This window comes from Singulisphaera sp. GP187 (assembly GCF_900129635.1).
Lineage (GTDB): Bacteria > Planctomycetota > Planctomycetia > Isosphaerales > Isosphaeraceae > Singulisphaera.
This window is the reverse complement of sequence record NZ_FSRB01000001.1, coordinates 4920890-4977970: the sequence shown is the minus strand read 5'-3', so window position 1 is coordinate 4977970 and position 57081 is coordinate 4920890. Positions and strand designations below refer to the sequence as shown.

At 62.4% G+C, this 57081-nt stretch carries 49 protein-coding genes, 1 tRNA gene and 2 pseudogenes (1 of these 52 running past the window's edge); 29 read left to right on the top strand and 23 right to left on the bottom strand.

The window, feature by feature from the left end; all coding sequences use genetic code 11:
* Nucleotides 1-135 precede the first annotated feature (135 nt).
* The 5 genes from BUS42_RS19270 (at nt 136) to BUS42_RS19250 (ending at nt 3747) form a co-directional block, all read left to right on the top strand.
* Nucleotides 136-570: a YkgJ family cysteine cluster protein gene (locus tag BUS42_RS19270; protein ID WP_083670336.1), complete on the top strand. Its 435-nt coding sequence runs from the start codon at nt 136-138 to the stop codon at nt 568-570.
* A complete protein-coding gene (locus tag BUS42_RS19265; protein ID WP_074308835.1) occupies nt 567-1052 on the top strand; it encodes a hypothetical protein in 486 nt (161 codons plus the stop codon). Before BUS42_RS19270 ends, BUS42_RS19265 begins: the two co-directional genes overlap by 4 nt.
* Before the next feature lie 182 nt (nt 1053-1234).
* Nucleotides 1235-1633, top strand: a complete 399-nt coding sequence (locus BUS42_RS19260; protein WP_254053614.1) for an HU family DNA-binding protein — start codon at nt 1235-1237, stop codon at nt 1631-1633.
* Nucleotides 1634-1840: 207 nt separating this feature from the next.
* The gene (locus tag BUS42_RS19255; protein ID WP_074308832.1) at nt 1841-2077 is read left to right on the top strand and encodes a hypothetical protein; all 237 of its coding nucleotides are present in this window, start codon (nt 1841-1843) and stop codon (nt 2075-2077) included.
* Nucleotides 2078-2553: 476 nt separating this feature from the next.
* Nucleotides 2554-3747, top strand: a complete 1194-nt coding sequence (locus tag BUS42_RS19250; protein ID WP_074311244.1) for a mandelate racemase/muconate lactonizing enzyme family protein — start codon at nt 2554-2556, stop codon at nt 3745-3747.
* Between the two features lie 76 nt (nt 3748-3823).
* Here the strand turns inward: BUS42_RS19250 and BUS42_RS46565 are convergent.
* Nucleotides 3824-4372: pseudogene (locus BUS42_RS46565) on the bottom strand (exonuclease); the annotation flags it as partial.
* Nucleotides 4373-4698: 326 nt separating this feature from the next.
* Here BUS42_RS46565 and BUS42_RS19240 point away from each other — a divergent pair.
* Nucleotides 4699-5916 carry a serine hydrolase domain-containing protein gene (locus BUS42_RS19240; RefSeq protein ID WP_143206381.1) on the top strand — a complete coding sequence of 406 codons (1218 nt, stop codon included), beginning with the start codon at nt 4699-4701 and terminating at the stop codon, nt 5914-5916.
* Nucleotides 5917-6187: 271 nt separating this feature from the next.
* Here BUS42_RS19240 and BUS42_RS46560 read toward each other — a convergent pair whose 3' ends face one another.
* Complete coding sequence (locus BUS42_RS46560) at nt 6188-6535, bottom strand: ATP-binding protein (protein WP_074308829.1); 348 nt, start codon at nt 6533-6535, stop codon at nt 6188-6190.
* Nucleotides 6517-6726, bottom strand: a complete 210-nt coding sequence (locus tag BUS42_RS46555) for a PIN domain-containing protein (RefSeq protein ID WP_410001714.1) — start codon at nt 6724-6726, stop codon at nt 6517-6519. The genes BUS42_RS46560 and BUS42_RS46555 overlap by 19 nt, the downstream gene beginning before the upstream one ends.
* 204 nt (nt 6727-6930) lie before the next feature.
* Here BUS42_RS46555 and BUS42_RS19225 point away from each other — a divergent pair, with 204 nt between their 5' ends.
* The 3 genes from BUS42_RS19225 (at nt 6931) to BUS42_RS19215 (ending at nt 9704) form a co-directional block, all read left to right on the top strand.
* The gene (locus BUS42_RS19225) at nt 6931-8295 is read left to right on the top strand and encodes an IS701 family transposase (protein WP_074304624.1); all 1365 of its coding nucleotides are present in this window, start codon (nt 6931-6933) and stop codon (nt 8293-8295) included.
* A 201-nt stretch (nt 8296-8496) separates the two neighbouring features.
* Nucleotides 8497-8742, top strand: coding sequence for a hypothetical protein (locus BUS42_RS44420; protein WP_074306014.1), 246 nt, complete (start codon nt 8497-8499; stop codon nt 8740-8742).
* On the top strand, nt 8739-9704 hold the full coding sequence (locus BUS42_RS19215) for an ISAzo13 family transposase (protein ID WP_074308826.1): 966 nt from the start codon (nt 8739-8741) through the stop codon (nt 9702-9704). The genes BUS42_RS44420 and BUS42_RS19215 overlap by 4 nt, the downstream gene beginning before the upstream one ends.
* 185 nt (nt 9705-9889) lie before the next feature.
* Here BUS42_RS19215 and BUS42_RS19210 read toward each other — a convergent pair whose 3' ends face one another.
* From BUS42_RS19210 to BUS42_RS19195, 3 genes are all read right to left on the bottom strand, one after another.
* The gene (locus BUS42_RS19210; RefSeq protein ID WP_074308824.1) at nt 9890-10951 is read right to left on the bottom strand and encodes a GNAT family protein; all 1062 of its coding nucleotides are present in this window, start codon (nt 10949-10951) and stop codon (nt 9890-9892) included.
* 432 nt (nt 10952-11383) lie between these two features.
* Nucleotides 11384-11677, bottom strand: a complete 294-nt coding sequence (locus BUS42_RS42850) for a hypothetical protein (RefSeq protein WP_143206379.1) — start codon at nt 11675-11677, stop codon at nt 11384-11386.
* A 669-nt stretch (nt 11678-12346) separates the two neighbouring features.
* The gene (locus tag BUS42_RS19195; RefSeq protein WP_074308822.1) at nt 12347-13036 is read right to left on the bottom strand and encodes a hypothetical protein; all 690 of its coding nucleotides are present in this window, start codon (nt 13034-13036) and stop codon (nt 12347-12349) included.
* Nucleotides 13037-13475: 439 nt separating this feature from the next.
* Between BUS42_RS19195 and BUS42_RS19190 the strand changes: the two genes are divergently transcribed.
* Entirely contained in the window at nt 13476-14234 is a 759-nt protein-coding gene (locus tag BUS42_RS19190; protein WP_074311238.1) for a DNA-methyltransferase, read from the top strand.
* Nucleotides 14235-14349: 115 nt separating this feature from the next.
* Here BUS42_RS19190 and BUS42_RS19185 read toward each other — a convergent pair whose 3' ends face one another.
* On the bottom strand, nt 14350-15006 hold the full coding sequence (locus BUS42_RS19185) for a hypothetical protein (protein WP_074308819.1): 657 nt from the start codon (nt 15004-15006) through the stop codon (nt 14350-14352).
* 253 nt (nt 15007-15259) lie between these two features.
* Nucleotides 15260-15919: a hypothetical protein gene (locus BUS42_RS19180; RefSeq protein ID WP_074308817.1), complete on the bottom strand. Its 660-nt coding sequence runs from the start codon at nt 15917-15919 to the stop codon at nt 15260-15262.
* 300 nt (nt 15920-16219) lie between these two features.
* On the opposite strand from BUS42_RS19180, the gene BUS42_RS19175 reads away from it, so the two are divergent.
* The 3 genes from BUS42_RS19175 (at nt 16220) to BUS42_RS45205 (ending at nt 18300) form a co-directional block, all read left to right on the top strand.
* Nucleotides 16220-17266: a Gfo/Idh/MocA family protein gene (locus BUS42_RS19175; RefSeq protein WP_074308815.1), complete on the top strand. Its 1047-nt coding sequence runs from the start codon at nt 16220-16222 to the stop codon at nt 17264-17266.
* A 213-nt stretch (nt 17267-17479) separates the two neighbouring features.
* Nucleotides 17480-17887, top strand: a complete 408-nt coding sequence (locus tag BUS42_RS45210) for an LbetaH domain-containing protein (protein WP_254053612.1) — start codon at nt 17480-17482, stop codon at nt 17885-17887.
* On the top strand, nt 17866-18300 hold the full coding sequence (locus tag BUS42_RS45205; protein WP_315850730.1) for a hypothetical protein: 435 nt from the start codon (nt 17866-17868) through the stop codon (nt 18298-18300). Before BUS42_RS45210 ends, BUS42_RS45205 begins: the two co-directional genes overlap by 22 nt.
* Before the next feature lie 128 nt (nt 18301-18428).
* Here BUS42_RS45205 and BUS42_RS19165 read toward each other — a convergent pair whose 3' ends face one another.
* Nucleotides 18429-18764 (bottom strand): hypothetical protein, encoded by a 336-nt coding sequence (locus tag BUS42_RS19165; protein ID WP_074311236.1) that lies wholly within the window; start codon nt 18762-18764, stop codon nt 18429-18431.
* Nucleotides 18765-19173: 409 nt separating this feature from the next.
* On the opposite strand from BUS42_RS19165, the gene BUS42_RS19160 reads away from it, so the two are divergent.
* The 10 genes from BUS42_RS19160 (at nt 19174) to BUS42_RS19115 (ending at nt 30812) form a co-directional block, all read left to right on the top strand.
* The gene (locus BUS42_RS19160; RefSeq protein ID WP_074308813.1) at nt 19174-19671 is read left to right on the top strand and encodes an anti-sigma factor family protein; all 498 of its coding nucleotides are present in this window, start codon (nt 19174-19176) and stop codon (nt 19669-19671) included.
* Between the two features lie 156 nt (nt 19672-19827).
* A complete protein-coding gene (locus tag BUS42_RS19155; protein WP_410001689.1) occupies nt 19828-20712 on the top strand; it encodes a hypothetical protein in 885 nt (294 codons plus the stop codon).
* Nucleotides 20713-20771: 59 nt separating this feature from the next.
* On the top strand, nt 20772-21866 hold the full coding sequence (gene ribD / locus BUS42_RS19150) for a bifunctional diaminohydroxyphosphoribosylaminopyrimidine deaminase/5-amino-6-(5-phosphoribosylamino)uracil reductase RibD (RefSeq protein ID WP_074311234.1): 1095 nt from the start codon (nt 20772-20774) through the stop codon (nt 21864-21866).
* An 86-nt stretch (nt 21867-21952) separates the two neighbouring features.
* Nucleotides 21953-22627, top strand: a complete 675-nt coding sequence (locus tag BUS42_RS19145; RefSeq protein WP_254053610.1) for a redox-sensing transcriptional repressor Rex — start codon at nt 21953-21955, stop codon at nt 22625-22627.
* 58 nt (nt 22628-22685) lie between these two features.
* A tRNA-Gln gene (locus BUS42_RS19140) sits at nt 22686-22756 on the top strand.
* A gap of 231 nt (nt 22757-22987) precedes the next feature.
* Entirely contained in the window at nt 22988-23398 is a 411-nt protein-coding gene (locus BUS42_RS19135; protein ID WP_074308807.1) for a hypothetical protein, read from the top strand.
* Between the two features lie 341 nt (nt 23399-23739).
* Nucleotides 23740-26988: an efflux RND transporter permease subunit gene (locus tag BUS42_RS19130; RefSeq protein ID WP_074308806.1), complete on the top strand. Its 3249-nt coding sequence runs from the start codon at nt 23740-23742 to the stop codon at nt 26986-26988.
* Nucleotides 26985-28343 carry an efflux RND transporter periplasmic adaptor subunit gene (locus tag BUS42_RS19125; protein ID WP_074308804.1) on the top strand — a complete coding sequence of 453 codons (1359 nt, stop codon included), beginning with the start codon at nt 26985-26987 and terminating at the stop codon, nt 28341-28343. The genes BUS42_RS19130 and BUS42_RS19125 overlap by 4 nt, the downstream gene beginning before the upstream one ends.
* 175 nt (nt 28344-28518) lie before the next feature.
* Nucleotides 28519-30132: a TolC family protein gene (locus BUS42_RS19120; RefSeq protein WP_074308803.1), complete on the top strand. Its 1614-nt coding sequence runs from the start codon at nt 28519-28521 to the stop codon at nt 30130-30132.
* A gap of 38 nt (nt 30133-30170) precedes the next feature.
* The gene (locus BUS42_RS19115) at nt 30171-30812 is read left to right on the top strand and encodes a hypothetical protein (RefSeq protein WP_074308801.1); all 642 of its coding nucleotides are present in this window, start codon (nt 30171-30173) and stop codon (nt 30810-30812) included.
* A 210-nt stretch (nt 30813-31022) separates the two neighbouring features.
* On the opposite strand, the gene BUS42_RS19110 is transcribed toward BUS42_RS19115, so the two are convergent.
* Entirely contained in the window at nt 31023-31349 is a 327-nt protein-coding gene (locus BUS42_RS19110; RefSeq protein ID WP_143206378.1) for a hypothetical protein, read from the bottom strand.
* Between the two features lie 498 nt (nt 31350-31847).
* Between BUS42_RS19110 and BUS42_RS19105 the strand changes: the two genes are divergently transcribed.
* From BUS42_RS19105 to BUS42_RS19095, 3 genes are all read left to right on the top strand, one after another.
* Nucleotides 31848-32183, top strand: a complete 336-nt coding sequence (locus tag BUS42_RS19105) for a hypothetical protein (protein WP_074308798.1) — start codon at nt 31848-31850, stop codon at nt 32181-32183.
* 468 nt (nt 32184-32651) lie between these two features.
* Nucleotides 32652-33677: a hypothetical protein gene (locus BUS42_RS19100; protein WP_143206377.1), complete on the top strand. Its 1026-nt coding sequence runs from the start codon at nt 32652-32654 to the stop codon at nt 33675-33677.
* A 584-nt stretch (nt 33678-34261) separates the two neighbouring features.
* Nucleotides 34262-35488, top strand: coding sequence for an ISAzo13 family transposase (locus tag BUS42_RS19095; RefSeq protein ID WP_074311232.1), 1227 nt, complete (start codon nt 34262-34264; stop codon nt 35486-35488).
* A 104-nt stretch (nt 35489-35592) separates the two neighbouring features.
* Here BUS42_RS19095 and BUS42_RS19090 read toward each other — a convergent pair whose 3' ends face one another.
* From BUS42_RS19090 to BUS42_RS19055, 8 genes are all read right to left on the bottom strand, one after another.
* The gene (locus tag BUS42_RS19090) at nt 35593-37521 is read right to left on the bottom strand and encodes an ABC-2 transporter permease (protein WP_074308794.1); all 1929 of its coding nucleotides are present in this window, start codon (nt 37519-37521) and stop codon (nt 35593-35595) included.
* Between the two features lie 438 nt (nt 37522-37959).
* On the bottom strand, nt 37960-39618 hold the full coding sequence (gene tnpC / locus BUS42_RS19085; RefSeq protein ID WP_074308792.1) for an IS66 family transposase: 1659 nt from the start codon (nt 39616-39618) through the stop codon (nt 37960-37962).
* Nucleotides 39619-39686: 68 nt separating this feature from the next.
* The gene (gene tnpB, locus BUS42_RS19080) at nt 39687-40055 is read right to left on the bottom strand and encodes an IS66 family insertion sequence element accessory protein TnpB (protein ID WP_074308790.1); all 369 of its coding nucleotides are present in this window, start codon (nt 40053-40055) and stop codon (nt 39687-39689) included.
* Nucleotides 40049-40387 (bottom strand): IS66 family insertion sequence element accessory protein TnpA, encoded by a 339-nt coding sequence (tnpA, locus tag BUS42_RS19075; RefSeq protein ID WP_074308788.1) that lies wholly within the window; start codon nt 40385-40387, stop codon nt 40049-40051. Before tnpA ends, tnpB begins: the two co-directional genes overlap by 7 nt.
* Nucleotides 40388-41345: 958 nt before the next feature.
* A complete protein-coding gene (locus BUS42_RS19070; protein WP_083670319.1) occupies nt 41346-42785 on the bottom strand; it encodes an alpha/beta hydrolase family protein in 1440 nt (479 codons plus the stop codon).
* Nucleotides 42786-42971: 186 nt separating this feature from the next.
* Nucleotides 42972-43616, bottom strand: coding sequence for an SdpI family protein (locus BUS42_RS19065; RefSeq protein WP_074308787.1), 645 nt, complete (start codon nt 43614-43616; stop codon nt 42972-42974).
* Nucleotides 43613-43885, bottom strand: coding sequence for an autorepressor SdpR family transcription factor (locus tag BUS42_RS19060; RefSeq protein ID WP_074308785.1), 273 nt, complete (start codon nt 43883-43885; stop codon nt 43613-43615). Before BUS42_RS19060 ends, BUS42_RS19065 begins: the two co-directional genes overlap by 4 nt.
* Nucleotides 43886-44228: 343 nt before the next feature.
* Entirely contained in the window at nt 44229-44927 is a 699-nt protein-coding gene (locus tag BUS42_RS19055; RefSeq protein WP_074308783.1) for a transposase, read from the bottom strand.
* Nucleotides 44928-45065: 138 nt separating this feature from the next.
* Between BUS42_RS19055 and BUS42_RS19050 the strand changes: the two genes are divergently transcribed.
* The gene (locus BUS42_RS19050) at nt 45066-46322 is read left to right on the top strand and encodes a Gfo/Idh/MocA family oxidoreductase (protein WP_083670560.1); all 1257 of its coding nucleotides are present in this window, start codon (nt 45066-45068) and stop codon (nt 46320-46322) included.
* Nucleotides 46323-46639: 317 nt separating this feature from the next.
* Here the strand turns inward: BUS42_RS19050 and BUS42_RS19045 are convergent, their stop codons facing one another.
* Nucleotides 46640-49900, bottom strand: coding sequence for a WD40 domain-containing protein (locus BUS42_RS19045; RefSeq protein WP_074308781.1), 3261 nt, complete (start codon nt 49898-49900; stop codon nt 46640-46642).
* A gap of 757 nt (nt 49901-50657) precedes the next feature.
* On the opposite strand from BUS42_RS19045, the gene BUS42_RS19035 reads away from it, so the two are divergent.
* Nucleotides 50658-50852 carry a hypothetical protein gene (locus BUS42_RS19035; protein WP_074308777.1) on the top strand — a complete coding sequence of 65 codons (195 nt, stop codon included), beginning with the start codon at nt 50658-50660 and terminating at the stop codon, nt 50850-50852.
* 318 nt (nt 50853-51170) lie between these two features.
* On the opposite strand, the gene BUS42_RS19030 is transcribed toward BUS42_RS19035, so the two are convergent.
* The 4 genes and pseudogenes from BUS42_RS19030 to BUS42_RS19015 all read right to left on the bottom strand — a co-directional run bounded on the left by BUS42_RS19030 (nt 51171) and on the right by BUS42_RS19015 (nt 55492).
* Nucleotides 51171-52649 carry an IS110 family transposase gene (locus BUS42_RS19030; protein ID WP_159452259.1) on the bottom strand — a complete coding sequence of 493 codons (1479 nt, stop codon included), beginning with the start codon at nt 52647-52649 and terminating at the stop codon, nt 51171-51173.
* A 657-nt stretch (nt 52650-53306) separates the two neighbouring features.
* The gene (locus tag BUS42_RS19025; RefSeq protein WP_074304436.1) at nt 53307-54533 is read right to left on the bottom strand and encodes an IS4 family transposase; all 1227 of its coding nucleotides are present in this window, start codon (nt 54531-54533) and stop codon (nt 53307-53309) included.
* Nucleotides 54534-54738: 205 nt separating this feature from the next.
* Nucleotides 54739-55035: pseudogene (locus BUS42_RS46550) on the bottom strand (transposase); the annotation flags it as partial.
* A gap of 22 nt (nt 55036-55057) precedes the next feature.
* Nucleotides 55058-55492 (bottom strand): helix-turn-helix domain-containing protein, encoded by a 435-nt coding sequence (locus tag BUS42_RS19015; RefSeq protein ID WP_159452258.1) that lies wholly within the window; start codon nt 55490-55492, stop codon nt 55058-55060.
* Between the two features lie 264 nt (nt 55493-55756).
* Here BUS42_RS19015 and BUS42_RS44415 point away from each other — a divergent pair, with 264 nt between their 5' ends.
* Nucleotides 55757-57081: the 5' portion of a serine hydrolase domain-containing protein gene (locus BUS42_RS44415; protein ID WP_074308767.1), read on the top strand. 61 nt of this gene lie beyond the right edge of the window; the window shows 1325 of its 1386 coding nt (coding positions 1-1325); it begins with the start codon at nt 55757-55759; its stop codon lies beyond the right edge, outside the window.

Below are 57081 nucleotides of genomic sequence, written 5' to 3'. Positions count from 1 at the left end.
GTTGGCTCGAGGTCCACAACTCTCGATTTCCCTACGACTTGGGATCGAACGGGTTGCCCCTCACGTGGGGCCTGGTTAGACTGAGACGAAGAGGTGGGACTCGTCGGAGGCCCGCCCGCTCTTTTTTCGGAACGTATGATGAGCTCAACGGATACGGATCAAGACTCGACCTGGTACGGCGACGGACTGTCGTTCGAGTGTACGCGTTGTGGCGCCTGCTGCACGGGGGCTCCTGGCTACGTCTGGGTGATTGCCGAGGAGATCGCTCGACTCGCGGCCTTTCGCGGCGAGACGGTTGACCAATTCTCCAAGCAATACGTGCGCCGGGTGGGCCAGCGGTACAGCCTGATCGAAAAGCCCGGTGGCGATTGCGTTTTCTGGGACAAAGCCAGTGGTTGCACGGTCTACTCCGCGCGACCGGTCCAGTGCCAGACCTGGCCATTCTGGCCCGAGAATCTTGAGACCCCCGAGGATTGGGACGGGGTCAAGTCGGTCTGTCCCGGCTCGGGGCGAGGACAATTATTCAGCCTCGAGGAGATCCAGGCGTCGGCCGCCCGAGTCCACTCATGAGCTTTCAGACTGATCCCGTCGAACTCGAGGTGGACGCATTTCGTGGCGCCCTGCTCGCCATTTATGCGGATCTTGACGCCGAGGTGGCTCGACGGGCGCCGGTCTGTCAGCTCAGTGGCCGTTGTTGCCGTTTCAAGGAGTACGACCACACGCTCTTTCTCTCGGCCCCCGAGTTGAGCGTGCTCCTCGCCGATGCCCCCGCACCGTCTCGCCCCCTCGACCAGGGGTTAACCTGCCCCTGGCAGGACGCTCAAGGACGCTGCACCGCCAGGGAAGCGCGGCCCTTGGGCTGTCGTGTCTACTTTTGCGACCCCAATTACGAGGGCCAGGCCGCGGATCTGAGCGAAACCTTCCTCGCTCGCCTCAAACGGCTGGCCGAAGACTTCGGATTGCCCTGGGATTACGCTCCCTTGCATCATCATTTGCGTGCCGCGTGGTCGCAACGCGCTCAGCCGGAACCCGGCCCCACCGAATCCTCATGACCGTGGAGCTTGCATCGACCCAGCCTGCCTTCCTTTCGTGGATGGCGGAAAAGTTCACGCCGCGCACCCTCGGCCCAGGACCTTGCCAACGATTTTAACTTGACATTACTCCAAGCCACCAATACAGTTGAGCCAATCAGCCAGCGTAAATGAATTGGCTTTCCCGCAGGGAGATCGTCATCGTGACCAAGAAAGAAATCGTCAAGAAGATCTCTGAAGATATCGGGCTGACCCAGCTCAAGACGAAAGATATCGTCCAGCGAACCCTTGACGCAATCATCCATACCTTGGTTTCCGAGGGGCGGATCGAACTGCGAAACTTCGGTGTTTTCGAGGTCAAGCAACGGGCGCCTCGGAAGGCGAGAAACCCTCGGACCGGGGACAAGGTTTTCGTGCCTTCGAAGAACGTGGTGACGTTTAAACCGGGCAAAGAGATGGAAGAATTGGTCCGAAAGATGAATCCGGCAAATCTTCCCTTATTGGAAGAGGACTCGGATGCCGATGAAGAAGGCAACGGACCTGTTGAGACGGCCACCGAATCTCGGGCAGAATCGCCCGCCGGGGCCGACGCCTTGGAATGAGGCAAGTCTCCCCTGCGACTCCCGCTTGGATCGCCGGAGACGTTGCCGGCCCGGCTGACGACGAGGTCCGAATCGTCGAGAACGGAATCGTAGGCTCGCGCGGCGACTTGGGATGAGTCGAAGCGCGCGTCCCCCGGGTTGGAGCCACGCGATGGAACGCGCGGCTGGACCGATCCGTGCGGTCACCGAAGGCGGGAGGATCCCCAAATGCGGAAACCTTTGGCGGCCATGATGCTCGTGGTCGCGGCTCTCGTCGTGATGAGCGAGGGTTGTGCCCCGTTCCCCTTGCCGCACTATGCGGCCTATAAGCCCAGACGAGCGGAAGAGTTGCTCGTCGACTCGGAAAACCTCCGGATGGCCGGCGACGAATGGGAACGCTTCTGGTTCCTCGATCAGCCGTCGCACATGACGCCCTTCCGGACCCATGGCGGCCTCGGTCCCTGATCGTGCCGTCCCCCCCTTCGAATATCGCGATGGCTGTCCACGGCCGGGCTGGGTCACAAACCCACCTCGGCCGTTTTTTTATGCATCCTTCGGCCGCGTCTCCGAGGGAACCCGAATCGCTTGCACGCTGGGCCCAACTCAGTCCAGGGGGCTCCGCGCCCTCCTGGCACGACGCGAGTGCTTGATTTCAGGGGGAGAGATACCGGCTTAAAAACGAATCGACCGCGGCAATGTCACGCGCAAAGGTCGTGCGGGTGGGCCGGCTGATGCTCGACGCCCGGGTTCCTCGCTCCACCATTTGCGAGTCGAGGGTCAAGGCGTACGATACAAGGGCAGGGCACGCCGCTCGCTTCCAAAAAATCGTCGCAACCGTCTGGATGGGAACGATTTTGGAGGTGTCCGGCGCGTCCGATGATGAGCGGCGAGCCGAAGTCGATCCAGATCGCGAGACGAGAGGCCCGAGGAACTGTTCCCCCATGAAGATCGTTGCCATCCGGACCGCGATCGTCCCGCTCGGATTCCGAAACGCCGTTTTGACTCGGATCGAGACCGACACTGGACTCGCCGGCGTTTCGGAGGTCGTCCTGAAACGTGCCAGCGGCACTGTGGCCGCGCATCTGGCCGACCTGTCCCCTGGTGTGATCGGTCAGGATCCGCGACGGATCGAGCATCTGGCGGAAACCCTCTACCGCGACAGCTTTTGGGTGGGCGGACCCCTGCACGCCACCGCCCTGTCGGCGATCGACATCGCACTCTGGGACCTGAAGGGCAAAGCCCTCGGTGTCCCGATCCACGAGTTGTTCGGGGGGCCGACGCGGGACGAGGTCCCCGTCTACGTCCACTGTCCGGCCGGCCCCGACCCGGCGTCGTTCGCCCAAGCGGCCAGGCGCTGTGTCGACCGCGGCGATCGGGCCTTGAAGGTTACCCTTCCCCTCTTCTATGGCGCCGAGCCACCGGATTGGGACGTCGACCGACCGCTCGGCTACTCGGGCAGCCCAGGCGCGATTGCGCGGACCTTGAAGGAGACCGAGCATCTCCCCACCGCGGTTTTCGACCGGATTGCCGCCTTCTTCGAAGCCGCGCGGCAGGCGGTCGGCCCTGAGATCGAACTGGCCGTCGATTGCCATGGCCGGTTCAATGTCGCCAATGCCAAACGGCTCTGCGATGCGCTCGCCCCGTTCCGCCTGATGTTCATCGAAGAGCCGGTTCCCCCGGAAAACCCCGAAGCGCTCGCCGAAGTCACGCGGGCGTCGCGCACCCCGATCGCGGCTGGCGAGCGGTGGGCGACGATCCATGGGGTCTTACCGTTCCTGAAAGCCGGCGCCGTCCACTTGCTTCAGCCCGACGTGGTCAACTGCGGCGGCCTGACCCAGGCACGAAAGATCGCCGCCCTGGCCGAAGCCTATGGCATCGGCCTGGCTCCCCACAACCCGAACGGCCCCCTGGCCACGGCCGCCTCGGTCCAACTGGCCGCCTCGATCCCGAACCTCACGATGCTCGAAACCATCGGCGGCCCCGAGGATGAAGCCCTGAACCGCTCCATCGTCCGCGACCCGATTTGCGCGGCGCAAGGCCGGCTCCCGGTCCCCCAAGGCCCGGGCCTGGGCCTCGAGCTTCTCGGATCGGTCTGGGACGATCGCCCCTATCGCGAATTCCAGGGGTGGCGATAATCACCGCCGGTTCGCTTGCTTCGTGGCGGAACATGCCGATGACATTATGAATCGCGCAGCTTTTTGATTCTCCGATTCTCCGATTCTCCGCGAGGATATTGCAGAACAAGGCGCCTTGCTCGATCGCGTCGTCCAGGGCTTGATGGGTGTGCGGGAGCTTGTCAAACCAGGCCTTCGGCATCTTTCGCTTCACGGTCTCCCGCCAAGGGGTGCCGAGCGTTGCCATGGCAAAGCTCTTGATATCCAAGGCCGAGAACGAGAAGGGAGACTCTCCTGTGAATCGAATCAGATACCAATAGACGAACAAAAAATCAAATCCCGCAGGATACCCCACGAACACCGGCTTGCCCGGCAGTGTTTTCAGCCAAGCGACGTAAGCGCTCATCGCTTCACCAGGGTCTTGTAAGTCCTTGCGGCACTCTGCCCAAGCCTCGGGCTGAGTCTCCCACCACGCCATCGTTTTCGGATGCGCCGAAGCGCCAGCCAGGGTGTGCAAGTTGGCCGCGAAGGTGCCGACAAGTTGTTTCTCCGCCGTGTAGGCGGCCGAGCCGAAACTCAGCATCGAGTGCGGACCAGGGATTGGGCCATCGGTCTCAATGTCGGTGCTGACATAGATTTCTTCCATGGATGGCAATTATTCCAGGGTTTCTCCTTCACGGCAACACCGAACGACCGTCCGCGGAACGGTGGGGCTTCCCTTGTGCTGGAACCGCCGCGTTCTGGGGCAGGGGGGAGGATCTTTTCTTTCGCTCCAATCCCGTGGCATGCCGTTTTTTTGCTCAATGCCATACCGTTTGACATGGGTTAAGAGGTTGCGTTTGAAGAAACGACATGAGTTAATGTTATCTATGGCTACGGCTCAATACCGCGGTCCCGCTAGCCGAGGTATATTAGAGAAATCGCCGACGCATTTCGCTCGAGCGTCCTAGCCATGCACGGGGAGTTTCATCGTTGAGCCAGTCAAGCCAGCAGGGTTCTTCCCGGAGAAAACTGTCTCCCGCCTGTGAAGCCCTTGAGTCGCGTGAGTTGCTCACAACGGCCGCCCTGTCCGCCGGCCACGGGGCGTTGCCGCACGTGATGGTCGCGAATTTCCACGCCGCTGATCGTGCTCACCACGCTGCGCCCCTGCAAATCGCGGCCAGCCCGACGACTCGGACAACTGCCCTCAATCAGGCCCTGCAACGGGTCATGAGCGAGTTCCACATCCCGGGAGCGGTGGTCGGGGTCCAGACCCCCGGCAGGCCGCTCTGGATGACCGCACAGGGGTTCTCCGACGTCGCCAGCGGCACTCCGATGTCCCTCCGGGACCGGTTCCAGATTCGCAGCGTCACCAAATCCTTCACGGTAACCCTGGTCCTCCAGCTCGCCCGCGCGCACCGGCTCTCGCTGTCCGATCCCATCGGTAAGTTCGTGCCGTGCATCCCCAACGGCGACCAGATCACCCTCGCCCAGCTCGCCGGTATGACAAGCGGCGTGAAGAACTACACGAAAGTCAAGGCTTTCGGGGACGCATTCAGCGCCGACATCGGTCGCCAGTGGACGAATTCAGAACTTGTGAATCTGGCGATTCCCGAATCACCGGTCTTCGCCCCAGGGGCTCAGTACGACTACAGCAACACAAACACGCTGCTCCTCGGGATGGCCGTGGAACAGGTGACGGGACGTCCGATTGCCCAAACCTATCGGACCAGGTTATTCCGCCCCCTCGGCCTGTCGCACACGACATTCCCCACCGGTTTCTCGTTCGCCACTCCGCAGCCGACACCTTATGAGGTCGATTCGGATACGGGTGAGCCGGAGGCCCTGCCGGAATCGAACCTCTCGGCATTGGGCGCCGCCGGCGCAATCGTATCGACGCTCCCGGACATGATTCGCTGGGGCAGAGCCTTGGGAACGGGACGGCTGATCGGCTCCGAATTGTTACGACTCCGCGAGCAAACGTCACGTCCGGCCACCAACGGCCCCGAGTACGACCGCTACGGCCTGGGCATCGGCCAGCTCAACGGCTGGTGGGGGCACACCGGCGAGGGGTTCGGCTTCCAGGCCGCCACGATGTACGATCCCGCGACCCGTTCGGTCATCGCCGTGGCGCTCAATTCGAGCCAATCGGAGAACGTCGCGACCCAGATCTTCAAGGCGCTCGCTGCCGTGGTGCGTCCGGGGCGGTGAGTTTCAGGAATGGAATAACGCAGGCGTCGTCGATGGTGTAGAAATCGGCGTGTGGTTGTTCACGGTCTGGGATTGAAAGTTGCCGAGAGACGACACATAACGAATGCGCTGCCCATCCCGATGAACTCTGGTCCCAGGTGCCGCCCGAAGCTCAAGCGGCCCTCGCAGCCTTGTTTCTCGGGATGCAGCAGCGGATTCTTCACCACTGGTATCGGGCACGCGACGGAACTCTGGATTGGGCCATGAACGCCTAAAACGTACCCACCTGATCCTATATAATGGCCACTCTGGGCAAGGGTGGCAAGATTGTCCTTCCGCGTCCTTCCGCGTCCTTCCGTTCCTTCTTGGCTTTCATCGAGTCCCGAAAGCGACAACTTTCTCCGTTCAACTCGAAAATGTGACAATGGTGTGTCAGACGGTCCAAGAGCGCCGTCATCCGCTCTCCCTGGAACACCGGATTCCAGTCGCCGAAGGCCAAGCTCCTGTGGAACCGGAGCCCGGGGACGTACAACCTGGACGTGGAAGGAACGTCCGGCGTTGTGCGGATGGTGGAGGACCGGGGAATGGAGCGGATGGGGAGCCTTATTAACCTTCGAGCGATCAGGCAGAAGGGGTCCACAGTTTGACATGACGGTAGGGGGTAATTTTTTCGTCGACGGTCATCAAGGGAAGATTCTCTACACGTGAAGTTGCTATGATTATCTGATCCATGGGGTCTTTGTTGGTCTCATTGTACCTATCGGGTAAGTTCGTAGCCTCCAGGCTGATATCGGGGGACAGGGGAATGACCACAAGTCCCTGCAACCGCACTGCCAGCTTTATCCACACGTTAATTGGGCAATCCAGGACAATTGTGCGAAGGCTTAGTTCAAGTTTCGCACTTCTCCCAAATGTCAAATTCCGACTTGTAGATTCAATAGGGCTCCAAAAAAAAACGTCGGCGTCTCTGTCAGTTTTTGGCAAATTGTTTGGGCCTTACACCGAACAATTTCCCCTGACACAGGACGCCGACCCATGGAACTTACACCCTCCTTCCTCCTCTTGCTACAGCAATTCACACCCGTCTTCACCAATCCCTCCTTCCACACCTTCACCTTGATCGCCTCCGGCTGGATCCTCTCGAATCGCCACCGCTATATTACCGAACTCATCTTCTCCAGCGGCCAGGTTGGCATCGGACATTGGTCACGCTTCCATCGCTTCTTCAGCCATGCCGCTTGGGACCTCGATCACTTCTCGATGTCCCTGGCCAAGCTTGTCGTCTCCATCCTCGCACCGGGCGCCACTTTTTACTGGGCCGTCGACGACACCCTCTGCCGAAAACGCGGACTCACCCTCTACGGCGCCGGCATGCACTACGACCCACTCATCTCCAGTCGAGCCAAAGCTCTCGTCAGTTGGGGACACGACTGGGTCGTCCTCTGCCTGATCGTCGTCCACCCGTTCTGGGCACCGACCAAAGTCTTTGCCTTGCCCATCGCCATGCGGCTCTATGTCAACCGCCAAGGCTTAACCAAGGGCAAAAAGAACCAGAAAAAGAAAAAGGCAAAGCCCGATCCCAATCATCGCACCCGCCCCGAACTCGCGATGGAATTGATCCACTTGGCGGCGGACTGGTTCCCCGACGACGAGATCGTCATCACCGGCGACAGCGCCTATGGGGGCCAGAGCATCCTCGGCCAACTTCCGCCCACGGTCCATCTCATTAGCCATGTCCATCCCAAGGGGGCCCTCTATGAGCCAGCGCCTCCCAAGGAGGAGAAATCCAAAGGGGCGCCCCGCAAGAAAGGCCAGCGCCTCCCCGGCATGAAGGAGTGGGCCGAGGATGCGAATCAACCCTGGACCCCACACGACTTTGACCAGTTCGGGCTCCATGCCAGCTTGGCGGTCAAGACGATCCAGGCCCTCTACTACAAGGCCGGCAAGGACCGACTCCTGACGATCGTCTTGGTGCGTGACCTCCAGGGGAAACGTCCCGATCAGATGTTCTACTGCACCAAGCTCGATTGGACCGTCCCGCAGATTCTCTCGGCCTACTCGTACCGTTGGGCAATCGAATGTACTTTTGAAAATACCAAGCAACTTCTCGGCCTCGAGGATCCCGCCAATCGCCTCCCCAAGGCCATCGAGCGAACCGCGCCGATGGCGTTGTTTCTCTACAGCTTGGTGGTGGTTTGGTTCCACCAGACCGGTCATCGATTTCTTCGTTTTCCGGTCCGCCCGTGGTATCCGAAGAAGCAAGAGGCCTCGTTTGCCGACCTGCTGACGACCTTGAGGCGGGTCAGCTATGAGGAGAAAACCGAGGGAGCGCTATCCAACCGGTATGACCTAAAAGCCTGGATTGCGCAGCTCACCGAGTTTCTCAGCCGCGCGGGCTGAGCCGACATCGGCCGGAGATTTCGGCCCTCACTCGCACTTGATCAAGGGGTCGCCGGGGTCGATAACAGGCCTCGGGCCGCTCCCGATCCGTCCCTGTTTATGCGAAACTTGAACTTAGGAATAGGCAGGGAATAACTTCCGTGGTTGGCATCGGTTAGGATGTCAGACCAGATGTTTGGAGGGAGTATACGGGAGGGTCACATGGAAGCCTACACACCGACAGTCCAACGGATGATGAAACGGCTCTTCGGCTCGTTGAAAGAGAACGACCGGCGGCGGTATGCGGCGATCGAGGCCGCGAAGTTGGGGCACGGCGGGGTCGAGTACATCGCGGGTGTCCTGGAGTGTGATCCGAAGACGATCCGGTTGGGCCTCGGGGAGTTGGAAGGCGAGGACGACCTGGACACGGGCCGCACTCGCAAAAAAGGGGCGGCCGGAAACGGTTGATCGAGGTCGACCTGGCCGTCGAAGTGAAGTTTCACAAGGTCCTTGAGGATCACACCGCGGGCGACCCGATGCGACTCGAAGTGAAATGGACCAACTTGTCGCGGCGCCAGATCGCCAAGCGGATGGAGGAATTGGGGACACGCGTCAGTCGCGACATCGTCTCGAAGTTGCTCCGGAAGCATGGTTACCGCAGGCGGAAGGCGGTGAAGAAGAAGACGATGGGGCCGCGCCACCCGGATCGCAATGCCCAGTTCGAGAATATCTCCCGTCTCAAGAAGAGGTACTTGAAGGCCGGCTTGCCGGTAATCAGCATCGACACGAAGAAGAAGGAATTGCTGGGCGATTTCCAACGCGACGGGGTGGTCGATACTCAAGAAACGATCGTGGTCAACGACCATGACTTCGGGAGTATGGGCTCCGGTACTGTGATCCCGCACGGGATCTACGACGTGGGGCGGAACCTTGGATTCGTCCACCTCAACACCAGCCACGACACCAGCGAACTGGCCTGTGACAGCATCGCGGCTTGGTGGGAATATCACGGTCGGTCGGCCTATCCCGGGGCAAAGAAACTTCTGGTGCTGTGCGACGGCGGAGGTAGCAATAGTGCGTCGAGATATGTATTCAAGGAGCAACTTCAGAAGTTGGCGAATCGGCTGGGCATCGAGATCCGAATCGCCCATTACCCGCCGTACTGCTCGAAGTACAACCCGATCGAGCACCGCCTCTTCCCGCACGTGACGCGGGCCTGCCGCGGGGTGATCTTTCGAACGTTGGGGACGGTCCAGTACTACATCTCCAAGACCGAGACTGCCACGGGCTTGAAGGTGGCAGTGCGAATCCTTGAGAAGGTGTATCAGACCGGCATGAAGTGCGCCGAGGGATTCAAGAAGGGCATGAAAATTGTCTTCGACAAATTCCTGCCCAAATGGAACTACCGGGCTCTCCCCAAACCAGCATGAAAACGGGAAGTTATTCCCGGCCTATTCCTTAGATCCCGCCGGGACTCCACCTCGACCTTCTTGGCCACCTCCCAGCAGGAGATCGCGCTAATTCCAACCCCGTCACGTGAGTTTACGATCGCTTCAAGATAAGGTTGAGGCAGCCTTAAATCGCCATTCGCCCACCAAAGCCATATGTGTGTGTGTCAATTAGAATCAAGTATTGCCTCCCATTCGTCAGGCGAGAGGGCGGCACTGAAGGGATCCTCGTATTTCGTGATTAATCCTCGCAAGCTCCCGAGCGGGACTTCTTCGTCTGCTGGGCGCGGGGGATCAGCCGGCGGATCGGGAATTCTCACCAATGGGAAGGCAACAGGATTACCTGAGACGGCCTTATAAGCCGCCCATCGGACGCCGCTACGTCGGACGCTCAAGCCCAATTTTTCCAGTATCGCGGTAAGCCCCGCGCGATTCGCCTCGCTCGCGTCTACGTATGGGATCCAAGCTCGGATGCGGCGATTCTGGACCTCCGCGAGTTCCAGAATTTTGCCAGCCAGCATTACCCCAAAACCGCATCGGCGGAATTGCGGCTTGACGAAGAATTCTTCGATATCCAGGAGCCCCTCACGCTGGACGATAAAGCTCCAGGCGATCCTCTCGTCCTGGCTTGGATCGTACACCTCGAATCCGAAGAGCCGATCGCCAAGCGGGTTCGGCACTTCCCAGGAGTTTACCGTGATCCCTCCCGGACCAGGTTTGAGGTCTGGTTTGGATTCGTCAACCGCCCACGACTCGATCATAAAGCGGTCGAAGAACGCGAAGGGCATGTCGCCAAGCGAATGATAGCCCCAATTTGGCCACGAATTTGCGATGACGAAGAAGCGATTCGCCTCACTAAGCCCCATGATCGGCACACTGTGGGAGCCGAGGATGGGCTCGCTCGGGTCCGGAATCTCGATTCGACCAAAGGGAGCATCGACGAATTGCTGGGTGTATTCGACTGCCACCTTCAACTCAAGATGCCTCGCGTCGCGCGGGATCGGCTCACCTTCCCGAATCATTTTTAGAAAGTCAGGATTTCCCCTGGCGATTTTGCGAGCGTCCTTTGATCCTCGCACACGCAGGTAGTGGTGGACTCGGCCCGCCTTCGCCTTAGCATCGATCTCGGAAGGGATTGGGGCAAAGAAAATCTTCCCCTCAACGTTCTCGGGATAGTCTCTCTCGGAAACCTGCCCCCAGCCGAATTGAGTCCGGCAATAGGTCGTCATCCAAGTTCCGTACCGCGAACCTCGCCGCAAGCTTTCCTCCAGATGGCGGGATCGCACGTAGTTATAGCGAACGCTGACGGACATCGCTTTCAGCCTTTCGATGAGATCTTCAAGCTTTCTATTCTAACCAGCGGATGAGCCGCATGCGAGGAAAAGGCATAAACCCCTTCGACAGACCGCAAATCCGATGAGGGAACAACGGATTGTTGTGTATATGAGTAATTTTAAAAACTGTAAATGAGTGTAATTGTTTGCGTGTCGAAATTTCCTCAGTTCAAAGGCACGCTCTCCCAGGTCGACGATACAGACCTCCCCTGGGTCGGCTGCTAAACGTGGCACGCCAAGCAGGATCAGGACGGAAGGCGATAGGTTCAGCCCCAACGAGTGTGATGAATCCTGGCAGAGGCGGAATCCTTATCATGCACGGCCTCATCATTGGACGCCAAACCCGGCGAGATGGGGGACCACAGGAATCGGGAGCGAACGCTCGACAATCGACGCCGGAATCTCCGGGTGTGCGTGAACGCCCAGAACCAACAAAACCGAGCGGCCCAGCCCGGCACCTCCCGATTCAAATGCGTCCCATGGAACAGCCAGAAGCGATGCTGGAAGGTCGCCTTCCGGTGCAATGGGCAATTCCATATCGTGGGATATTTCGCCGACGAGGTTGAGGCGACCCGAGCCTACGATGCCGCCATCCTTCCACTGGCGGGCGAATTCGCCCAACTCAACTTCCCAGTCGCGGCCTGACCGAGGATTACCGGCCCGACTCGCTCTTGATCGATTCCGCCGATCCGGGCAAAATCCCGGCTCGCGACTCCCATCGACGAACGCCGAATTCGGGCGACAAAAATTCCCGAAAACCATGCAGATTTCGGCAAGTAATCAAAAAAACGCAAACGATTGAACGTCGTAAATCTGGCATCTGGGGCGACTTATGAAAAACGTCGGCATCGGCATCGTCGGAATCGGGTTCATGGGGATGAATTGCACCCGTATTCCATTCTTTGCGCCGACGACGCCACAAGTTCAATCTGGCTAATGATTTGCAATTCCACTAAAACCATTCCTTGCGCTCATGAAACGCCACCCGCGCAAAGAATAGCGCAAAGAATGGGGTGGAAAGCCTGCTATTCTCCGAGTGCTTGCCTGATAGTCAGCTCTTCACTTCCAGAAATCTTCGATTTAGAATTCAACTTGCGCCAAAGCGTGAATTAATCCCACCCAAGCAAACGGGCGAGCTTGGATTGCCCGCCCGTTCCGCGTTCATCGTTGAGCACATCGCAGATGGCCCGCAGGTCGCGGGGGGCATCTCGCTTCCGCTGGATAGTCGTTTGAGTCACCAAGTAGCGGCAGGCATCATTGACTGCGCCCCGCATTCACACGCTCGATGCGTTACTTGGGCGGCTTTGGAGCCTCAATAAACTGCAAGAACTGCTGTGCAAAGGGAACTACGATCGGCAGGTCTCGCTGTTGAAAAGATGGCCCCGACGTCTCACCGTGCCAGTTGAGAAGCTCGCGTCGGCACAAGTCACTGACGATGATCTTAGGTACAGCATCTTCTTTGGGTAATTCGGGAACACGTTCCAAAGCAATGTTGGCGAGTCCTTGGACGCTATCCGTCCAGAACTCGTCACGTTTTAGTGATCGCTGGTGTTCGTACAAAGTCTTCAGGATGCGAATGTGATCGACGGTGAACGCGTCCACAAGGTTGAGGAACATTTCGCGTTTCGTGTCGCCAGGTGATCGGCCAGCCGCCGTGTTAAGGACTGCGTTGCGGAGCGCCTCCAGCTTCTCCTTTCGGTGGTTACGAATTGCAATCGTCGACGCCTGCGTAACCGTGCTGATGAACTCCTCGTTGGTCCCCAAATCCTCGACCTTCAAGAAACCAGCCGCTTCGAGCTCTACAAGCCGATCCGCCATCTGCTGGACCCATTCGTCCCGTCGATTCTGGAGCGGCGGTGCTATGACGGCGTTGAACAGTTCAAGGGCAGGGCCACCGACAAGAGGAACAGCGGAGATGGCTGCTCGTGCAGCCAAATGGGCATGATCCTTCCAAGTTGGCTCGGGAAGTTTGTCCGCCATTTCCTATTTTCCTTTGGTTGAAAGCAAACAGACGGGCTGAAACTCTAGACTTCAAGACGCACGATCATTATATGTGGACGAGGTCTTATTGGTCCATCCTTCTCCGGCAGCCCACCTTGCACTTGACGCACCGGCAACTCGCTTCGATCGACCAAATGGCGCGTGTCCGGTCTGCCGCCGGGTATACGCTCGTCAGATCAGATACCGGCATCGAAACTCTCTATCAGCACTTCACGAATCGGCACCGCACGGCAAGCATCACAGGTCTAGCGTGTGTCATCCCGCCGGTTGAGCCGCCGCGCCTGACACCAGCCCGCCATTTCTTTGAATTTCTTTCGAATACCGCAACTTAGTGCTTGCATGCACGCAATCGCCATGCTAGGAAAGTAGGGAGCGGAGGCTGCCGCTCCCTGTATAACCTCTAAACATGGTAGAGATTATGACCAAGATATTAAAACAAACTATAGGAAACGCAACTCTTTACTGCGGGGACTGTTTGGAATCCCTTCAAGAGATCGAAGGCTTCGACGCAGTGATAAGCGACCCGCCGTTTTCCAGCGGGGCGAGGACAGACGCCGGTAAATCTTCGCGCGGCGGGATGCTGAGGGGCGCGAAATGGGAAGGCGACTGGTTCAGCCACGATAACATGGCTACCCATGGCTTCCTCTACCTGATGCGCCTCATGGGCGTTTCGTTGCTGGATAAAGCGGCGAGGGGAGCTACAGCCCATTTCTTCATCGACTGGCGGATGTATCCGAACCTGTACGGAGCCTTGGAATCCTCCGGTTGGATCGTGAAGAACCTTGTGGTCTGGGACAAAGAGCATTTTGGCATGGGAACGAATTATCGCAACCAGCATGAGCTCATCATCTACGCCGAGAAGGGCCTGGCAGCTTTCCCTACGCACAACCTCGGCAACGTCATCCGCTGCGCCCGCGAGAAATCATTGAATCATCCGACCGAGAAGCCGGTGGCTTTGCTCAAGACGCTGGTAGCGGCAAGCACGCGGGAAGGACAGACCGTAATCGATCCGTTCATGGGCAGCGGTACCACCGGCGTTGCCTGTGCGTTGTTGGGTCGTAAGTTCATTGGCATGGAGATCGACCGCAGGCACTTCGACACGGCTTGCCAGCGGATTGAGGCAGCTTACGGGCAGCCGGATATGTTCGTGCAGCATGCCCTCTTGCCCGCCGCATGACGGATAGTTTCTGGTCTGACCGTTTCCACGGGTGCGCACTGGCGGCGGGATTCCTTGCCGCCAGTGAAGGCAGACTATCAGATAGCAAGTATGTCAGGCGGCTGGCTTACGAATTCTACGAGGAAGGCGCGTTCAAGCCAAACTCTTCGGCTAGCGATTCATAAGCCTTGCGGTGGGCCTCAACGTACAACTCGATCTGCTCGGCATCGTAGCCGGTTTCTTTGGCCTGCTTGGCGGCGAGACTCGGCATGCTGGCTGAGAGGGTATCGTACATCTCCCTTTGGGTCTTGCCTAGCCGAGGAGCAGCCACTATGGCAAACCTCCCGTTGAAGCGGACGCCGTGAAAAACCGCCTTCAGGAATTCCTCACGCGCCTCGGGAGTACCGTTCATTCCTTTCTGACGCCACTCGACCATGCGTTGCAAGTGCCCCGTCTTCAGATTGTCAAGGCCACGAACTACTAAATACATGGCACCAATCACGACGGGCCACTGCTTTGGCTCTGTCGTTAAAGCTGAAATGGAGTACCATGTGGAGACTAGGCCGAACATGAGTTCCATCAGTGCATATCGGAATCGGTAAACTTCTCGGATATAGAACAAGACGCAGGCAGCGAAAAGCGCCGCGACAGTGAGCAGCAATCGTCCCCACCAGGCCGACAAGATTCCCAAAACCGGAACAATCAGATATGATATATATTGAAAAACAGTGATTAGGCCAATGAGGCTTAAGGTTGCGAACAAGGCGTCACGAAACCGGAAGGCCTTAAACACTGGTTTAGACTCCCCTGGAGTTGTCGCTGTCGCACCGCAGGACTCGGCGGCTTGCTGCACGAAATAATACCGGGACAGGCGTTCAGAGGAATTAAGGAGAAGTTAAAGTTCTCTATGGAAACCGTGATTAGCACCCGGAAAGGGCGCAATAGAAAACCCCAGTCCAAGGGCTGGGGCCAGCCTCCTTGGCGTTGAACTTGTCAATCGCGCAGATGGAGGCTATTGCAGATTGCAATAATCATCAAAGGGCATTTTACATTAATATGCTTTTAAGCACTGTAACAGCGTGTATGCCTTCCAGGACTTCCTTGGTTGAATGTTCGACGAAATAATCCCAGCAGGCTTTGTCGTAGAGAACTATATGCGGCCTCGATGGCGTATTTAGCATGAAGGTCAGGTCATCGGGCAGACGCCATTCGCGTTCATGAGTCCAATCGATAATGTTTTTGTCATTACTGAGGTCAAAGTTAACGATGCGCCAATGATCTGTACTAGGCAACACTCTCTTCAGCATGCTTGTTTTATCATAGATGACGGGTCGCCCTCCCTTGCGATAGATATAGGCCTTCGAGAAGCAAAGGCCAACGCCGCAATACCGAATCCGCTCATCCGGGTTTTGCTTCCTTCGTAGAGACTCATGCTCCACATTCTGAATCAGACCGGAATGGGGCAACTCTTGAAAACACACCGCTGGCCTCTTTCCAATAATAAAGCCTTTGTCCGTTGTGCTTCCTTTAATGCGTGCTTCCTTTAGTATTTTTATCAGATTCGCGGTGGCAGAGACTGCAATTTTGGAATCATCCATGCCCTTGGTCTCGACATCAGGGGCAGGCTTCGTCAGATGAGTCAGCATTCCCGTGATGTCCGCCCTGCTCGCGACCCGCGCTTTCCACTGCTCGTAGTCGTAAGACATCCTGACCCCCGGCGAGGAAGCGATGCGAGCAAGTAACGTCGTTACTCTATCACCTTCCCACCTCTAGGCCGACTCTGCCCTTGCCGGAAATCGCCCTCTGCGGCACAATCGCGCCCTCCTCCGCCGCTGGGTCAGGTGATGGTTCCTCGACGTGATCCACTTCGGAGGCATCAGCCGCCGCCGATACCGGGCGCAAGGAATAGCGCAAAGAATCCGCCCGGCAGGCATCCAAATCAGGCCCAATTTGGCGTTTGCAAATTCGACTCTTGCCGCAAGCTCCAATTCCACAAGGACTTAAAAATGGCAGGAATAGGCATAGTTGGAATTGGTTTCATGGGCATGATCCACTACTTGGCCGCGCGCAAGCTGGCGGATGGCCAGGTGGTTGCGGTCTGTAGCCGGGACCCCAAGAAGCGCGCGGGGGATTGGACGGGGATTCAGGGGAACTTCGGGCCGAAGGGGGCGCATATGGACCTCTCGGGGGTCGCCGGCTATGCCGACATCGGGGAGCTCCTGGCGGACCCGAAGGTGGACCTGGTCGACCTTTGCGTTCCCAACGACGAACACGCTGCGCTGGCGATCCGGGCACTCGAGGCGGGCAAGCATGTCCTGATCGAGAAGCCGATCGCGCTGACCACGGCCGATGCCGACGCGATCGTGGCGGCGGCCGCGGCGAATGGCAAGCTGCTGATGGTCGCGCACGTCTTGCCCTTCTTCCCTGAATTCGCATTCGCGGCGGAGGCGGTCCGCTCGGGACGCTACGGGGCGTTGCGCGCGGCGAACTTGAAGCGGGTGATCGCGAAACCGGACTGGTCGAAGGGGATTGCCGACGCCGACCGGAGCGGCGGGCCGGCGATCGACCTTCATATCCACGATACCCACTACATCGGCCTGGTCTGCGGCGTGCCGCGCGCGGTCCATTCGCGCGGGGTCGTCGAGGGGGGCGCGGTCGTTCATCTCTCGACCCAATACCTCTACGATGACCTTCATCTGGCCGTCTCGGCGGTCTCGGGAGCGCTCAGCCAGGCGGGCCGGCCGTTCGCGCACGGGTTCGAGTTTTACCTGGAGAAGGCGACGATCGCGTTTGATTTCGCCGTGCTCGCCGGTGAGGGGCACGTTGCCACGCCGCTGTCGGTGATCCTGCCCGACGGGACCGTCGAACGGCCCGAACTCGGCTCGGGAGACCCGATCGACGCCTTCACGGCCGAGCTGGGCGTCGCCGTTGCGGCGGTGAACTCCGGGACCCCCGCGCCTCAGCTCTCGGGCGAGCTCGCGCGGCAGGCGCTCCGGATCTGCCACGCCGAGGTGGAAAGCGTCAAGACGGGCCTGCCCGTTGCGATCGGCTGAGGCCAACCGTCGCCGTGTGACTTTGGAGAAGAGAGCCATGAGATTCCGGTTTTCCAGGTCACCCGGCGACTGGCTCAGATTCAGCAAATCATAAGCATTCTCTGCTTGATTTCGCGCCCATTTTTCTCAAGAACAAGGCACGTATTTCCGATGTCGTTAACGGGGGAGACAGGACGTCCGCCCCGAAGTCGCCGCGCCAGAAGGAGCTGGGTAATGATGTTGACCATGTCGGAACTCATCCACCCAACGGTGATTCTCGACCCCCAGGCGGATATTGCTCCCGATGTCCAGATCGGGCCTTATTCGATCATCGAGGGCCCGGTCCGGATCGGCCCCGGGTGCGTCATCGAGGGGCATGCCGCGCTCAGCGGCCCCCTCACGATGGGTCGCGACAATTTCGTGGGCCATGGCGCAGTGCTCGGTAAGAGTCCCCAGCATAAAGGGTATCAGGGAGAGCAGACCTGGTTACGGATTGGCGACGGCAACGTCTTTCGCGAACAGGTTACGATCCATCGTGGAACCGAGCAGGGGGGGGCGAGACCCGGATCGGCGACCGCAACCTGTTCATGGTCGGCAGCCACCTCGGGCACGACTGCCGGGTGGGTGACGGCTGCACCTTGATCAATGGGGCCTTGGTCGCCGGGCATGTCGTCCTCCACGATCACTGCATTCTCTCGGGGCACTCCGCCGTCCAGCAGCGGGTCCGGATCGGCCGCCTGGCGATGATCGGCGGTCTGGGCTCGACCACCAAGGATATTCCTCCGTTCCTCCTCCATCAGGGCTATAACTGCACCTCGCACCTGAATCTGGTCGGACTCCGCCGCGCAGGCTTCCCGGCCGTGACGATCAACGCCCTCCGTGAGGCGTTTCGGATCCTCTTCAAGGAAGGGCGGACCCTCAATAGCGCCCTCGATCGCATAGAGGCCGACCTCGGGACCGTCGCTGAAGTCAATGAGTTCGTCGGCTTCATTCGCGAGTCGACCCTCGGGATCAACCCCGCCCGCGGCAGCGAACGCAAGCATCGAACCTATTGATTCTCATTGAGGATTCCGCGGACTCGACTTTCCCGGGCGTCGCAGCGCGGATTGCACTTCCGAAACGAGTGGTCGCAGAGGCCGAAGCGAACCCTGGTCCGAAACAAGGGCGGTCCGCTCACTGAGAATCAGACCGGCGGCTTATCTGGGGCCGGCGCATCGTTGCTGGTCGGCGATGGGGGCGTTTCCGTTTGAATGGGCGGGCGCCGCCGCGACGGCTCGGGGGGGCTCGGGGAATTCGAGCGGCTCAGCAGTTCGCGGACCCGTCGTAATTCGTCGGCGTCCAGCTCGCCTGCGAAGTGCGCTTCTTCCAGCTCGTTCAGCCGCTCGCGATCCGAGACCGGATCGTCGTCTTCGTGCATATCCTGCCAGAGCCGGTAGGCCAGGGTGAGCCCGATGAGCAGGGCCGCCAGCAAGAGGGCCAGTGGCAGATACCACGGTGGTTTGGTGGTGAAGAAGTCCACGGCGGGACGCGCTCCATTGTCAGGTCGCAGCCATTGGTGACCGATCGGGCCGGACGTTCGGGATCGACCAACCCCATCATCCCGGATCTCCCACTCCGCCTTCAAGCTCAAGCCCAACGACAACAAACGCCTGCGGTCGGATTCTCCCGCGCACGATTCGGCTGCTTGTTGGGGGGGGCGAGGTCCGTGTATAGTATTTTCTTCGAGCGATCCCTGGCCCCAAGCATCGGCAAGGCCAGAGGAGCAGGGTCGCGGTGGTTTCGCGAGGCTCCTCAAATTCCGTTTGCGAGACTTCGCGATGGTTTTGGGGTTCGTTCTTGAGTGAGGAGTGGCTCACGACCGGCGAACGACGACCGGCCTCCGGGCGGGATCGCTCACGCGTGAACTGGTAACGAGGTGTCTCGTGGCGATGGGTCCCGACCAGCAACGACTGACATCCGCCGAACGGTCCAACCTGGTCGCCTACCTCGACGGTGAGCTCAACGAGGCCGAGGCCCAGGCGATCGCCACCAAGTTGACCAAGAGCGCCACGGCCCGGCGTGAGATCGAGTCGCTGGAGAAGACCTGGTCGATGCTCGACCATCTTCCCCGGGCCCAGGCCTCCGACGATTTCACCGCGCGGACTTTGACCGAGGTCCAGCGGCTCTCGACCGAGGGGGGCCGGTTCGAGTCGGCCGTCCGCCAGACGACGCAACGCGTGCTGCGGGCCGCCGTCTGGATGGTTGTGGGGCTCCTGGCCGTGGGGACCGGTTACGCGATCACCCAGTGGGTCTGGCCCAACCCGACCGCGCGGCTCGCTCGCGACCTCTCGATCGCCGAGCACCTTGATGAGTATCGCGAAGTCGGGAGCATTGAGCTCCTCGAAATCCTGGCGCACTCCTCCGAATTCGGCACCGACGCCGACTAGGCCTCACGAGACCGACCGCGTATGTCACCGTCGCCCGGCCGCCGACTCGCCCCGCACCACTCCCTGCCTCTTCTGGCCCTGTCCCTTTTGATCGGACTGGCCCTGCCTACCCTCGCCCGGGCCGGCGAGGATGAGAACTGGAAACGCTTGGGGGCCATGCCCCGCGAGCAACGCGCCATCCTGGCCGAGAAGGTCCGCGAGTTCGATCGCCTCAGCCGCGCCGAGAAAACGGCGATCCGGACCCTCGACGAGAAACTCGCGACCCTGTCCCCAAGCGAGCAGGCCAATTACCGCGCGGTGCTCCGCCGCTACCACCTCTGGCTCCAGACCCTGACGGAGGATGAGCGGACGCGACTCTCCGAGGCCGCGACGCCCAAGGAGAAGCTGGCCCTGATCGCCAAGATTCGCGACGGTCAAGGGAAGGATGTGGACCAAGGTCCGACCTACTTACTCTTTCAACTCGCCGATCTCCGCGGCCGGTCTCCGTTCGAGGTCGCTCATATGCTTCGGTTCTGGTTCACGCTCACTCCCGCCGAGCGTGCCGAGATCGAGAAGCTGGGCGTGCGTGACCGCGTCAGACGGCTTCTCGAGCTGTCTCGACAGGCGAAGATCGGTCCGTTCCCCCAGCTCTCCCCGAAGGACGAAGAGGAGACGGCCAAGCAACTCGAAAAGCGACTTCAGGCCAAGGGCTGGCTCCGCAATCAACTCAACAAAGATTCCGAGAAGCAGGCGATCGATCGGCGCAGACTCGTGAACAATTACTACTTTGTTGTCAACCCGCCCAAGCCTGTCAGCCCCGCCAACCTGTTGCGGTTCGAGACCGCGATGCCCTCCTGGATCCGGATGACGTTCGACCACCTCGCCCCCGAGGAAGCCCGACGTCGGCTCACGATTCTCTATCGCCTGATCTACCCGGCCGAGAAGGAAATCCCCGCGGCCGGCCCTGGCCCAGTTGCACCGGCCGGGGAGGCAACTCAGCCTGCGAAACCTGGAAAACCCCCCGTAACCACTCCGACTCCGTCGCCGGTTCCCACGACCTGAGCCCCGACGGAGGCCCCTGATGCGAGACCTTCGGCGTGGCCAGTGATGACCTTTTCTGGATGCAGCGAGCCTTGGCGGAAGCCGAGCGCGGTCGCGGTGCCGTCGAGCCGAACCCGATGGTCGGGTCGGTGGTGGTGCGCGACGGCCGATTGGTTGGGTTTGGTCATCACACTCAGTTCGGAGCCCCCCACGCCGAGGTCGAGGCCCTGCGCCGCGCGGGGGACGCCGCGCGAGGGGCGACGCTCTACGTCACGCTCGAACCGTGCTGCCACATCGGCAAGACCCCCCCGTGCACCGAGGCGATCCTGGCCGCGGGAGTCACCCGGGTGGTGGCCGCGATGCCTGACCCATTCCCGAAGGTCGCCGGGGGGGGCTTGGCTCGGCTCCGCGAGGCGGGCGTGGTCGTCGAACAGGGCCTCGAGGCGGCCGCGGCCGAGCACCTCAATGCGCCTTACCTCAAGCGGCTGAGCACGGGCCGGCCGTATGTCACCGCCAAGTGGGCGATGACCCTCGACGGCAAGACCGCCACGGCCTCGGGGGACAGCCGATGGATCTCCGGCCCCCGGTCGCGTGCGTTGGTCCACGAGGTCCGAGGACGAATGGATGCGATCGTGGTCGGGATCGGGACCGCCCTGGCCGACGACCCGGAACTGACCGCCCGCCCCCCCGGTCCACGCGTTCCCGCCCGGGTCGTGCTCGACGGCGCCGGTCGGTTGCCGACGACCAGCCGGCTCACCCGGACCGCGCGGGAGGTCCCGGTGCTGGTCGCTCTGACCGAGCGCGCCACGCCTGAGCGTCGCGAGGCGCTGGCGGCCCTGGGCTGCGAGGTCATCCTCTTTCCCGGCGAGGGCCCCGTGCCGATCCTTCCCCTCCTCGACGAGTTGGGGCGACGGGGCATGACCAACCTGCTGGTGGAAGGAGGAGGGCGCATCCTGGGGGCCTTCCTCGACGCCGGCCAGGTCGATGCGGTGGACGTTTTCATCGCGCCTCTGATCGAAGGGGGACAATCCCGGTTCACGCCCGCGCAAGGAGAGGGGCGATCGCGAATGGCCGACGCGCTCCGGCTCGCGCGGCCGCAGGTCAGTCTGGTCGACGGCGACCTTCGCCTTCAAGGCATCCTCCCCCCCTCTTGGCACCGCGCCGAGTGCCCTTGACCCCAGTCGCGGACCGGGGGTAGATTCAAACTTAACCGGTGACGGCATGGATTCTGCCTGATCCCTCCCACGGAGCTCCAGACCTCGTGAGGGACCCACGACGCGACCCTTCGGGAGATAAATTGGCCCCCAAAGCCGTGGTCGGCCGGGTCAGCCTCTATCTCCGCCAGCTCGAAACCTTTCAGCGGCAAGGGCAAACGACCATTTCCAGCAGCCAGCTCGGCGCCGCGCTGGCGATCCACAATGCGCAGGTCCGCAAAGACCTGGCCTTCTTCGGTCAGTTCGGCTATCCGGGCATCGGCTACCGGATCGAGGAGTTGATCCCCGCCCTCCAGCGCATCCTCGGAATCGACCGCGACCTGCCCCTGGCCCTGGTCGGCCTCGGCAACCTCGGCCGCGCCTTGTTGCGCTATCGCGGCTTCCGAAGTCGCGGGTTCCACATCGTCGCGCTGTTCGATAACGACCCCCAAAAGGTCGGCCGCACCCACGACGGCCTGGTCGTCGAGCCGATCGAGGCGATGGCGAAGATCGTCGCCGCCCGAAGCGTGACCCTCGCCGTTCTGAGCGTTCCGGGCGAGGTCGCCCAGCGCGTGGCCGACCAGTTGGTGAGCTGCGGCATCCTGGGAATCATGAACTTCGCGCCGATCCCGCTCAACGTTCCCCCTTCGGTCAGCGTCGTGGCCATCGACCTCTCGATCCAACTCGAGCACCTCGCCTACAAGGTTCAAAATACGCAAGGTGGCATTTCTTATGTCGGCTAGGCTTTTCGACTCGGCCTTTGCTCGTTAGAATGGTCCTCGTCGCTCAAGTTCGACAGATTACCCGGTGGTGAAACGGTATCACGACAGGTTTTGGTCCTGTCTTTCCAGGTTCGAATCCTGGCCGGGTAGCTTGGTTTGCCCTGATACACTTGTTGAGGCCGTTGGAGAACTCTCTCTCCAACGGCCTCTTTGCGTGGGGCACGGACCCGTTCGGCCGCGGATTCCCGACGTCCGGCAGCGCGAGCCGTCTGAGGTCTGGGTAAACTCGATTTTACTTTAAGCTTCCCCTTCTCACCGAACGATCTATAATAGACAGACGCTAATCCGCGATAGTGTCGAGCCCTGTTGTATCGGTACGGAATGCCCATCGCTCAGTTGACTTATGTCATAGCCCTGGTCATCTCCTCCTTCTTCGGACGGGCCGAAGGGCCCACCGACGGGGCGGCTCGCGTATTCGTACCACAGACGGCCCGCGTGCGACCGGCTCGGGTTCACATCGGACCGCGAACGGATCTGTTTCTCGGGATCAAGCTGGCCTCCCAGCTTGACGATGAGATCGAGATTCCGGGCGCGCCAGAGGATCAGATCCCCGACGACCACGGCCAAGCGTTTAGTCCGGACGACAATCGCTGCCTCGATTTCATCGCCTTTTCCCCTCTGTCGAGCGTCGGTTGGCTGATCCAAACGCCGACCCACTGGCATTTCCACGAACTCTCCTCAGATCGGCTCGGAAGGCAACGCTTCCTGAGCCTCTGCCGGATCCGGTGTTGAACGACCTCCTCTCTCGCGGCCTCGCAGGGCGGATCGTTCCGATCGTACGTTAAGACGCCACGACCGACGCATTGATCGTCGGATGGCGCTCGTGTATCTCGACGTGTTGATCGAACCGCTCGGGCCGGCTCCTGGACCGGGGTGGACGAGCGACCGCTGACGCGTTTCTCGCAGCGCTTCGCCCTCGGGCGGCAGGCCGCCCTCCTCACCCACGGCTGACGAACGGTCGCCCTGTCCCCGGCAATGAAGCGGGACGGGAACCGTTGCGCGAAATCCCTTCGTCAAGGCGTTCACTTCTCCAAAGCGCTAACCGATCGGTGTCCGATCGAGGAAGTTCGTCGATGGTCCGTGTGATCATTTCGTGGAGCTTGCACAACCGACTTATTGTGCTGCTCGGCACCGTTCTGTTGATCGCGGCCGGGGTGTATTCGGCCGGGAATCTCAACGTCGAAGCCTATCCTGACCCGACCCCGCCGCTGGTCGAGGTCATCACGCAGAATACGGGCTGGAGCCCGGAGGAGATGGAGCGGCTGATTGGCATTCCGCTGGAGACAGCGCTGAACGGAATGCCGGGGCTGGAATTTCTCCGGAGCACATCCGTCGCCGGCCTGAACGACATCAAATGCCAGTTCGCCTATGGAACGGACTACTGGGCGGCGCGTCAGGAGGTCATCAACCGGATCGGGTCCGTGCAGCTTCCCGGGGGGGTGACGCCGGAACTTTCCCCTTGGAGCCCGACGGGCGAGATCGTTCGCTACGTTCTGGAGGGGCCCGGCTATACGCTCAACCAGCTCAAGGCCGTACAAGATTGGGTCCTCACCCGGGCCCTGAAACAGGTCCCCGGGGTCATCGACGTGACCGGGTTCGGAGGGACTGTCAAGCAGTATCAGGTCCTGCTCGACACCCGGCTTTTGAAGCAGTACGGCGTGACGATGCAACAGGTTGAGGAGGCGATCAAGAATTCCAACGCCAACGTCGGCGGCGACACCCTCGCGCTGGGAACCCAGGCCCACAACGTGCGGATCACCGGGCTGTTAGGGAGCGGCGTCGATCCGCTCGACCCGGCCAAGGTGGACCGGGCCGCGGCGATCGAGAGTGAAAAGCTCGACGACATCCGGAAAGTGGTCGTCGCCACCGCGGACGACGGCACGCCCGTCTACGTCCGGCAGATCGCCCAGGTCATCATCGGCAACCAACCGCGACTCGGACTCGTCGGCCGTGGCGACGAAAACGACGTTGTGGAAGGGATTGTCTTGATGCGCAAGTACGAGAAGTCCCTCCCGACGGCCGAGGCGGTCGAGGCCAAGCTGAAGGAGATCGAACGTGAGAAGCTCCTTCCCAAGGGGATGACGGTTCGGATCTTCAACCAGCGGACCGAGTTGGTCCACGTCACGACCCACAACGTGATTCACAACCTGGTCGTCGGGGTCATTCTAGTCGTCGGCATCCTCTTCGTCTTTCTGGGCAACCTGACCAGCGCCGCGATCGTGGCCTTGATGATCCCGTTGGCGTTGCTCTTCGCAGTGACCGTTCTGTACGCCCAGGGGAAGTCGGCGAACCTCCTGTCCATCGGCGCGGTGGATTTCGGAATCATCGTCGATAGCTCAGTCATCATCGTTGAGAATATCTACCGCCACCTGAGCGAACACGAGCCAGGGCCTCCGCGGCCGCTGATTGAACGAATTGCCGAGGCGTCAAACGAGATCGAGCGGGCCTTGTTCTTCTCGACGACGATCATCGTCTGCGCCTTCATCCCGTTGTTCTCGATGACGGGGCCGGAAGGGGCGCTGTTCGGCCCGATGGCGAACACCTATGCGTTCTCGATTTGCGGCGCCCTGCTGCTGGCCGTCACGCTCGTGCCGGTCCTCTGTTCGCTCTTGTTCCACTCGGAGATGAAGGAACACGAGACCATCGTCGACCGTGTCATGAAGCGGCGCTATCTGAAGACCCTCGACCGGGTTTTGCGCTATCGCTACCTCACGCTGGCGGCGATGGGGGCGGTCGTCTTCTTCGCGGTCTGCCTGATCCCGAGGCTCGGCGGCGAGTTCATGCCCCAGCTCGAGGAGGGAAACCTCTGGATTCGCGCTCTGATGCCCCGGACGACCTCGCTGGAGGAGTCGGCCCGCATCGCGCCTCGGATTCGTGAGGTCGTGGCCAGCGTCCCCGAAGCCCGAGGGGTGATGTCGCAGGTCGGCCGGCCCGACGACGGCACCGACATCACCAGCTTCTACAACATGGAGTTCAACGTCCCGCTCCGGCCGATGGAGCAATGGCGACAGCGGACCCGGACCGTGCTGGGCTACCCGGTGCGCTTCATCTGGAAGGGCCGCGACCTCCTGGCCCGATCCATCACCCGCGACGAGATCCAGGACGAGCTGATGGAGCGGTTCAAGGAGGACTTCCCGGCCCTGAATTTCAACTTCTCGCAGCTGATCCGCGACAACGTCGAAGAGGCGCTCTCGGGCGTCAAGGGGGCGAACTCGGTCAAACTCTTCGGGTCCGATCTGGAGGTGCTGGAGGACGTTGGCCAGCAGGTCGTGAACGTCTTGCGGACGGTGCCTGGGATCGAGAACGTGGGGCTCTTCCACGTCCTCGGCCAGCCCAACCTGGAGATCCAGGTCGACCGCGAGGCGTGTGCTCGTTACGGGATCAATGTGGACGACGTCGAGGCCGCCGGCCAGGTTGCCATCGGCGGGCGGTCGTTCTCCGAGATGGTCGAAGGCGAGAAACTCTACGATATCGTCTTGCGCCTGCCGCGCGACCTCCGGGACGATCCCGGAAATATCGCGAGCATCCCAGTCGACATTCCCGGAACCAATGGCAGGCCGGGGACGCGCATCCCGATGTCACATGTCAGCAAGATCCTCCCCCACAAGCCGGGCGCTTCGTACATCTACCGGGAGAACAACCGCCGGTTCGTCCCCATCAAATTCGGAGTGCGGGGCCGCGATCTCGCCTCGGCCATCGCCGAGGCCCAGGTGAAGATTGCCGACCCCACCTCCGGGGTGAAGCTACCGGAGGGCTACCGGATCGAGTGGTCGGGGGAGTTCGCCCAGATGGAACAGGCGAACCGGCGTTTGATGCTGATCGTCCCGCTGTCGATCGTTCTGATCCTGGGCCTGCTCTACATGACGTTCAACTCGGTAAAGGACGCGCTCCTCGTCATGTGTAACGTGCTGGAAGCTGCGATCGGGGGCATTCTGGCGCTCTGGATCACCGGGACGCCGTTCAGCATTTCGGCGGCGGTCGGCTTCATCTCGATCTTCGGCGTCGCGGTTCAAGACGGCGTCCTGCTGATCTCCTATTTCAACCAGATGCGGGCCGCGGGCCTGTCGGTTCGCGATTCCATCATGCGGGGGGCCGAATTGCGCGTCCGCCCCGTGGTCATGACTTCGCTGACGGCCGCGCTCGGCCTGCTGCCGGCCGCCCTGGCCACCTCGATCGGGTCGCAGGCGCAGAAGCCACTGGCGATCGTGGTGGTCGGAGGAATGCTCTGCACCCTGTTCCTGACGCGCTACCTCATGCCGGTACTCTACAGCTTTTTCCCCGCCCCGAGCGGTCGGCCATCGGAGATGGAAGGGAACTCATGACACCGCCCGTTATCCCCACTCACACGCCCGCCGAACCAGGGCCCGCAACCCGGGGCCAAGGCCGGAGTCGGTCCAAGACGCGGAGGGCGGCGATCGCCGCCGTGCTCCTGGCGGGGGCCGGAACGCTCGCCTATCTCGGCTGGAGCCGGCCGGCGCAAGTTCGCAACGCATGGGCGTCACTCACCGGCCCCCTGTCGGCCACGCTCAAGGCGGCGGACACGGGACCGACTCCGCCCGCCGTCCGCCCTCCTTGGGACGGCTTCGTCACGCTGAAAGAGCGCGGTCGCGCGTCGATGGGCGTTGCGACCATGACCGTCGCGCCCCAGACCGACCCGATCCGCCTCGAACTGCTCGGCACCTCCGAGTACGACTCCGAGACGCTGAGCCAGATCCGGTTCATGTTCAAGGGCCGCGTGGACAAGGTCTATCGGTCGGTCGGGCAGACCGTGAAGAAGGGTGACCCGCTGATCGACCTCTACAGCACCGAGCTGGCCGAAGCCAAGAGTGCGTACGAGATCAAGCGAATCCAATGGACCTACGACAAGACTCTGCTCGACGCGCGCACACTGCTCGTCAAAGGGCAGTCGATCTCTCAGCAACTCTTCGCCGAGTCGCAGAACAACGAGTTGAAGAGCCGGCGGGAGTATGAGGTCGCCCGCGACAACCTCCTCGTCTACGGCCTCTCCGAGGCGGAAGTCGAGGCGGTGAAGGATCAGGTCGGCTCACAGAAGGCGCGGATGACCGTCCGCTCGCCGGCTGCCGGCATCATCATTACCCGCGACGTCGTCGTGGGCAACCTCTATGACGAGGACGACACCCTCCTGGTGATCGCGCCCCTTGACCACCTCTGGGTCTGGGGCAACGTTTTCGAGAACGACATCGACCTGGTGCACTTGGGGCAATCCTGGGAAGTCCACTTCCCGTTCCTGAACCACAAGCTTCAGGGGAAGGTCGAATACATCGCCAACCGGGTCGACCCGGGCACGCACGCCGTCCGGATCCGCACCTCGGTCCCGAACCCGGAAGGGCGGCTCAAGGCCGACATGCTCGTGAGGGGCTTGCTGGACGTTCCCCCCGTTCCGGGGTGGACCGTGATCCCGAGAACCGCCCTGGTCGTCGCCGACCGCCAGTATTACGTCTTCGTGAAAGTGCCCGGGCGAACCGATAAGTATGAGAGACGTACGGTTGGAGTCGCGCAGGAGAAGGAAGACCATGTCGTCGTCGAGACGGGATTGCGCGCAGGCGAGGAGATCGTGAGTGTCGGGAGCCTGCTCGTCGCCCAGTTGTACGACGACCTGAAGACGGTTCAAACCGGAGCCCCGATCGGCGGTGGACCGATTGTCGACGAGCGGTGATCGAAGCCTCCAGGGTGAGCCCCACTCTGCGGTTTCAGGGGGCCGGCCAGGCCAATGTCAAGGATGGACAAGGAAAACGTGTCGACCTGACGAGTTCGCTTGCTTTGCCGCCGGCCTTCGGAAGGCGAAACCAAGTAAGTCACGGGTCGGCACGGTCTTCATAAAAGGAGTTGCAATGAAAGACCAACTGGGGCGATGGCGAAGCTGCGTCGCCAAGCTCTCGATCCTCGGGGGGCTGGCATTGGCGCTGGCGACCGGCGGACCGGACGCCCGAGCCCAAGGCCCGGCCGAGGTCGAAGAACCGATCGGTCTCCCCGAAGGGCGGGTGAAGCTCGGCCCGGCGATCGGGGATGCCGGGATCTTGGAGGCCGGTTCCGCGCCAGGGACCCAGGACAACCGACCGATGAGCGGACGCCTCGGGGCCGGGGGCAGCCGAGCCCCGATCGGCGCCGTGAACCCGTCACGGCCGGCCGCCGGTGAACCGCCACCGCGGTTCCGCCCCGAGGTTCTTGAACCGGCCTCGGTCCCCCACTATGGCGAACTCGAGCTTCCGGGCAGCACCACCGAGCGACCGGTGGAACCGGGGTTGACCCTGGACGTCGCGATCGAGACCTTACTCCGAAATAATCTGAACCTGATCGCCTTGAAGTTCGAGATCCCCATGGCGCAGGCCGATGCGCTGACGGCGAGCCTCCGAACCAACCCCATTATCTACGCCGACGCGCAGTTGATTCCCTATGGCAGATACTCCAACGTCAAGCCGGGCGGCCCCCCGCAATACGACATCAACATCACTTACCCTATCGATGTGACTCGCAAGCGGAAGGCGCGGACGATCGTCGCCGAGAAGGCCACGCGCGTCACCCAGGCTCAGTTCCAGGATGCGGTCCGGCTCCAAATCGACAACCTGTATACCGCCTACGTCGACGTCGCCGCGGCGGAAGAGACGCTCCGCTACAGCCAGGCCTATCTCGACGGGATCACCCGACTGCTCAAGCTCAACCAGGAGTTGCTGAAGAGCGGCCAGGTCGTCAAGGCGACGATCGACGCCCTCCAATCCCAGGCGGAACAGGCGCAATTGCAGGTCCACGAGGCGACCCACGCTGTCAGTAAAACCAGCCGGACGATGGGCCGGTTGCTGAACCTCTCTCGGGCCGACGCGGATTCGCTCCACGTGGGGGGAGCCTTGCGGAACCTCACGGAACTCGCCCACTCGGGCGACTCCCTGATCCAGATCGCCATGACCAATCGGCCCGACCTGATCGGCTACCGCCTCGGCGTCGAACGGGCGAACTCCGAGATCCGGCTGGCGCACGCCAACCGGCTCTCGGACGTCTACTTGCTCGCTCAGCCGTACACGTTTCAGGACAACCGACCGTTCGGCTTCAAGAGCCCGCACTCGTGGGCCGTCGGAGTCACCGTCCCGCTCCCGGTCTATAACCGGAACCAAGGGAACATCCAGCGGGCCAAGATCAATGCCACCCAAACCCAGGTGGAGCTTGCCGCCCTCGAACGAGAAGTCGCCGACGAGGTTGACGAGTCGTTCCGGGAGTTCCAACTGAGCCGCAACGCTCTGCTCGAACTGGAGCGTCAGGTCATCCCCGCCGCGCGGCGGGTGCGCGACTCGGCCTACCGCCGGCTCCAGGGGGGCGAGACCAGCGCCATCGAATACCTCGACGCGCAGAAGGACTACAACGAGGTCGTCCGCCAGTACCGCGACACGCTCGTCCGGCACCGCCGCGCCATGCTCGATGTCAATACGGCTGTTGGCGTTCGCGTCCTTCCCTGACGGGTCACTCTCTCTCAAAAAAAGGAGCTCAATCCCCGATGGGTCACCAATCGCCCAGCTCGCGACGTCGGCGGTCCCAGCCCCCCAGTGTCCAGAAGCTCGAAGCCCGGGACTTGCCAACTGCCCCGACGTTCTATGGCCTCCTCCCGAGGCCGACCGTCCACGTATCGCAAACCGCGGCTCACGACCTGACGCCCCGCGGGCAAGCCAAGTTCGCGTTCGTCGGCCTGTTCAAGGGGACGTTCACCACGGGACCCGCCCTCTTCCAGGACCAGGCCGCCCAGACCTTCATCCGGGGGGCAGGGACCGCCTCCGCGGCTCTGCACGCCAATATCCAGGCCGCTCTGTACACACCGCGCGAGCCGAACGCCCCAACGACCGGCCTCCTGGGCCTCTTCGACAAGACCGTTTCGAACTCGTCGAGCCAGGTCTTCTTAACCCTCACAAGCGACCCCACGTCGCTCGACCGCACCGGCCGCCCCACCCGATTCACCTGGTCGGCCGAGAACGGTTCGGGCGGATTCGGTGGGGCAACCGGCGAGGGAACAATGGAGATCCGCTACTCCCCACGGCGCAACATGCTCAAGGGGGCGACTCGCGCCGGTACGGTCTCTATCATCCTCAAGGGACAAATCGTCACCGACAACGGGGTGAGCAACCTTCTCACCATCAGTCCCTGAGTCTCTCGGCGGAAATCACCGACGACAACGTCCCGGCGCGAAGTCAGCCTGGATCATACCTGAGCCGGGCACCGATCGAGCACGTTCTCCTCTTCAGGACGAACGTCTCGATCGTGTCGCGCGCGGGCAACCGTCAGCACGATCGGCATCGTTACGAACCAGGAATCGCCTGATTGTCCCGGAAGTTACCGATCTCTGGGGCATTTTCGCTCAACGAGAATCAGGGGCGATCTCCGGTCGCGGGACTTGGCCGCGCTCGGCCTTGCGCGAACGGAGCCTGTAGTACTCCGCGGTGGTGAGCTTCCCGGTCCGGCGATAGTACGACTCGATGGCCTGCAACCGCTCGCTCTCGCTCGAACGGGCCTCCGTCGCATCGATTTTGGCCAGTTTGCCCCGATAATACTCGGCCGTGGCGAGCTTTCCGGTCCGTCGATAGTAGCTCTCGACCGCACGCAAGGACTCCCGATCCGGCCCCTCGGCCCGCACCGACGCCCCGCCCAAGAGCAGCACCGTCAGAGCCAGTGTCATTCGCTTCATCCTGATCCTCTTTCGTCGCGGAATGCCTGGGTCGAGCGGTCGTTCCACTTTGGCCCGCCCCGACCACTCCCTGTTCCCGTCCCCCCCCCAGGAATAGGACGGTGACATGGGGAGGTCTTCCCTTGATCGAATCGATAGCGGCGCTCAATCGCGAAGGGCAACTGGTTGCGTTCGAAACAGAGCGGACTGTCAATCGTCCGAAATACCTGACACAGTCGCAAGGACACCGGGTTGTTGGTTCTTTTTGCTGAGGCCGGCCAGTTGGAGGTCTTGGAGCCTCCGCTGGCGGAGTGCCGCCGTCATCTGCGGGGCCTTTCGCAAAGGAGTGAAGAAACACCTCTGCAAAGAACCTTGTGTCGCGGCATGGCCACTGGCCAGGGACTCACGGACCGGCGACAATCCCCATGACGAGCAACGGTCGTATCGCTCCAATCCAGTGGGATACGTTCCTGTGACGTGCGTGACATGCCTGGATTTAAGTAAGGCGTCGGAGGGCCTATGCATCCACGCAAGGGCAAACCGCAAGTCCGGGCCGTTGCGGCCGCTGTCGGGGGCATCGTTGGGGCCGGCCTCATGGGCGGCACCGGCTACACCCACGGCACCAGCGTGACTACCGGCGCCTTCGCCGGCGCGGTGTTACTCGGCGCTCTCTGCTACGGCGTTGCCGCGGGTGCGATGAGCGCGGTGACGCTTTGTGCTGTGCTCTCCGGGCTCTTCTTCTGTATGATCGGCCCGGGGTGCGACGATTATGGAGGCAACACGGCGCTCCCCGCGGCACTGTTCGGAGGCTTCATCGGCTGGCTAGTCTTCGGGCGTCGGCGGCCGGACGCCTAACGAAGAACCGACCCCATTTTCATCGGTTCGGGGGCCGCCAGAATGGCGGCATGTCGGCTGACACCATTCCCCGGCCCGCCACCGAACCCAGAGGGGAACCACCGCCTATCGCACGAAGAATCGGCTTGATTCCGGTACACGTCCCTGAGCAGGAATTCTCCAATTGGCCAAGCAGATCACCGTCACCGGTGCAGAACTGATCGGGATCCCGCCACAAGCTTGGCTACTGGCCCGCTTTGCTACTCCGATAACTCGGCGTAGACTGTTTGAACGGCCGTAACTCGCAGACCTGAACGCCTTTAACAGTCCTGAATCCCCGGAATGCGCAGTCGCGTTGGCTATCACTGTTGATCGCTTTCTTCGTTCAGCCGACGAAAAAATCACGACTTTCGCCTTCAATTTGCCGACAAAACCTACCGGGACGGAAAATTTGGCATAATCGGCACGGAACGCATGGGGGAAAAGGGTATGCGTCACAGACTTATTGCCGTGATGGCCCTCAGCCTCGGTGCCGGATGTACAAGTCGCCAGTTATCGCGTAATACGATTAGCCAAGCAAGCACACTATCCGACCTTCAGTTCCAGCAAGTCGTCAATAATCTTGCGATGTTTGCTGGCAATCCATCGGCCATCCCGTATCACGTGAGCCTCAAGGACGGATCGGCCCAAGTCGCCGATTCAGGTTCGGGGGCTTTCGCGTTCGCGTTTGGCCGTGCACAAGGGTATCTCGCTACATACGCGCCGAGCCTTAATGCCCAGCGGACGATCGTCGATTCCTGGGCGATGGCGCCCATTACAGACGACAACGAACTTCAATTACTTAGTCTTGCTTACCGAAGGGCGTTCGGCTCATCTGACACTCTCGATACGGATGATTTTGCCAATGATCTGGCTCACGAATTGAAAAAACAGGTTGCGGTCACAGACGACTTTAGATTATTCAATGACGTGTTGATGGAACAGCAGAGAAAAAATCTTAAGAAATTCGATGTAGATGTGAACCCATTGCTTCTTTACGACAGACTCGATGAGACTACGATCGCGAGTAATGATGAGCGAATCATCGTACCTGGCGAGCACGTAGAGTTGAAATATCAATTCAGCCCAGCGTCCGCTGTCGTCTTCTCAAAGACGGGTTCGGACAAAATGTACACGGACACGGCCAGGTCGACAGCAGTCACGCGCGAGGCACGTCGTCTGGTGAGGAAGACCGAACAGGATATTGAGGATATTCCTGTACTCTGGTTTGGGGTTGGATGTCGGAAAAAGGACGTTCCACCGGATGCCTGCTATGTCGGCCATTATAAGGACAAATGCGGTGAACGTTACGTGTGGGTGTGCCCGCAGAATCGTGATCAGCTCAAGAAGTTCACACTGACGATCCTCGGTCTTTCGACCCTCCTTCAGGAATCGCAGTTGGTGACCTCAACGGGAGGCCCTCGATCGGCGCCGGCATCCGCCTACATTCCTCTGGCGCCGACCCGTGCTAGATAGCGTCCATCGGACGTGCGAACGATCAGGCAAACCTACGGATTTCGGGCAGGTTCCTGAGTTCGTGCCGCTTGGTCGTATCAGCGCGGATCGGGGGCCGCAAAGCACAGTATTTGCCCCTCATGGTCGCACGTGGGAGAGACGCTTAACGGTTGGCTCGCGCCCCTGAATCCTCTAGGATGTCGAAGAATCAAAACCACGTCAAAGCTCTTTGTGTTGCACGCAACCGTGAACAGAGGCATAAAGATGCCCGCGGCCGCACAGTCCTGACATGATCCGGAGCAATTCTTCCCGACCGGGGTAGGTAATGGCACTACGTCACCGGTATCGCCCCGTCTCACGGCTTCTACAATCCAATTGGAGCTGTTAATAAGCCTTATCGAGAATGGAGCGGCCTGAACGGTGCCGGAATCCTCGGCAAGTTCTTTGATCGTTGCGTTGTCGATCGCAATTTTGACAAGACGCCGAAAAGGCTTCTTCCTGGACGCCATGGGGGAATTCTCCGTTGGCTTGTCTAAGGAGTTGCACGACAATAAACTACCGAAAGTAGTCTTGTAGAAAATGTGATGCACGGCAATGGTGCGGGGATGCCGGACACCAACCTGATCGAATGGATTCGTCACAAGTATCTCGCCATCGTCACCGACCTTGACGAACGCGGGCGACGGAGATGGGCCGCGGCCGAAGCGCGGTCGCTTGGTCGCGGAGGCGTGACGGCGGTGGCGGTGGCCACTGGCATCTCGGATCGGACTGTGCGCAATGGGATTCGAGAGTTGGACGATCCAGAGGCACTTTCCTTTGGCCGTCAGCGAAAGCCGGGAGGCGGACGCCGCTCGCGTGAGGACTCGCAGCCGGAACTGACACGAGCGTTGGAAGCTCTGGTCGAACCCGTGACGCGCGGCGACCCCATGTCGCCGCTGAGATGGACGTGCAAAAGCACGCGGGTTCTGGAACGGGAATTGACGGCTCAGGGTTTCCAAATCGGCAGCACGAAGGTCGGCGAACTGCTGAAGTCGCGGGGCTACAGTCTGCAGTCCAACCGCAAGACGCTGGAAGGGACGCAGCATCCCGATCGCAACGCCCAGTTTGAGCAGATCGCACGCCGCGTCAAGGCCCAGCAGCGCCGTGGCGAGCCGGCGATTTCCATCGACACGAAGAAGAAGGAAACGCTGGGAAACCTCAAGAATTCCGGAAAAACGTATCGGCGCAAAGGTCAGCCGGTCCAAGTGAAGACGCACGATTTTCCCGACAAGAGTTTGGGCAAGGCGGTGCCGTACGGCGTGTATGATTTGAAACACAACGAGGCTGGTGTTTCCATCGGAATCAGTCACGACACGGCTGAGTTCGCGACGGCGGCCATCCGTCGCTGGTGGCGGCGTTTGGGCAGCCGGCGGTATCGATCGCCGCGGCGACTGCTGATCACAGCCGACAGCGGTGGCAGCAACAGTCCGCGCACCCGCCTGTGGCTGACGGAACTTCAACGCCTGGCTGATGAGTTGCAGATGATTCTCGAGGTCTGTCATTTCCCCCCAGGCACCAGCAAATGGAACAAGATCGAGCACCGACTGTTCTGCCACATCACCCGCAATTGGCAGGGCATTCCGCTGGAGACACTGGAGATCGTGGTGAGTCTGATCGGCTCCACGACAACGCAAGAGGGGCTGGAAGTCCATGCGTGGCTGGATTCCGAAGCCTATGAAAAAGGTCGCAAAGTCAGCGACCAGGAACTTTCGGAAGTGCACATCAAGCGAAACAAATTTCATGGCGAATGGAACTATGAAGTCCACCCCCGACCTAAACCGTCAATTCGGTAGTTTATTGTCGTGCAGCTCCTAAGTCCGCTCCTCTTGGAATTTGCCGCGAACCGTTTGAATCTTCACCGAGCCGCCCGCGGCAGCCACGGCATTTTCGAGAACGCTCACGCCTGGGACAACTGCTCGCTTACCTCCGAGCCGAATTCGCTGCTCGAATCGGCGCCGTGAGGTCGGGCGGTGCGACGACGACCAGGGCAGGGACGGGCCGGGCGGCCGACGGCGGCGTCGAACCCTCGGGATGCGGACCAGGTCAGGAGGAAGGCGGCGACCGCGTGGGCGCCCACACCGATCAGGTAGGTGGCCAGCACCCGCGCCGCCCCCTCGCCCGTGGCGACGCCCATCGCGGCGAGGCTGGGGAACCCGCCCGTGCCCATCGCGGCCCGGACGTCGTCGTAGGAGAGGAGCCAGAGCGAGGCGAGGCAGGGGACCGACCCGGCGCCCGTCAGGATGCTCACTGGCCCCGGAGCCCGGATCGTGAAGACCAGCCCGCTCATGGCCAGCAGGACCAGGGGGACGAGGACCCGGTTATTGGCCTGGTTCCGGGTCCGCGACCACAACGCCACCGAGGTCCCCAGCGCCGCGTGCGACCAGCTCAGGACGCCCAGCCCGAGCACCGCGGCGAGGAAGCCCAGCGGATGCACGGCCCCGGCCACCAGCCCGATCGACCAGAGCCCGAGAATGGTCCCGGTGGTCCATCGTGCCTTCCACACGGCGCCGACCGTCTTGGCCCGAAGGATCTTCCCCCCGGAAAGCGGGGTCGCGAGCAGGCCGAGCCAGGTGTCCCGCTCGCGCTCGAGCGTCACTTTCTCCGCGGCGATCTGGGCCAGGAACAGGAGATCCATCACGGTCAACAGCGCCGTGACGAGCCGGAGGAAGACGTTGAACTCCGCCCGCGCCTGGCCCGGCGCGGGCCCCGCGCCGGTGGCCAGTCTCAGGAGGAGCGACGGCACCAGGTTGGCATCCCAGGCCGTCCCGGGGCCGAGCCCGTACCCATGGTCCATTGCCTCCAACCACGCGGGCCTCGCGAACCAGTAGGCCACGACGCCCAGGCCGCCCAGGAAAATGGGCGGTGTCAAGAAGTAGTCGATCCGCGCGGCCAAGCTCACGTTGCGGAGGACGAACATCTCCTTCCAGAGCATCCCGTTGTCGCCGCAGGGGGGCCGGAACCGCGGCCACTCCCACCACGACCGGCCCTGCCAGGTCGCCCGACCTCCCCCCTCCGCCGCGGCGCGCGAGGCCGGGCGGAGTCGTGCGACCGACCACGCGACCAGCAACGCGCCGCCGGCCATCTCGTAACCGATCATCCTGGCGACCGCATCGATCGTCCCGCCTCGTGGCGCCAGGCCGATCAGGTTCATCAGCACGCCCATCGGGCTGCTGTCGACCAACCGGATCGCGACCGGGTACACCCAGCGCGCGCCGGCGGGCCAGACTCGAGGCAGGTGCACCACGATCGCGATCGGGACAAACACCCACCCCCAGATCAGCGCGATCGCGCCGACGAGGGCCCGGCGGGTGTCGCGGGCGCCGACCGAGACCAGGATCGAGATCGCCCCTAGCACGAACGCCGTGGAGGCCAGGCCGGCGACGGCCAGCAGCACGAGGCGCGGGTCGATCCCGGCGAGCGGGACCATCACCATCACCACCGGCAAGACGGCCGCCGGCCCGCCCAGTGACCGGACCAGGCCCGCCCCCAGCCCCCCCAGAACGACCTCGGCGCTCGTGAACCCGCTGGCCAGCACCGCGTCCAGCGTCTTGCGCTGCCGCTCCCCGGCCAACGCCGGCGCCACCGCGCCGGGCACCAGCACCATCACCATCATCGCCTCCACGGCGACGACGAACGCGAAGACCTTGCCCGCGAGGTCGCGGGCCCCGGCAAGCGATCCGCCGCCCCACCCCAGCAGCCCCGAGCCCACGGCGGCCGTCGCGATCACAAGGAGCACCACGCAAGGGACCGAACACCGGTCCCCGAAGGTCCCCCACCGCTTCGCCGCGACATCCAGTTCGCGCCGGAATATCGGTCCCAGGAGCATTGCCCGTCCCCGCCAAGGTTTCTACGACAGTTGTCTTACGATCGTCTATTAGACGATCCGGGCGTCTCGAACGCAAGGCGGCGCCGGGGGCGGTAGATCGGTCTGCCCGAGGGTGGCTGCTGCTCTGCGTGCAGTCCTTCGCATGAGGCTGACGGATGGGACGACCGTGCGCTTACGCTATTGATGCGTTTGCTTTTCTCGACGAAGATGGCCAATGAGAGTTGACCGCTCCTGGATATCCGTGTGCGTCCGGCGGACCACGTCCCCCTTGGCAATTGGCCGAGGGGCCTTGGCCAATTTGGTGACCGTCGGTTGGAACCCCACGCGGTGTCATGATCCGGCGTCAGCAGACGCGACGCGCTCTCCAACCCGTGTCGAGCCTGGCCCGAACTCCGCGGTGGGAGCGTGCCGCGTTTCGAGTGCCGGCGGGAGCCGTTGTCAGCTCGGGGAACCGTCGGCGATGGGACCCTCTGGGGTCGCCGGAGGATCGGCGACTTGGGGAGGCGACCAACGGTCGGGGAGAAGGTCGGCCAGATTCTCTTTGGGAAGGGTCGGCAACCGGGACAGCACGTCACGCAAGTAGACGAACGGGTCATGACCGTGACGCTGGCAACTCGACACCACGCTGAATAACACAGCCATCGTCTTCCCGCCGGTCTCACTGCCGGTGAAAAGCCAATTCTTTCGTCCAGTCGCAATCGTTTTCATGTGTTGCTCGGCTACGTTGTTGTCGATCGAAAGGTAGCCCGAGCTGGTGTACCGTTTCAACGCCTCCCAGTGGTTCTCCATGTAACCGATTGCGCCTCCCATCGGACTCTTGGGGAGCACCTGCGGTCGCTCCTCCTTCAGCCACTTCTCGAGGCGCTCCCAAACTGACACCGCCCGCTCCTGGCGGACCCGCAGCCGAATCGCGGCCCGCGTCGGCTCGTCGGCGTCCTCGGGCAGCTTGGCGAGCTCCGCTTTGATCCCCTTCTCGATCGCGTAGAGCTGGCGGTAGTAGGCCAGGGCCGTACTCGCTCGCGCCAGGTCCGTCTTCTGCGCCTCGACGAACTTGCGGCGGGCGTGGGCGTTGCAACCCACCTCCACGACGTTGCCGCCCGCGTAGATGCCGTCGTAGCCGCTGAAGGCATCAGCCTGCAAATAACCGCGAAAACCCTTGAGAAACAGACTCGGACCGTCTCGCTTGCGGCTCCTCGTGAAATCAAAAACATTGTAAGGATAAAGATAATCGCCGAAGTAGATCCAGAGCCGGGCCAAGGCCTTAATCTTTCGCTCCGAGTCCCGCAGCTTCACCGAGGTGTCGTCGGTGTGAATCGTGCCGCACAACAGGATCAATGTCTTCATCAGGTCGTAGAGCGGCTCGAGAGTTTGGGCGGCGCCGGCCATCCAGTCGCAGAGGGTTGAGCGTGACAGCTCCACCCCTTGCCGGGCCAGGCGGCGTTCCTGGCGATGGAGCGGAATATGATCGGCATACTTTTCCGTGATCACATGAGCGAGCAATCCCGGTCCAGGCAAGCCCTTGGAGATCGGCTGGGCTGGCTTGCCGGCGGTGACGACTTGACCTTCGCAGTGCGGGCAGGCGTAAATGCAGCGCACGTGCTCGACCACGAACAGGGTCGCCGGCACGTAGTCGAGCTGCTCGCTGCGTTCGGCGCTGATCTGGGCCCGGGTCTCGCCGCATTGCGGACAGCGGCGTTCGGCTTCGGTCAACTCATAGACCCGAGGCTCGCGGCGGAGGTCCTTGGGCAAGGGCCTGCGGCCGTGGGGGCGTGCCTTCTTCGCGGGGGTCGCTCCCGGTTCGGACTCGGGTGGGACCGCGTCGCCGGTGGCCGCGGGTTCCGGTTCCGGGGCGAGCGGCTCGAAGGCGTCGGGGATGAGCAGCGGCTGATTGGGGTCGAAGCGTTCGGTGCGTGGGCCGTAGATCCGCCGCAAGAGGAGGTCAAGGCGATGCTGCAATTCCTCGTTCTGACGCCGTGTGTCGCGGAGGGCGGCGAGCAGTTCGATGATCATCTGCTGGAGGAAGGCGGGATCACTGGGTAACGTCGCCGTGGGATCGGCAGGGGTCTCAGGAGTGATGGGGCGGGCGTCTGCGCTCATGCCCTCTTAGACGCATGAGGTTCTTATATTATTCGATGATTCTTTGGAAAAACTCGGCGGCCGGGAACTCACACCGTAGCTCTGGGGACGGGTCGGTGATAGCGTTTGCCGCGTTTCACACTCGAAAGATCGATCCCTTCGAGGAGCATGACGAGGTCCGCAGCGCGGACCTCGACGCGGGGCTGAGCCTCCGGAGACGGCGGAAAGCGGAAGGTGCCGGCTTCCAATCGCTTGTACCAGATCGCGTATCCGTCCTCCTCCCAGATCAAGAGCTTGATGCGGTCGGCGGCCTTGTTGCGGAAGACGAAGACGTCTCCCGAGAGCGGATCGCCCTGGAGCCCTTCGCGGACCAAGGCCGCCAAACTGTCGAACGATTTTCGCAGATCGACCGGCTGCGCCGCGAGCCAGATCCGGACAGTCGGAGCCAAGCTCACCATGACCGCCCTCCGGCTTCGAGCAGTTCAACGACTTGCACGAGGGTCTGGGGATCGAACCCGGCCCCGACCCGCAAGCAGCGTCCGTTGGCCAGCACGACCTCGATGCTCCCGGCGGGTGACTCAGCCTTGTCGGCGAGCACATGTACGGGGAGAAACGCGGGCTTGGGCTGGTCACGCCGCTGGAGTTCCCTCCGCCACCAATAAAACGACGGCACGCTCACGCCCTCAGCCAGGCAGAACGCCCGGACGGACAGTCCACCCTGCTTCCACCGGGCCAGAACCAGTCGCCAGTACGGCTCCCGGCCCTTGCCCGATCCTGCCACTCGGCCCATCGTTCACCCCCTTTCGGCCATGCACCGATCGTAGCATGGGCCGCAAGAAGGGGTTCACCGGACGCACACGGATATCCCAGAAACGTGGCATTCTTGTTTTTTAGGTGCATTAATTCTTCATCAGAGGCAAGTTTACACTCTTCAGGCAATGGGACCCCACCTTCCGCGAGATGAAGAATCGCGAGATCCATTGTGGGCAGGAAGACCTCACCGTCGTTCGGATCCATTGAGGGAATGTAGAGACTGACGTCGAAACGCCGTAGAATACTCGGATGATACCAGATCCTATCGACCCGGTAGGGGGCAAACGTGCCATCCTGCACGGCGAGCATCTCTTCGCCGAAAAAGGCCGCATCGGCGACATGAGCAGCCGTTGCTAAGAGGTGATGCTTTCGCGAGATGAGGATTGCCTTCGCATGGCCCATTCCAGGTTCACCAACTTGGAAGACGGTGGGTCGCATTCTTTGAGCCGAATCTTTAAGATCAATATTTTAAATATCGACATGATTGGAGTAAAGAATTTTCGAAGAGGAGGTGGTTTGAGTTTGGGCCGAAACCACATTCGTTGGATCGGCAATCAAATTTAATGTAAGTGCTATCAAAAATAAAATCGATATTTGCATTGATTTTGCCTCTGAATCTACGATGTTCGATAATTTTTACTTGAATCGATACTTACGCTATGGAGTAGGAATGCTAGTTCCTCTGGCGGCAATCTATAAGCTGACGCTGATGTTCACGCCTCCGAGAGCAATTCGGTGTCAGATCATAATCGATCCTTATGCTGTCTGAGCGACCGCAGAGAACATCGAGAATCATATGATCTGACACAGAATGAATTTCAGGATCGATTTTCAGGCGTCCATCATCATTACTGGGTCTCCCAGGCCGCTCTCCTGAAGTGGCCAGGTACTTCCCTGGGATGGAAAGGGCTCACCCGCCGGCCTACTTCCGCTAACTATTTCTTCTCGATTTGCTCCAAGATCCAATCCCCGATCAAGGCTAGGGCCGACGGCGCGATCGTCTCCTCGATCTGGGCGTATTCCGATGGTGCCCCCGTCGTGCTGGTCTGGAACAGGTGGTTGAGGCCGGGCAGTTCCTGGATTGTGACGCGCCGATTTCCCCCTGCCTTGAGCGCCAAGGCGATCTCGGAGAGGTTCTCCTTGGGGGGAACTTGCAGGTCCTTCTCGCCGACAAGGGCGAGGACTGGGCAGCGGACCTTGCCGAGCATCGGCCGCGGGTCGTAGCTCAGGAAGTACCGGAACCAGGGGGAGCGAAGCACCTTGAGCTGGGCGACGAGTTGAGCATTCAGGTCGCCCGCTTTCGCACGCTCGGTTTCCGTCATCGCAGCGGTCCGCTCTTGGATGACCGCACGGATCCGCTGGCCTGTTTTCTTGTCGTTCGGCTCCATCTTGGCGATCTCAAGCACCTGCTCCTGAAAGGCGTTCTCTCGTGCGACCGTCTTCGCGTCGAGACCGAGCGCCTGGCCGATCCGACGCGATTGGAGCCGGACGATCTCATCACCAGGGAGGCCGGTGCCGGCCATCAGAACGATGAAGGCGATGTCGGGAGACCGCGTTGCGACCATCGGCGCGATGATCCCCCCCTCGGAGTGGCCGATGAGGCCGATGTTCGTCTTGTCAACCTCGGGCCGTGTCTTCAGGAACGCTGCTCCCGCAAGTACGTCACCGGCAAGGTCATCGGAGGTGGAGGTCATCGTCTGGCCCGTCGAGCCGCCGACTCCCCGGTCGTCCACGCGGAGCACGCCGATCCCACGACGGGTGAGGGCATCCGCCAGCACGAGAAACAACTTGTGCCCGAACAGCGACTCGTCGCGGTCCTGCGCCCCCGAGCCACTCACCAGAATCAAGGCAGGAAAGGGGCCCGGCCCGTTCGGGAGCGTCAACGTCCCTGCCAAGGTCACGGCCCCCGCCTCGTTGCGATAGGAGACCTCCTTCACGCTGTACGGGAAGGGGGGCATGGGCGACTGGGGGCGGCGGATTTCCGAGGCCTTCTCCCCCTTCTTCAGGGTGAGCGGGAGGGTGTTCCTCGCCTGGGTCCACGTCCCCTTCGCCTCTGTTCCCTCGGGGTTGAGTGCTCCATCAAATTTAGCAAGAATGCTTTTGATTTCGATAACAAGATGCGAATTATCGAGTGTGACCGAGTCCACCTTGAGCCCCTTGGCTCCTTGATCAGGGCTGTCCAACGTCCCGGTGAACTTGCCGGCCTCATCCTTGGCGACGTGGAAGACCAGGCGAAGCTCGATCCCCGCGTTGATCGCCAGCTTGCCCTCCCAGATGTGTTCCTTGCTCTCTGGCTCGTTCGCAACTGCGGCCCGACCGGCCAGAACGAGGGTGACGGCGAAAACCCGTAACGTCGCGTTTGTTAACAGCCTCATCGACAATCTCCGTTGAGTCGATGCAGAGCGTGGGCATCGACGATTTTGAAGGTTCTCAGTTCTTTCCCCTCCCTGTGCGATTTTGGATTGCATGTAAATATTAAAAAGGTGATCAATTATTGTTTTGTGCTCGGTCGGCCTGGGTTGCTTGGGACGGAAGGAAAGGGAAGTCCAGGCGATTCTCGCTCAGATTTCGCCGCTGCGCTCGAGTTGCTTGTACCGCAGGAGCGAAAAAATCGTCGGGATTACCACGATCAGCACCAGCGAGGAGAGCGCCACGAGCGGGTAGCCCATCAAGGCGACAGCCGAGCCCAGCAGGCCAACGCCGAAGGTTAACCAGGCAGCCAGGCGATTGGTCTCGTTCCAAACGCGTTCGCTGGCCAAGGTCCAGGGGACCCGGAAACCGACATAGAAGTTGCGGCGTACTTTGCCCATCACATTCCCCATCAGGCCAAGACCGAAGAGGGTGCCTGCCACAAGCCACCTGGACATGTCGAACTGATAACCCATCGCCGCGAGCAGCAACAGGGTGTGGATGAAGGCCTGCATCGCGAGGACGACGACGGCGATGAATCCGTAGGTCGATCGGAAGCCCTCCAACTTGAACTGGGCGGGCGAGAGCCAGGGGAGCGCCGCGAAGAGGGCGAGCATCCCCACCATGACCGCCGGCATGAGGAGTGCAGCCAATGCCTTCGGTCCATGGGCGTCCACCTGTCCTCGGATGTTCCAGTGGGTCGGAACCCGGTCCGGGAGTGATCCATAGACCACCGCGGTGCCGACCCAGACTGCGACGATGAGCCCGATCGCGGCGAGCCAAGATGCCCGAGTCATGACTTGCTCTCCCCACTCCCGAACATGTCGTGAATCCAGACGAGGACGTCCTGGATGACCGTGGTGTCGAGCGTGTAATAGATTTGCTTCCCATCGCGGCGGCTACGGATCAGCTCCGCCTCCTTCAGGACCGCGAAGTGATGCGACATCGACGGCTTGGTCATGGCAAAATGCTCGGCCAGTTCTCCCGCCGTCCTCTCGCCCCCCCTCAAAAGGCGGAGGATCTCGCGGCGCGTCGGGTCGGAGAGGGCCTTAAAAACGTCGTTCATCGGCCGAGTTCTCTACCCGTCATTCGTGGGACCGCCGCAAACATTTAGGATATTGTCTAATTGTTCGCGAAAAAGCAAGCGGGTCAAGCGGCGGGGGATTTTTCAATCCGTTGCAACGCATGGCCAGGCACCCAACGAGGGGCACTCTCGAGATGTAGGGAGTGGCCGATACGCGAGACGTCCTCCCGGTCTCGTGGCGATCGGGCCGCGAAACGGGGAGGACGATGGGTTTTCGGGAGTCAGGAGTCAGTCCTTGCCGAGCGACAAGGGACGACGGCGAGGGCGCATTCCTCAAGCCGGCTGCGGGGTGAGCCAGGCGGGCGCAGAGGAGACAGGGACGCAGCTAGTTTTCTGTCCGCGACTCAGGTTTACGGACTTTTGGCGGTCGGCCCTCCGGACGAAGGGTGTGTTCCAGGCTCAACTCGCTCGCCTTCTGCTTGACCCACTCGTCGGCGCCGTAAGGCCGGCTTCTCTCGAGGCTTGCGTGCAATCGCTTCAGTTCCTGGGCGCTCAGCGCGGCGTTGACCCGATCAGTCCAGTCCACCGGACATTCGATTGGCCAGGCCGATAAGAGGGCTTTGAGCGGATCCGCTCCGTGCCTCCTCACCCACAGACGACTCCAGCGCCACAATTCGGCCCGCTCGACCAACCCGGCCGCCTGCGGATTCCGCTCGATGTACCGGAGCACGGTCAAGAGATGGTCGTCGCACTGAACCGGGAAACTCTTGAATCGTCCCTGGTAGAGGGGCCCGTATCCCACGGTCCGGTGGGCAACTCTCCAACGCATCGCGTGGGTATGCGTGAGCCAGCGGAAGAAATCGGTCAATTGCCCGTCTTCCTCGGGCCAGACGAGGAAGTGCCAATGGTTGGACAAGACGGCGTAAGCCAAGATCCGGGTGGGGTGGTGCTGGTGCGCCTCACACATGACGCGCTGGAACGCCTCGAAGTCGGCGTCCTTGGCGAACAGGTGCCTCTTCCCGGCCGATCGATTCAGGACGTGATAAACTAACCCGCCAGGTGCGACTCGCGCTGTTCTTGGCATAAGGCGGGAGGATCCCCGAATCCCGAGGACGACGTCAATACTAGCTGCGTCCCCGTTTCCTGCCCCCCGTCCCCGTTTCCTGCCCCCGATGAGACTTGCCCGATGAACCCGCCCCGCCCGACAACGCGCCGAGTCTTGATGCAACCAACGCGCCGAGTCTTGATGCAACAGGCTGCCGCGGCGACCTTGTGTTGCGGCTTCCCAGCGGCGGCCGTCGCGGCCCCCTCCCGCGCGTCGAAGCCGAAGTCCGTCGCGGCCGTGATCACAGCCTATGAACAGGGGCTGCACGCCGACGTGCTTTTGGGGAAGATTCTCGACGGTTGGAAACAGGACGGGGGCCCAGGCCCCGCGCTCAAGCTTGCTTCGATGTATGTCGACCAGTTCACGGCGAGAGACCTCGCCCGGGCCCAGTCTCGGAAGCACGGCGTTCCGATCTTCGACACGATCGAAGGGGCGTTGACCCTGGGAGGGGACCAGATCCCGGTCGACGGCGTGATCAGCATCGGCGAGCACGGCGACTATCCGTACAACAAGAAAGAGCAGCATCTTTACCCGCGTCGTCGCTTCTTCGAGCAGATCACGAAGGCCTTCGTCAAGCATGGTAAGGTGGTCCCCGTCTTTAGCGACAAGCACCTTGGCCCGCAATGGGCCGATGCTTCGTGGATGTACCACCGCGCCCGTGAGCTCAAGGTCCCGTTCATGGCGGGCTCGTCGATGCCCGTCGGGTTCCGGTTCCCCGACATCACCGTCCCGCTCGGCTCCGAGGTCGAGGCGGCCGTCGGGATTGGTTATTCGGGGCTCGACATCTATGGAATCCACGCCCTCGAGTTCCTGCAAAGCCAGGTCGAACGGCGGCGGGGCGGTGAGCGCGGTGTGAACTGGGTTCGCTGCCTGCAAGGCGAAGCCATGTGGAGGGCCGTCGATGACGGCACCGTACCGCACGACCTTCTCAACGCCGCGCTTGCCGTGACGCCCCATCAAGACGGCGTTCCGACGCGAACCAACACGCCGGGAGCCGCACTCTTCCAGTTCCAGTACGCCGACGGCCTGCTCGGGAGCATTTTGATGCTCTCTGAGTTCGCCTCGGGCACCTCCGTGGCGTTGCGGGTCAAGGGGAGGCCGCAAGTCATTGCCACCCGCTTCGAGGAACGCAGCGAACCACGCCACCCCCACTTCGCCTACTTGCTGAAGGCGATCGAACGCATGATCCACACGGGCCGACCGACCTATCCTGTCGAGCGGACCCTCCTCACAAGCGGCATCCTCGACCGGGCGCTCACTTCGCTCGCTGACGGGCAGCAGCAAATCGAGACCCCTGAGCTGGCGATTCACTATCAACCCGCTGACTACCCGCATGCGCCTCGGCCGGACCTGCTATCGGATCCTGGATCGTAAGGCCGGCTGACCCGTCGCCTCAAAGCGGTCGGACTCCAAGTGAGGAAACGGGGACGCAGCGAGTTTTCTGTCCGCGACTCAGGTTTACGGACTTTTGGCGGTCGGCCCTCCGGACGAAGGGTGGACGTCAATACTAGCTGCGTCCCCGTTTCCTGCCCGCGGAATCGATGAAGGAGTTCCGAGGCTCGAGGACAACGGGATGGGCAGGCCGCATCGGAAATCCGGAGCCGAGGCAGGACGGGCGGCTTCAGCCTGTCATGAGGGGCGCCGCAAGCGATCGGCGGTTGTCGACAGGCCCTCCGGGGGCGCTCGCCCGGTCAAAGCTCGACGTTCAGCTTCGGCAGCGCCTTGCGGAGGGCTTCCGCGGCAGGCTCGGTGACCCTGGTGGCGCCGAGGGTCAGCGTCGACAGCTTCTTGAACCTCCGGATCAGCGAAAGGCCGTCGTCGCCGACCTTCGTCCCCTCGAGGTCGAGGGTCTCGAGGTTCGGCAGGTCGACCAGGGTCCGGAGGGCGACGTCGGTCACGGCGTCGTTCTGGAGGTCGAGCCGCTTCAGGTTCGTAAGCCCCCTGAGGTGGGCGATCCCGGCGTTGGTAACCCTCGTGTCACCCAGGCTGAGGCGCTCGAGCCGGGTCAGGGGTGCGAGGTGGGCCAGGCCGGTGTCGCCGATGCCCGTGTGGCTCAGGTCGAGGCTGCGGAGGCGGGTGAGCCCCTTGAGGCGGGCGAGGCCGGCGCCCCGGACCTTCGGGGCGCCGGCGATCGAGAGGGTCTCCAGGTTCCTCAACTGGGCGAGGTGGGCCAGGCCCGCGTCGTCGGTCCTGGCGTTGAGGGCGAGGTGCGTGAGGTCGCCGAGCTCGTCGGGGGTCGTGGCCTCGAGGTCGTCGACGACCGAACGGAGGTAGGCGAGGTCGGCCTTCGTCGGCGCCGCGGCGGCCGCCGCGTCGAAGGGCGGGAGCGTCCAGACGCGTACGGTGCGGTCGGCGCTGCCGGTGAGCATCCGGTTGCCGGGGGCCGAGGCGATCAGATGAGTGCCCCCGAACGGCCCCTCGTAGGCGTCGAGCAGACGGCCCGACGCGCTCGACCAGAACGTGACGAAGTGCCCTTCACCGCTCGCGATCACGCGACCGTCGGGCAGGAACGCCGCCGCGTGGAGTCTCGAGCCGAAGTCGGGCTTGAACCGGCGAATCGGCCGGCCGCTGGCGGCGTCGTAAAGTCGCAGGGTCGTGTCCTCGCCGCCGGTGAGGACCGCCTTGCCGTCGGGCGAGAATGCCAGCGCGTACACGGCTTCGGCGTTCCCCTCGAGGCGTGCGATGAGCTTGCCGGTGGCCACGTCCCAGACGCGCGCCACCTTGTCCGCGACGCTCGGCCCGGTGGCGAGTCGGCGGCCGTCGGGGGAGACGGCCAGGCAGAGCACCTGGTCGGTGTGCCCTTCGAACTTGCGGACCTCTTTGCCGGTGGCGACGTCCCAGAGCCGGGCCGTCCGGTCCTCGGCCCCGGAGACGAGCTGCTTGCCGTCGGGCAGGAAAGCGAGGCACCGCAACCCGGCCGAATGCCCCTCGCAGCGGCGCACCTCCTTGCCGGCCTCGACGTCGACGAGGAGGATCGTGCCGTTGCCGCAGCCGACCGCCGCGAGCGTGCCGTCGGGCGAGAACGCCACGCTACGGACGTCCCGATCCCGCCCGTCCCAGCACTTTCGGACCCGACCCGATTCGATGTCGCCGCTGTAGAGCGACGCCCCGGCCGCCATCAAGGCCCGGCGGCCGTCGGGGCTGGCGCCCAGGCCGTGGGCCGAGTCCGGGAGCTCGAACGTCCGGCGCCGCGCGGCCTCGGTCGCCCGGATCCGCGACACCACTTCGGGGTCCGGCGGCACCAGGTCGATCTTGACGTAGGTGGGCACCGCAGGCGACCCGGCCTCGAACGTGAACCAGATCAGGTACTCGTTCCCCGGCCGGATCTCGCCACCCTCGAGCTCCTGGACGACGTGGTACTTCCTGGGCAAGTCGACCCCCTCGACGGGTTCGTTCGCGCCGCGGTGGTAGTGACTGAAGCCGACCATGTCGCCCTTCAGGGGCATGATATACCAGGCCTCCATCGCCCGCCCACGCTCGTTGTCGACGGCGGGCATGATGAACTCCCACTTCATGTCGAGGCGCGGCCCATCCGCGGGCGCCTTGAACCGGAGGGCGTCAAACCCGAGCCGCCGGCCGTTGAGCTCGACCCGCGTCAAACGCGAGGGCCGCTCGGCCGTGCCCACCGCGACCTCGGTGAGGGCCGGGGCCGCCGCGCGCAGGGCCGCGTCGAAGGCGGGCCCGAGCTCCGCATACCTGTCGCCGTTCTGGTCGGCTTCGATCTGCCTGCGGGCCTCGGCCACCTTCGCCAGCAGCGCGTCCGGCGTGGCGGCGACCACGGCGACCGGGACTGCGGGCCTCGGCGAGGGCCCCGGTGGTGTCGCGGCGAGGGACCCGGGGGCCACCGCGGGCAGGCCCCAGAGCCGCAGCAGGCGGTCGTGCCCGGAGGAGAGGGCCGAGCGGCCGTCGGGCGCGAACGCCACGCCCGTGATCTGTCCGGTGTGGCCCTCGAAGAGCTGTACGCGCTGGCGCGTCGGGACGTCCCAGAGGGCGACGTCGTGGTCGTGCGACGTCAGGATGCGGTGGCCGTCGGGCGAGAGGGCGACCGCCCAGGCGGTGTTGGCGCCGTTGTCCATGCGCGCGACCTCGCGGCCGGTCTCCACGTCCCAGAGCCGGAGCGTCCCGTCATTGCTGCCGGTCAGCACGCGGCGGCCGTCGCTCGAATACGCCAGGTCGCCGACCTCGGCGGTGTGTCCCTCGAACTTGCGGATTTCCTTACCGGTGGCGACGTCCCAGAGCCGGGCCGTGTGGTCCCAGCCCCCCGAGACGAGGCGGCGGCCGTCGGGCGAGAAGGCGAGTCCGAAGACGACCCCGGCGTGCCCCTCGTACCGCCGGATCTCGGTCCCCGCGTCCAGGTCCCAGAGACGGATCGTACGGTCCCAGCTCGACGACGCGGCGTGGCGGCCGTCGGGCGCGAACGCCACGCGGTTGGGCGCGTCGGTGTGCCCCCGGAGTGTCCTGAGCTCCTTGTAGCCCTCCAGGTCCCAGTACCGGATGGTCCGATCGTAGCAGCCGGAGACGGCGCGGCGGCCGTCGGGCGAGAACGCCAGCCCGACGATGTTGCCGACCGGCTCCTGGAGCGTCGCGAGCTCCCGCCCGGTGGCGACGTCCCAGTACCGCACGGTCCCGTCGGTCGCCCCCGACAGGGCGAAGCGGCCGTCGGGCGCGAACGCCACGACGGAGGCCGTGTCGACATGCCCCTCAAACTTGCGGATCTCGCCGACCTTCGGGGCGGGCGTCGCCGGGGGTGTGGCGACGTTCGCCGGGGTGACGGCGACCGCGGCACCGGGCCCCGGGGCAGATGCAGCCGGAACGGCGGGCGCAGTGCCCGCGACCGGGGCCGGCCCCGGCGGCGCCTCGGGCGGAACGGAAACGACCGGGCCGGGCTCCGCCGCCCCGCCGCCTGCGGACGGGTACAGGAACGGCACGGCCAGGGCCGCCACGACCAGCACGCCGGCACCGGTGAGGGCCCAGAGGAAAGACCGCCGCGGCTGGCGCCCTTCGCCCCGCGCCGGGCCAGCCGGCGACGGACTCGCGTCGCGTCCCGTTCGTTCCGTCGCGATCGGCCGGGCCCGCGTGGGCTCCCGATCGGTCGGGGGGGGGAGAGGCCGGCGCGGCCTGCCGCGCGGCAGGGATCAGCAATGGCTGGCCGCAGGCCTTGCACTTGCCTTTCTTCCCGGCCAGGGCGTCGTCGACCTGGTAGCGTCGGCCACAGCTCTCGCATGCGAACGCGATCGGCATCGTCGGGGACCTTCGAGGGCATTGGAGGCCCCGGTGAGTCGCCTGCCGGGCGCTCGCGGGGTCGGCTTAGAGAGATGTGAATTGTACCAAGTTGAGGAGCCGAAGCGGAAGAACTGAAGCCGTGAGCAAGGCATTGACCATGAGCATGTCGATGAAAAACCGATCCCGATGAGTCGCGGAGATTGGCACCAGCTCCCGCCGCAGGTCGGCATCCGGGTTCTCGACACCCGGCGGTGTGGTCGTGTATTCATATACAATCCCACATCTCGCTCCGAGTCTCTCGCATTTTTCCGCCGACTCTTGAGTGCATGCGTCCAGCGTCCGAACGAGGCCGTCTCCCCGGGTGGGCATTGTCTCATTTCGCCAGAAATGGTGGGCGAGCGGGTTGACAGATTGAGTGGATCGGGAGGCCCCGCCGTGGTGAGATGACATCTGACCACGGGTATCACCATCACGGAAGGGCCTCCCATGTTCAAGTTATCGCCCCGCGTCTGGATCCTCAATGCCGCAGCCGTCCTTTCCGGGCAGCACGGTGCCGTCACTCAACAAGCCGAACAGGCCGGATGCAGCCGCGAAACCCTTTACGAGCATGCCCGCAAGGTCGAGCGGCGGCTTGTCGGTGGGCCCGCCGAGGAACTCGTGTCCGAACTTCGGGGCGAATAAAGGGGGACATAGCGATTATCGACAGTTGGCGAATAAAGACAGCCATGTAGGAATCGGTCAAAACGAGGGCGGGCAGCCTGGGGACGAAGTGGCCCCGTCCCGGCCAGGAATACTGGCGGTTTGTTCAGATTCCGGGGACGAACCGCGGGCCGATGGACCATCTCTGTCGCTGCAGATCACGCTCGCCACACTGGTAATATCAGGGGAGTGACCCCACACAGCCGGATCCGACGTTGGTGATCGGACAGAGCGCCACGCTTTAACCACGGCTTTGCGCCACGGGGACATTCGACGTTATTCGGTCCCTCGGCCGGGTCGTCACTCTGTGGGATCAGGCTCCCCTGACACGCTCGATGGTAGCAAATTCACCCCCAGCTTCGCCAAGACCGCGGGGAGAATCTCGCCCAAAAGTTGCGGACCGGTTCCCCGCTTCGACCGGGGCCGCGACAGTTCCTCGGTCAGCGGGACCGCCTCCGACCGATGCTCCGATCGGGGAAGCTGGCACACCGCCGAATCCAAGATCAACATAGTACGTGCACAATCAACATTGTGTTCGTTCAAAAATTTGATCAGTTTTTCAAGAACATAATGCCGATGCTGACAGCTCGGGTGGCGGTAGACCGATTGCCCCGCCACCATCTGGTAGGCGATCCGGCAGAATCGGCCGCCGACCTTGACATGGATGTCGCGCGGATCCTTGCCACTCAATCGCCACTTGGCGGCTTGGATCCTGAAATAATCATTACATGTGATCAAATTGTCGGCGATCCGGAGGATCACTTCGCGGAGCGAGTGATTGCCGCGGCGCACCAACGCCCCGTTGCTCCGGTCGACGGTGTCGCTTTGATACCGCGAGGGAAACAGCCCGGCGCGGCCGGTGATCGAACGGGCTTTGGGATAACGGCCGATCGGCCCCATCTCGCCAGCGAACTCGGCGGCGGTCGCCACGTTGATCCCCGGAATTCCCAGCAACAGCACGTAGGGGGTGCGAGCCAGGAACCCGGCGAGATCCCCTTCGACGGTCCGGATGGCCTCAAGCTTGGTCATCCGATCTCCATCAAGTGACATGAGCAACCGCAGATGACTTGGCGATTGCGAATGTTGTGCGGGAGCCGCCTTGGACCAGGCGACGATCTTCTCGACGGTCTTCAGATGCGGATGGAATCCCGCCTCACGAAGCCGCCTGAGGAGCCCGAGGACACCGACCTCGAGAATCGCGTCGGCCGATTGCAAGTTCTTGACGATCCAGAGCGGCAGTGGGCTGTCAAACGGATCAATGACCGCACTAAACCCTGGCATGATCAATTGAAAATGGTCGTGAATTTGGTTTCGAAGTGTGACGTTCTTGGTGACAAGATCGCGGCGATGACGAGCCAGGAGTTGGAGGTCAGCGTAGAGGGGGTCGGGTTCGTGCTCGAGGAGTCCGAAACCGTTGACCGCCGCGCGATGGATGGCGGAGAGGTCGGTGTCATCGGTTTTATTGCCGGGATCGGCGGGCTGGCGAAATTGCTTGGTGGCGAAGGGATGGACGATCCGGACCTCAAAGCCAGCCGCCTGGAACGCGGCCTGGACCGGCAGGTGAAACCGCCCCGTGCGTTCGACCACGACGATCACCACCCCGAGCCGAAGCCGCTGAGCCGCCGCGTGGACCGCATGAATCGCTGCCTCGAACCCCCCGCGATCGTGGTTGATGACCGTGGGAGGGAGCAGGACCGTCCCATAGAAATCGGCCAGCAGGAACTTGGATCGTGCCTTGGCGCAATCGATGCTGACGATCCCAAACCGTTCTGGGCCCACGGCTTGCACTCGGGGATGCAAGGTTCCCGTAGGCTTCTGAATCTCGTGGGAGCGACGATGCCGCCTGGAAGCAGTGCGAGTTGCCATGCGAATGGACCTCCAAGAAAGGACCGGGAAGAAATCCCACTCCTACTATGGAAGTCTTTATGAGCCAGAGAGTTAAGAGTTATTCTCTCTGATTTGCTACATACCAGGGGGACATAGCGATTATCGGCAACTGTCGATAATCGCTATGTCCCCAATAGTGTTCGGCACTCCGTTTGCTGTGGGGGGGGGCGATCCGAGCAACGGCAAGCCGGCAACCCGGGGAACTCCCCCTCAGAGCGTTTCACACGACCCTGTGGGGCGGGCGGGGGACCTGCGGCCCCAGTGGGCACGAGCTTTCGGCTTTGCTGGGGGAGGGACAGGGAGCTCACGCTCCCCACTTGCCTTTCGCACAAGCGAAACCAGCCACCAGGCCAGCGCATGCTCGCCTCCCAGGCGAGCGGGGAGCGTGAGCTCCCTGTCTTCCTGAAGCGAGGAAGCCTGGCCGACACGGCCGCCCCGCAGAGGCGTGCGGGACGTTCTCGGTGACCTGGGGCGAGCCGACGACTCGGGTGAACTACAAACCACCGCGCAGCAGCGAACACCGCGGACTTGGGAGTCGAGCCGCGGGCACTACGTCTCTTCAGATTTTAATTTACTAATATGGTCCAAGAGTTCCTCAAGGCTCGCCCAGCCTGCGAAGTACAGACAGATCATCTCGTAAGACCGGAGCGTCGGCTTGCGGCCCGTCCACAGGCTGATCAGCAGACACGCGATGATCGCGCAGTACGCCTGGATCTCGATCCCCTTGGGATGCGTACTCAGCAGGTGGCGACAGCCGAGCACGTGCTTGAAAAATCTAAAGAAGAGTTCAATTGTCCACCTGTGTCGGTAGATGTCAGCGATCACCTCGGCGGGAACATCCAGGAGGTTCGTGGCGATCCGCAGCACGCCGTCGCTGGGAGGACCGGCCGTGCCCCCTTTGCGGCCCCCACGCTTGGTGTGGGGCGTCGTTTTCACCAGAATCACCCGCACCCGATGGGCCGGCCGCTCGTCGGGCTTCTTGGCGGCGCCGAGGTCCACGATGAAGTCGCGGAGGACGTCGGCAGCCGCGGCTGTCGCCGAGACCGGGCGCTCTTCGATGACCGCATTGAGGTTGCTGTTGTCGCGGATGCGGCAAACATAGCTGCTCCCCGCGGCCACGATGTCGTTCCAGAGGGTGAACTGGGCATACCAACGGTCCAGGACGTAGCAGTGGTCGGACTGCAAGGCGGCGCGGAGTCGGTTCTTCTCGTCGTTATGGCCACTGTTGGCAGCGGCGCTGACCTCGATCCGGGTGGGGACGTGGCGGTCGATGGCGAAGTGGGTGTGGAGTCGCCAGCCGCTGTGAGAGCCGCCGTTCTTGTCGTTCATGAAGGCGGCCTCGGCGATGGTCTTGAGCGTCTTGACCACGCTGCCATCGACGGCCGTCAGGGCATGGGCGAGGTGGCCGCCGCGCACGTCGCGGACGGGCTTCACTTCGGCGGCGAGGGACTCGATGATGCCGCGCAGCCGCTCGGGTTCGAAGACCTCGACGGCCTCGGAGAGCGACCCCAACGAGGCCCGGGCGCAGCCGAGCTTGCGCTGCACGTTGTTGAGTGTGCTCGCCTGTTGCAAGGAGCGCAAGGAACGGAGGACTGGGTTGAAGAGGAAGAGTAAGACGAGCATGCAATACTGATCGTAATGCAGGCTGCGATTACCGGACCTGTCGCGTTGGCAGCCGACATCGTGGAGTTGGTCGAGCAGCGGCAGTAACCGCTCGACGTACTTCAACCCCTGGATATCTCGGGGTTTCAGAGGTTTTGCTGAGCGTTTTGCCATTCCCAAGGCCCTGCCAAAATGACGGCAAGATGCACTTGAGTGGAGAAGGCGCAAATTCTGTGCCGAAAGTCCTTGCGAAATCCCCGTTTTCGGCCCTTGAGGGCAAGATTGGCCTGGGTGGAGATGGCGCAAATTTCGTGCCGAACACTATTGCATTGTCCCCCTTTATTCGCCCCCGCACATACTCGCGGGCCTTCTCAGGTGGGAACGCTTCGTAGAACGCTCCCTTCGTGTGCGTGTTCAAGTTGTCGCAGACCAACGTGATCCGAGCGACACCCGCGTACCGGGTGTCCAGCAAATGGGCGACTTCATGAGCCCAATCGTCCTTGGTGCGACGCGGCCGGGCCGTTGCTTGGCGGAAGCCGGAAAGTGGTTCGGCAAACATAAAGATGCTAGCCGTCCCTTTCCGTTCGTATTCGTAATCGACCCGCTCGGGATGCTCCTTGGTCGCCGGGATCGGCACTCGCGTCTCGCCGATCAGTTGCACCGGCTGCTCGTCCATGCACACCACCGGGCAGTCGGGATCATAAGCTTTTTCGTACGTCTCCAGCACCTCCTCTATGTTGGCGACGAACTCGCCGTTCGCATCGGGAGGGATCACCCAATATTCGATTTTCCGCTTGGTCATCCCATTTTTTTAGCGTCTGACGAACCGTCTCCGGGCTGATCGACGCCGCGATCTCCAGTTCCACCAGTTGATCCGCCAGCAGCCGTAGCGTCCAATGGCCGAAGCCGGCGGGCGGCTTGCCCAACCGCATCGCAATCAATTTCGCCTCAGCCACGCCGTCGAGCAATTTCGGCGTCGGTGGCGTGGCCCGTTGCTTCCGAGCCAACGCCTCCTCGAAGCCCTCGAGGACGAATGCTTGCCGAATGTTCTCGACCGTCCGCGTCCGGCAACCGACCGTCTCGCTGATCTTGGCGTCATCCCACGCAGGCCCGTCGGCGTCGGCCTTGAGCAAGATCGTCGCCCGCCGCAGTTTCTCCGACTTGCCCGTTTCCTTCTTGATGGTCGCTTCGCAAATCGCCCGTTCCTCGTCCGTCAGCCGCACGATATACTACTTGTTCATGGCAACCTCCTTGATGGTAAGGAGGTTCCCTAAAATCAACCGTCTTGACAACCCGGAAATTTAGTCTGGACGGGGCACTAGATCGGACTGTGATCGCGCGGTGCACGGCCTTGGGGCGTATCGTGACCGACCAGGGCGTCGAGGAAGGAGCTGGTTGTGGGGCTGATCGAGCAGGCGGATTCGCCACTCCGGAGGAAGGTTGACGACGTGGCGGGTCAGTACGTCCGCTCGACGCGGAACGTCGGGCTCGCTGTCGGCCTCCTCGCCGGGGACGAGTCGCTGGTCCTCGGGTACGGGAAGATCGCCCGCGACGACGACCGGACGCCGGACGGACAGACCGTGTTCGAGATCGGCTCGGTCACGAAGGTGTTCTCCGCCGCGCTCTTGGCCGAGATGTCCGGGCGCGGAGAGGTCGGAATCGACCAACCGGTGGCCGAACTGCTGCCCCCGGAAGTCCGGATGCCGTCTCGGCGCGGCGAGCCGATCACGCTGGCCCATCTATCGGAGCACACGTCGGCCCTGCCGCGACTGCCGGGCAACCTGTGGCCCACTGTGACAGACCAGAAGAACCCCTACCGCGACTATCAGGTGTCCCACCTGTACGAGTACCTGAAGGGGGCCAGAGTAGGGTTCCCGCCTGGCACGGGGGCGGCCTATTCGAACCTGGGGGCAGGACTGCTGGGTCACGTGCTCTCGCTTCGGGCCGGGCTACCCTACGGCGAGCTGATGGCCGAGCGAATCCTCAGACCTCTGGGCCTGACCGACACCGCGATAGCCCTGTCTGAGGATCAGGCGTCCCGGCTGGCCCCTGGCCACGACGCCATGGGGAAACCAACCGCCAACTGGGACCTCCCGACGCTGGCCGGGGCCGGGGCGCTGAGGTCCACTGCCGACGAGATGGTGAGCTTCCTGCGGGCGAACCTCGGCCCGCCCGACAGCCCGGCGGGGGCCGCTCTCCGCGCCTGCCACGCTCCCCGGCCGGTCGCGTGGTGGCGGCGGATCGGGGTCGGGATCGTGCAGGCCGTCGGGCTGGCGGCGGCGTCGCTGCTGGTCCAGTGGGCCGCCCCGGTCTCGCCCGGCCGCTGGACGTTCCTTGCCGCGTTGATCCTGCCGGTGTTGGTCGCTCAGGGGTGGAAGGGCTTCTGGTCGGGGGTCTGGACGGCGCTCGCGGTGTGGGCCGGGAGCTGGCTGCTGTGGGGGTCGGGCTTCGGGTGGGCACCGGCAGGCGTGGCCCTGCTCATTTCCCTCGGAGTCTCCGGGCTCGCCTCCGGCTACCTCCCGCCGGGCGGGAAGGTGCGGTTGGGTTGGCAAGAGTCCGCGCTCGACGACGCCACGGCGCTCTGGCACAACGGGGGGACCGGGGGCTACCGCAGCTTAGTGGGGTTCGAGCCCGACTCCCGGGTTGGCGTGGTCGTGCTCTCCAACTCGGCTAATGAAGTCGACACGATCGGCATGGCTCTTCTCAAGGCACTGCTGGAGTC

What these genes read in the sequence shown, in the direction of transcription:
- tnpC (WP_074308792.1), bottom strand. Translation starts at nt 39,618, where the DNA reads ATGAGCGCAGACGCCCGCCCCATCACTCCTGAGACCCCTGCCGATCCC.
- BUS42_RS19160 (WP_074308813.1), top strand. Translation starts at nt 19,174, where the DNA reads ATGGGTCCCGACCAGCAACGACTGACATCCGCCGAACGGTCCAACCTG.
- BUS42_RS44420 (WP_074306014.1), top strand. Translation starts at nt 8,497, where the DNA reads ATGGAAGCCTACACACCGACAGTCCAACGGATGATGAAACGGCTCTTC.
- BUS42_RS19055 (WP_074308783.1), bottom strand. Translation starts at nt 44,927, where the DNA reads ATGCCAAGAACAGCGCGAGTCGCACCTGGCGGGTTAGTTTATCACGTC.
- BUS42_RS19175 (WP_074308815.1), top strand. Translation starts at nt 16,220, where the DNA reads ATGGCAGGAATAGGCATAGTTGGAATTGGTTTCATGGGCATGATCCAC.
- BUS42_RS19155 (WP_410001689.1), top strand. Translation starts at nt 19,828, where the DNA reads ATGCCCCGCGAGCAACGCGCCATCCTGGCCGAGAAGGTCCGCGAGTTC.
- tnpA (WP_074308788.1), bottom strand. Translation starts at nt 40,387, where the DNA reads ATGGGCCGAGTGGCAGGATCGGGCAAGGGCCGGGAGCCGTACTGGCGA.
- BUS42_RS19135 (WP_074308807.1), top strand. Translation starts at nt 22,988, where the DNA reads ATGCCCATCGCTCAGTTGACTTATGTCATAGCCCTGGTCATCTCCTCC.
- BUS42_RS19095 (WP_074311232.1), top strand. Translation starts at nt 34,262, where the DNA reads ATGCCGGACACCAACCTGATCGAATGGATTCGTCACAAGTATCTCGCC.
- BUS42_RS19100 (WP_143206377.1), top strand. Translation starts at nt 32,652, where the DNA reads ATGCGTCACAGACTTATTGCCGTGATGGCCCTCAGCCTCGGTGCCGGA.
- BUS42_RS19225 (WP_074304624.1), top strand. Translation starts at nt 6,931, where the DNA reads ATGGAACTTACACCCTCCTTCCTCCTCTTGCTACAGCAATTCACACCC.
- BUS42_RS19130 (WP_074308806.1), top strand. Translation starts at nt 23,740, where the DNA reads ATGGTCCGTGTGATCATTTCGTGGAGCTTGCACAACCGACTTATTGTG.
- BUS42_RS19120 (WP_074308803.1), top strand. Translation starts at nt 28,519, where the DNA reads ATGAAAGACCAACTGGGGCGATGGCGAAGCTGCGTCGCCAAGCTCTCG.
- BUS42_RS19265 (WP_074308835.1), top strand. Translation starts at nt 567, where the DNA reads ATGAGCTTTCAGACTGATCCCGTCGAACTCGAGGTGGACGCATTTCGT.
- BUS42_RS19125 (WP_074308804.1), top strand. Translation starts at nt 26,985, where the DNA reads ATGACACCGCCCGTTATCCCCACTCACACGCCCGCCGAACCAGGGCCC.
- tnpB (WP_074308790.1), bottom strand. Translation starts at nt 40,055, where the DNA reads ATGGTGAGCTTGGCTCCGACTGTCCGGATCTGGCTCGCGGCGCAGCCG.
- BUS42_RS19025 (WP_074304436.1), bottom strand. Translation starts at nt 54,533, where the DNA reads ATGGCAAAACGCTCAGCAAAACCTCTGAAACCCCGAGATATCCAGGGG.
- BUS42_RS19195 (WP_074308822.1), bottom strand. Translation starts at nt 13,036, where the DNA reads ATGGCGGACAAACTTCCCGAGCCAACTTGGAAGGATCATGCCCATTTG.
- BUS42_RS19255 (WP_074308832.1), top strand. Translation starts at nt 1,841, where the DNA reads ATGCGGAAACCTTTGGCGGCCATGATGCTCGTGGTCGCGGCTCTCGTC.
- BUS42_RS19070 (WP_083670319.1), bottom strand. Translation starts at nt 42,785, where the DNA reads ATGAGGCTGTTAACAAACGCGACGTTACGGGTTTTCGCCGTCACCCTC.
- BUS42_RS19050 (WP_083670560.1), top strand. Translation starts at nt 45,066, where the DNA reads ATGCAACCAACGCGCCGAGTCTTGATGCAACAGGCTGCCGCGGCGACC.
- BUS42_RS19110 (WP_143206378.1), bottom strand. Translation starts at nt 31,349, where the DNA reads ATGAAGCGAATGACACTGGCTCTGACGGTGCTGCTCTTGGGCGGGGCG.
- BUS42_RS19090 (WP_074308794.1), bottom strand. Translation starts at nt 37,521, where the DNA reads ATGCTCCTGGGACCGATATTCCGGCGCGAACTGGATGTCGCGGCGAAG.
- BUS42_RS19180 (WP_074308817.1), bottom strand. Translation starts at nt 15,919, where the DNA reads ATGTCTTACGACTACGAGCAGTGGAAAGCGCGGGTCGCGAGCAGGGCG.
- ribD (WP_074311234.1), top strand. Translation starts at nt 20,772, where the DNA reads ATGCAGCGAGCCTTGGCGGAAGCCGAGCGCGGTCGCGGTGCCGTCGAG.
- BUS42_RS19060 (WP_074308785.1), bottom strand. Translation starts at nt 43,885, where the DNA reads ATGAACGACGTTTTTAAGGCCCTCTCCGACCCGACGCGCCGCGAGATC.
- BUS42_RS19190 (WP_074311238.1), top strand. Translation starts at nt 13,476, where the DNA reads ATGACCAAGATATTAAAACAAACTATAGGAAACGCAACTCTTTACTGC.
- BUS42_RS19210 (WP_074308824.1), bottom strand. Translation starts at nt 10,951, where the DNA reads ATGACGACCTATTGCCGGACTCAATTCGGCTGGGGGCAGGTTTCCGAG.
- BUS42_RS19115 (WP_074308801.1), top strand. Translation starts at nt 30,171, where the DNA reads ATGGGTCACCAATCGCCCAGCTCGCGACGTCGGCGGTCCCAGCCCCCC.
- BUS42_RS19065 (WP_074308787.1), bottom strand. Translation starts at nt 43,616, where the DNA reads ATGACTCGGGCATCTTGGCTCGCCGCGATCGGGCTCATCGTCGCAGTC.
- BUS42_RS19270 (WP_083670336.1), top strand. Translation starts at nt 136, where the DNA reads ATGATGAGCTCAACGGATACGGATCAAGACTCGACCTGGTACGGCGAC.
- BUS42_RS45210 (WP_254053612.1), top strand. Translation starts at nt 17,480, where the DNA reads ATGATGTTGACCATGTCGGAACTCATCCACCCAACGGTGATTCTCGAC.
- BUS42_RS19105 (WP_074308798.1), top strand. Translation starts at nt 31,848, where the DNA reads ATGCATCCACGCAAGGGCAAACCGCAAGTCCGGGCCGTTGCGGCCGCT.
- BUS42_RS19035 (WP_074308777.1), top strand. Translation starts at nt 50,658, where the DNA reads ATGTTCAAGTTATCGCCCCGCGTCTGGATCCTCAATGCCGCAGCCGTC.
- BUS42_RS19250 (WP_074311244.1), top strand. Translation starts at nt 2,554, where the DNA reads ATGAAGATCGTTGCCATCCGGACCGCGATCGTCCCGCTCGGATTCCGA.